The 57671-nt window shown below is 35.5% G+C and carries 65 protein-coding genes, 6 pseudogenes and 1 riboswitch (1 of these 72 running past the window's edge); of the genes and pseudogenes, 61 read left to right on the forward strand and 10 right to left on the reverse strand.

Annotation, left to right across the window (positions count from 1 at the left end; translation table 11 throughout):
* Positions 1 to 508 precede the first annotated feature (508 nt).
* From ACQCT5_RS03570 to ACQCT5_RS03625, 12 genes and pseudogenes are all read left to right on the forward strand, one after another.
* Positions 509 to 982 (forward strand): DUF1203 domain-containing protein, encoded by a 474-nt coding sequence (locus ACQCT5_RS03570; protein WP_499639116.1) that lies wholly within the window; start codon positions 509 to 511, stop codon positions 980 to 982.
* A 111-nt stretch (positions 983 to 1093) separates the two neighbouring features.
* Positions 1094 to 1396, forward strand: a pseudogene (locus ACQCT5_RS03575) (uridine kinase family protein); the annotation flags it as partial.
* Positions 1397 to 1528: 132 nt separating this feature from the next.
* Positions 1529 to 1993 (forward strand): hypothetical protein, encoded by a 465-nt coding sequence (locus ACQCT5_RS03580; RefSeq protein WP_499639118.1) that lies wholly within the window; start codon positions 1529 to 1531, stop codon positions 1991 to 1993.
* Between the two features lie 183 nt (positions 1994 to 2176).
* Complete coding sequence (locus tag ACQCT5_RS03585) at positions 2177 to 2668, forward strand: hypothetical protein (RefSeq protein ID WP_499639120.1); 492 nt, start codon at positions 2177 to 2179, stop codon at positions 2666 to 2668.
* Positions 2669 to 2967: 299 nt separating this feature from the next.
* Positions 2968 to 5109, forward strand: coding sequence for a S9 family peptidase (locus ACQCT5_RS03590; RefSeq protein ID WP_499639122.1), 2142 nt, complete (start codon positions 2968 to 2970; stop codon positions 5107 to 5109).
* A 107-nt stretch (positions 5110 to 5216) separates the two neighbouring features.
* On the forward strand, positions 5217 to 5630 hold the full coding sequence (locus ACQCT5_RS03595) for a hypothetical protein (RefSeq protein ID WP_499639124.1): 414 nt from the start codon (positions 5217 to 5219) through the stop codon (positions 5628 to 5630).
* A gap of 107 nt (positions 5631 to 5737) precedes the next feature.
* Complete coding sequence (locus tag ACQCT5_RS03600; protein WP_499639126.1) at positions 5738 to 6022, forward strand: hypothetical protein; 285 nt, start codon at positions 5738 to 5740, stop codon at positions 6020 to 6022.
* 489 nt (positions 6023 to 6511) lie between these two features.
* A complete protein-coding gene (locus ACQCT5_RS03605) occupies positions 6512 to 6769 on the forward strand; it encodes a hypothetical protein (protein ID WP_499639128.1) in 258 nt (85 codons plus the stop codon).
* An 83-nt stretch (positions 6770 to 6852) separates the two neighbouring features.
* A complete protein-coding gene (locus ACQCT5_RS03610) occupies positions 6853 to 7311 on the forward strand; it encodes a hypothetical protein (protein WP_499639130.1) in 459 nt (152 codons plus the stop codon).
* A gap of 79 nt (positions 7312 to 7390) precedes the next feature.
* Positions 7391 to 8113, forward strand: a complete 723-nt coding sequence (locus tag ACQCT5_RS03615; protein ID WP_499639132.1) for a hypothetical protein — start codon at positions 7391 to 7393, stop codon at positions 8111 to 8113.
* A 190-nt stretch (positions 8114 to 8303) separates the two neighbouring features.
* Positions 8304 to 8990, forward strand: coding sequence for a metal-dependent hydrolase (locus ACQCT5_RS03620; protein ID WP_499639134.1), 687 nt, complete (start codon positions 8304 to 8306; stop codon positions 8988 to 8990).
* Positions 8991 to 9234: 244 nt separating this feature from the next.
* Positions 9235 to 10257: a hypothetical protein gene (locus ACQCT5_RS03625; protein WP_499639136.1), complete on the forward strand. Its 1023-nt coding sequence runs from the start codon at positions 9235 to 9237 to the stop codon at positions 10255 to 10257.
* Positions 10258 to 10424: 167 nt separating this feature from the next.
* On the opposite strand, the gene ACQCT5_RS03630 is transcribed toward ACQCT5_RS03625, so the two are convergent.
* Entirely contained in the window at positions 10425 to 10862 is a 438-nt protein-coding gene (locus tag ACQCT5_RS03630) for a hypothetical protein (RefSeq protein WP_499639138.1), read from the reverse strand.
* Between the two features lie 136 nt (positions 10863 to 10998).
* Here ACQCT5_RS03630 and ACQCT5_RS03635 point away from each other — a divergent pair, with 136 nt between their 5' ends.
* The 20 genes from ACQCT5_RS03635 (at position 10999) to ACQCT5_RS03730 (ending at position 22735) form a co-directional block, all read left to right on the forward strand.
* Positions 10999 to 11172 (forward strand): hypothetical protein, encoded by a 174-nt coding sequence (locus ACQCT5_RS03635; RefSeq protein WP_499639139.1) that lies wholly within the window; start codon positions 10999 to 11001, stop codon positions 11170 to 11172.
* 253 nt (positions 11173 to 11425) lie between these two features.
* Positions 11426 to 12019, forward strand: coding sequence for a DUF2441 domain-containing protein (locus tag ACQCT5_RS03640; protein WP_499639960.1), 594 nt, complete (start codon positions 11426 to 11428; stop codon positions 12017 to 12019).
* 267 nt (positions 12020 to 12286) lie between these two features.
* Positions 12287 to 12745, forward strand: a complete 459-nt coding sequence (locus tag ACQCT5_RS03645) for an NUDIX hydrolase (protein ID WP_499639141.1) — start codon at positions 12287 to 12289, stop codon at positions 12743 to 12745.
* 107 nt (positions 12746 to 12852) lie between these two features.
* Positions 12853 to 13404 carry a 2'-5' RNA ligase family protein gene (locus tag ACQCT5_RS03650; RefSeq protein ID WP_499639143.1) on the forward strand — a complete coding sequence of 184 codons (552 nt, stop codon included), beginning with the start codon at positions 12853 to 12855 and terminating at the stop codon, positions 13402 to 13404.
* A gap of 144 nt (positions 13405 to 13548) precedes the next feature.
* A complete protein-coding gene (locus ACQCT5_RS03655) occupies positions 13549 to 14286 on the forward strand; it encodes a metallophosphoesterase family protein (protein ID WP_499639145.1) in 738 nt (245 codons plus the stop codon).
* Positions 14287 to 14391: 105 nt separating this feature from the next.
* Positions 14392 to 14808, forward strand: coding sequence for a GNAT family N-acetyltransferase (locus ACQCT5_RS03660; RefSeq protein WP_499639147.1), 417 nt, complete (start codon positions 14392 to 14394; stop codon positions 14806 to 14808).
* Positions 14809 to 14993: 185 nt separating this feature from the next.
* Positions 14994 to 15173: a hypothetical protein gene (locus ACQCT5_RS03665; RefSeq protein WP_499639149.1), complete on the forward strand. Its 180-nt coding sequence runs from the start codon at positions 14994 to 14996 to the stop codon at positions 15171 to 15173.
* Positions 15174 to 15417: 244 nt separating this feature from the next.
* On the forward strand, positions 15418 to 15984 hold the full coding sequence (locus ACQCT5_RS03670; RefSeq protein ID WP_499639151.1) for a GNAT family N-acetyltransferase: 567 nt from the start codon (positions 15418 to 15420) through the stop codon (positions 15982 to 15984).
* A 190-nt stretch (positions 15985 to 16174) separates the two neighbouring features.
* Complete coding sequence (locus ACQCT5_RS03675) at positions 16175 to 16699, forward strand: 5' nucleotidase, NT5C type (protein WP_499639153.1); 525 nt, start codon at positions 16175 to 16177, stop codon at positions 16697 to 16699.
* 30 nt (positions 16700 to 16729) lie between these two features.
* On the forward strand, positions 16730 to 17362 hold the full coding sequence (locus tag ACQCT5_RS03680) for a kinase (protein ID WP_499639154.1): 633 nt from the start codon (positions 16730 to 16732) through the stop codon (positions 17360 to 17362).
* Between the two features lie 40 nt (positions 17363 to 17402).
* Entirely contained in the window at positions 17403 to 17993 is a 591-nt protein-coding gene (locus ACQCT5_RS03685) for a GNAT family N-acetyltransferase (RefSeq protein WP_499639156.1), read from the forward strand.
* 82 nt (positions 17994 to 18075) lie between these two features.
* The gene (locus ACQCT5_RS03690) at positions 18076 to 18414 is read left to right on the forward strand and encodes a YunG family protein (RefSeq protein ID WP_499639158.1); all 339 of its coding nucleotides are present in this window, start codon (positions 18076 to 18078) and stop codon (positions 18412 to 18414) included.
* Positions 18415 to 18451: 37 nt separating this feature from the next.
* Positions 18452 to 18922, forward strand: coding sequence for a hypothetical protein (locus ACQCT5_RS03695; protein ID WP_499639159.1), 471 nt, complete (start codon positions 18452 to 18454; stop codon positions 18920 to 18922).
* Positions 18923 to 19098: 176 nt separating this feature from the next.
* Positions 19099 to 19530, forward strand: a complete 432-nt coding sequence (locus ACQCT5_RS03700) for a WapI family immunity protein (RefSeq protein ID WP_499639161.1) — start codon at positions 19099 to 19101, stop codon at positions 19528 to 19530.
* Positions 19531 to 19617: 87 nt separating this feature from the next.
* Positions 19618 to 20070 (forward strand): GNAT family N-acetyltransferase, encoded by a 453-nt coding sequence (locus tag ACQCT5_RS03705; protein WP_499639163.1) that lies wholly within the window; start codon positions 19618 to 19620, stop codon positions 20068 to 20070.
* Positions 20071 to 20371: 301 nt separating this feature from the next.
* On the forward strand, positions 20372 to 20743 hold the full coding sequence (locus tag ACQCT5_RS03710; protein ID WP_045516608.1) for a VOC family protein: 372 nt from the start codon (positions 20372 to 20374) through the stop codon (positions 20741 to 20743).
* Positions 20744 to 20875: 132 nt separating this feature from the next.
* Entirely contained in the window at positions 20876 to 21361 is a 486-nt protein-coding gene (locus tag ACQCT5_RS03715; RefSeq protein WP_499639165.1) for an NUDIX hydrolase, read from the forward strand.
* A 200-nt stretch (positions 21362 to 21561) separates the two neighbouring features.
* Entirely contained in the window at positions 21562 to 21831 is a 270-nt protein-coding gene (locus ACQCT5_RS03720) for a hypothetical protein (RefSeq protein WP_499639167.1), read from the forward strand.
* A 135-nt stretch (positions 21832 to 21966) separates the two neighbouring features.
* The gene (locus ACQCT5_RS03725; protein ID WP_499639169.1) at positions 21967 to 22410 is read left to right on the forward strand and encodes a hypothetical protein; all 444 of its coding nucleotides are present in this window, start codon (positions 21967 to 21969) and stop codon (positions 22408 to 22410) included.
* A 67-nt stretch (positions 22411 to 22477) separates the two neighbouring features.
* Positions 22478 to 22735 carry a CPCC family cysteine-rich protein gene (locus ACQCT5_RS03730; protein WP_499639962.1) on the forward strand — a complete coding sequence of 86 codons (258 nt, stop codon included), beginning with the start codon at positions 22478 to 22480 and terminating at the stop codon, positions 22733 to 22735.
* Positions 22736 to 22946: 211 nt separating this feature from the next.
* On the opposite strand, the gene ACQCT5_RS03735 is transcribed toward ACQCT5_RS03730, so the two are convergent.
* Together ACQCT5_RS03735 and ACQCT5_RS03740 are read right to left on the reverse strand one after the other, a co-directional pair.
* Positions 22947 to 23489, reverse strand: a complete 543-nt coding sequence (locus ACQCT5_RS03735) for a cysteine hydrolase family protein (RefSeq protein ID WP_499639171.1) — start codon at positions 23487 to 23489, stop codon at positions 22947 to 22949.
* 12 nt (positions 23490 to 23501) lie between these two features.
* The gene (locus tag ACQCT5_RS03740; RefSeq protein WP_426893807.1) at positions 23502 to 23699 is read right to left on the reverse strand and encodes a DUF1272 domain-containing protein; all 198 of its coding nucleotides are present in this window, start codon (positions 23697 to 23699) and stop codon (positions 23502 to 23504) included.
* 147 nt (positions 23700 to 23846) lie between these two features.
* Between ACQCT5_RS03740 and ACQCT5_RS03745 the strand changes: the two genes are divergently transcribed.
* Positions 23847 to 24266 carry an Lrp/AsnC family transcriptional regulator gene (locus ACQCT5_RS03745; protein WP_426893806.1) on the forward strand — a complete coding sequence of 140 codons (420 nt, stop codon included), beginning with the start codon at positions 23847 to 23849 and terminating at the stop codon, positions 24264 to 24266.
* A 178-nt stretch (positions 24267 to 24444) separates the two neighbouring features.
* Here the strand turns inward: ACQCT5_RS03745 and ACQCT5_RS03750 are convergent.
* From ACQCT5_RS03750 to ACQCT5_RS03765, 4 genes and pseudogenes are all read right to left on the reverse strand, one after another.
* Positions 24445 to 25622: pseudogene (locus tag ACQCT5_RS03750) on the reverse strand (IS110 family RNA-guided transposase).
* A 530-nt stretch (positions 25623 to 26152) separates the two neighbouring features.
* Positions 26153 to 26413: a hypothetical protein gene (locus ACQCT5_RS03755; protein WP_499639174.1), complete on the reverse strand. Its 261-nt coding sequence runs from the start codon at positions 26411 to 26413 to the stop codon at positions 26153 to 26155.
* 424 nt (positions 26414 to 26837) lie between these two features.
* A complete protein-coding gene (locus ACQCT5_RS03760; protein ID WP_499639175.1) occupies positions 26838 to 27695 on the reverse strand; it encodes a PhzF family phenazine biosynthesis protein in 858 nt (285 codons plus the stop codon).
* Between the two features lie 555 nt (positions 27696 to 28250).
* Positions 28251 to 29492, reverse strand: a complete 1242-nt coding sequence (locus tag ACQCT5_RS03765; RefSeq protein ID WP_499639176.1) for a helix-turn-helix domain-containing protein — start codon at positions 29490 to 29492, stop codon at positions 28251 to 28253.
* A gap of 225 nt (positions 29493 to 29717) precedes the next feature.
* On the opposite strand from ACQCT5_RS03765, the gene ACQCT5_RS03770 reads away from it, so the two are divergent.
* From ACQCT5_RS03770 to ACQCT5_RS03790, 5 genes and pseudogenes are all read left to right on the forward strand, one after another.
* The gene (locus ACQCT5_RS03770; protein ID WP_499639178.1) at positions 29718 to 31373 is read left to right on the forward strand and encodes an FAD-binding dehydrogenase; all 1656 of its coding nucleotides are present in this window, start codon (positions 29718 to 29720) and stop codon (positions 31371 to 31373) included.
* 103 nt (positions 31374 to 31476) lie between these two features.
* Positions 31477 to 32823 carry a glycoside-pentoside-hexuronide (GPH):cation symporter gene (locus ACQCT5_RS03775; RefSeq protein WP_499639180.1) on the forward strand — a complete coding sequence of 449 codons (1347 nt, stop codon included), beginning with the start codon at positions 31477 to 31479 and terminating at the stop codon, positions 32821 to 32823.
* Positions 32824 to 32924: 101 nt separating this feature from the next.
* A pseudogene (locus ACQCT5_RS03780) lies at positions 32925 to 33863 on the forward strand (formylglycine-generating enzyme family protein); the annotation flags it as partial.
* Between the two features lie 35 nt (positions 33864 to 33898).
* On the forward strand, positions 33899 to 35437 hold the full coding sequence (locus tag ACQCT5_RS03785) for a sulfatase family protein (protein WP_499639182.1): 1539 nt from the start codon (positions 33899 to 33901) through the stop codon (positions 35435 to 35437).
* 217 nt (positions 35438 to 35654) lie between these two features.
* Complete coding sequence (locus ACQCT5_RS03790; protein WP_499639184.1) at positions 35655 to 37952, forward strand: beta-glucosidase; 2298 nt, start codon at positions 35655 to 35657, stop codon at positions 37950 to 37952.
* Between the two features lie 434 nt (positions 37953 to 38386).
* Here ACQCT5_RS03790 and ACQCT5_RS03795 read toward each other — a convergent pair.
* Positions 38387 to 38979 (reverse strand): annotated as a pseudogene (locus ACQCT5_RS03795) (IS6 family transposase); the annotation flags it as partial.
* 149 nt (positions 38980 to 39128) lie between these two features.
* On the opposite strand from ACQCT5_RS03795, the pseudogene ACQCT5_RS03800 reads away from it, so the two are divergent.
* Positions 39129 to 39641: pseudogene (locus ACQCT5_RS03800) on the forward strand (NADPH-dependent FMN reductase).
* Positions 39642 to 39902: 261 nt separating this feature from the next.
* Here ACQCT5_RS03800 and ACQCT5_RS03805 read toward each other — a convergent pair.
* Positions 39903 to 40373 carry a DinB family protein gene (locus ACQCT5_RS03805; RefSeq protein WP_499639186.1) on the reverse strand — a complete coding sequence of 157 codons (471 nt, stop codon included), beginning with the start codon at positions 40371 to 40373 and terminating at the stop codon, positions 39903 to 39905.
* A 551-nt stretch (positions 40374 to 40924) separates the two neighbouring features.
* Here ACQCT5_RS03805 and ACQCT5_RS03810 point away from each other — a divergent pair.
* From ACQCT5_RS03810 to ACQCT5_RS03900, 19 genes and pseudogenes are all read left to right on the forward strand, one after another.
* Positions 40925 to 41437, forward strand: coding sequence for a sigma-70 family RNA polymerase sigma factor (locus tag ACQCT5_RS03810; RefSeq protein ID WP_499639964.1), 513 nt, complete (start codon positions 40925 to 40927; stop codon positions 41435 to 41437).
* Positions 41438 to 41440: 3 nt separating this feature from the next.
* Complete coding sequence (locus ACQCT5_RS03815; protein ID WP_499639187.1) at positions 41441 to 41875, forward strand: PadR family transcriptional regulator; 435 nt, start codon at positions 41441 to 41443, stop codon at positions 41873 to 41875.
* A 68-nt stretch (positions 41876 to 41943) separates the two neighbouring features.
* A pseudogene (locus tag ACQCT5_RS03820) lies at positions 41944 to 43202 on the forward strand (FtsW/RodA/SpoVE family cell cycle protein).
* A 474-nt stretch (positions 43203 to 43676) separates the two neighbouring features.
* Positions 43677 to 43880, forward strand: coding sequence for a hypothetical protein (locus tag ACQCT5_RS03825; protein WP_499639189.1), 204 nt, complete (start codon positions 43677 to 43679; stop codon positions 43878 to 43880).
* A 184-nt stretch (positions 43881 to 44064) separates the two neighbouring features.
* Complete coding sequence (locus tag ACQCT5_RS03830; RefSeq protein WP_499639191.1) at positions 44065 to 44607, forward strand: GNAT family N-acetyltransferase; 543 nt, start codon at positions 44065 to 44067, stop codon at positions 44605 to 44607.
* 218 nt (positions 44608 to 44825) lie between these two features.
* Positions 44826 to 45323 carry a S4 domain-containing protein gene (locus ACQCT5_RS03835; protein WP_499639193.1) on the forward strand — a complete coding sequence of 166 codons (498 nt, stop codon included), beginning with the start codon at positions 44826 to 44828 and terminating at the stop codon, positions 45321 to 45323.
* A 244-nt stretch (positions 45324 to 45567) separates the two neighbouring features.
* A complete protein-coding gene (locus ACQCT5_RS03840) occupies positions 45568 to 45744 on the forward strand; it encodes a hypothetical protein (RefSeq protein ID WP_499639195.1) in 177 nt (58 codons plus the stop codon).
* A 165-nt stretch (positions 45745 to 45909) separates the two neighbouring features.
* Positions 45910 to 46009: riboswitch (purine riboswitch) on the forward strand.
* 57 nt (positions 46010 to 46066) lie between these two features.
* Entirely contained in the window at positions 46067 to 47068 is a 1002-nt protein-coding gene (gene add, locus ACQCT5_RS03845; protein WP_499639197.1) for an adenosine deaminase, read from the forward strand.
* Positions 47069 to 47222: 154 nt separating this feature from the next.
* Positions 47223 to 47336 (forward strand): LURP-one-related family protein, encoded by a 114-nt coding sequence (locus ACQCT5_RS03850; RefSeq protein ID WP_499640000.1) that lies wholly within the window; start codon positions 47223 to 47225, stop codon positions 47334 to 47336.
* 101 nt (positions 47337 to 47437) lie between these two features.
* A complete protein-coding gene (locus ACQCT5_RS03855) occupies positions 47438 to 48094 on the forward strand; it encodes a Type 1 glutamine amidotransferase-like domain-containing protein (protein ID WP_499639199.1) in 657 nt (218 codons plus the stop codon).
* 119 nt (positions 48095 to 48213) lie between these two features.
* Complete coding sequence (locus ACQCT5_RS03860) at positions 48214 to 48456, forward strand: nucleoside triphosphate pyrophosphohydrolase family protein (protein WP_499639201.1); 243 nt, start codon at positions 48214 to 48216, stop codon at positions 48454 to 48456.
* A gap of 189 nt (positions 48457 to 48645) precedes the next feature.
* Positions 48646 to 49344: a Type 1 glutamine amidotransferase-like domain-containing protein gene (locus ACQCT5_RS03865; RefSeq protein ID WP_499639203.1), complete on the forward strand. Its 699-nt coding sequence runs from the start codon at positions 48646 to 48648 to the stop codon at positions 49342 to 49344.
* A gap of 136 nt (positions 49345 to 49480) precedes the next feature.
* Positions 49481 to 50251: an alpha/beta hydrolase family protein gene (locus tag ACQCT5_RS03870; RefSeq protein WP_499639206.1), complete on the forward strand. Its 771-nt coding sequence runs from the start codon at positions 49481 to 49483 to the stop codon at positions 50249 to 50251.
* Positions 50252 to 50414: 163 nt separating this feature from the next.
* Entirely contained in the window at positions 50415 to 50954 is a 540-nt protein-coding gene (locus ACQCT5_RS03875) for a GrpB family protein (RefSeq protein ID WP_499639208.1), read from the forward strand.
* Between the two features lie 215 nt (positions 50955 to 51169).
* The gene (locus ACQCT5_RS03880) at positions 51170 to 51577 is read left to right on the forward strand and encodes a DUF4181 domain-containing protein (RefSeq protein ID WP_499639210.1); all 408 of its coding nucleotides are present in this window, start codon (positions 51170 to 51172) and stop codon (positions 51575 to 51577) included.
* Between the two features lie 143 nt (positions 51578 to 51720).
* Positions 51721 to 51927: a DUF5316 family protein gene (locus tag ACQCT5_RS03885; RefSeq protein WP_499639212.1), complete on the forward strand. Its 207-nt coding sequence runs from the start codon at positions 51721 to 51723 to the stop codon at positions 51925 to 51927.
* Between the two features lie 59 nt (positions 51928 to 51986).
* A complete protein-coding gene (locus ACQCT5_RS03890; protein WP_499639214.1) occupies positions 51987 to 52163 on the forward strand; it encodes a hypothetical protein in 177 nt (58 codons plus the stop codon).
* Positions 52164 to 52240: 77 nt separating this feature from the next.
* Positions 52241 to 52954, forward strand: a complete 714-nt coding sequence (locus ACQCT5_RS03895; protein WP_499639216.1) for a hypothetical protein — start codon at positions 52241 to 52243, stop codon at positions 52952 to 52954.
* An 81-nt stretch (positions 52955 to 53035) separates the two neighbouring features.
* The gene (locus ACQCT5_RS03900) at positions 53036 to 53770 is read left to right on the forward strand and encodes a nucleotidyltransferase domain-containing protein (protein ID WP_499639218.1); all 735 of its coding nucleotides are present in this window, start codon (positions 53036 to 53038) and stop codon (positions 53768 to 53770) included.
* A gap of 303 nt (positions 53771 to 54073) precedes the next feature.
* On the opposite strand, the gene mraY is transcribed toward ACQCT5_RS03900, so the two are convergent.
* The gene (gene mraY, locus ACQCT5_RS03905) at positions 54074 to 55030 is read right to left on the reverse strand and encodes a phospho-N-acetylmuramoyl-pentapeptide-transferase (RefSeq protein WP_499639220.1); all 957 of its coding nucleotides are present in this window, start codon (positions 55028 to 55030) and stop codon (positions 54074 to 54076) included.
* Positions 55031 to 55222: 192 nt separating this feature from the next.
* On the opposite strand from mraY, the gene ACQCT5_RS03910 reads away from it, so the two are divergent.
* The 3 genes from ACQCT5_RS03910 to ACQCT5_RS03920 form a co-directional block, all read left to right on the forward strand.
* On the forward strand, positions 55223 to 55768 hold the full coding sequence (locus ACQCT5_RS03910; protein ID WP_499639222.1) for a GNAT family N-acetyltransferase: 546 nt from the start codon (positions 55223 to 55225) through the stop codon (positions 55766 to 55768).
* Between the two features lie 228 nt (positions 55769 to 55996).
* Positions 55997 to 56497, forward strand: a complete 501-nt coding sequence (locus ACQCT5_RS03915) for an RNA polymerase sigma factor (RefSeq protein WP_499639224.1) — start codon at positions 55997 to 55999, stop codon at positions 56495 to 56497.
* On the forward strand, positions 56494 to 57671 hold the 5' portion of the coding sequence (locus tag ACQCT5_RS03920; protein WP_499639226.1) for a zf-HC2 domain-containing protein. 280 nt of this gene lie beyond the right edge of the window; the window shows 1178 of its 1458 coding nt (coding positions 1–1178); the start codon lies at positions 56494 to 56496; its stop codon lies beyond the right edge, outside the window. Before ACQCT5_RS03915 ends, ACQCT5_RS03920 begins: the two co-directional genes overlap by 4 nt.

Genomic DNA, 57671 nt, shown 5'->3' on the forward strand with positions numbered 1-57671 from the left:
GAAGAAAACGAAGATTATCAAATAGTAGAAGATGAAATTAAAAAAATAAAAAAACTTTAAGTAAACTATTGTCTTCTTGTGCTAACTGGGTGCTTTAGTGAAAGAAGAATTAATTGATTTTAAGATTGAGATCATGATTTAGTATTCCATTATAGGGCGCAAGAATGGAACAATGATGGATTATTTGAGTAGGCACCAGCAAGGGATTCAATAGTAGATATTTTTTTGGAAATTAACATCATTATTTGAATGAATGACATTGGCGCGATGGTCTAACATCGTGCTTATTTATTCTCAAAAATTGTTGTAATATTATGATGGTTTTGAAATAATTGGAATAAAGCGAACAGGCAGTAGAGTTGAAGGAGAATGACATAACAATATATAAGAGTGAAGAGATTTTATGGAACATATTAAGATTTTCTTTCAAACGGAAGGCTATCATTCGGGCAGGTTGAATTTTTTGTAGATCATTAGTGAAATGCTTTAACAACTGGAGGGGTAGAATATGAGAAATAACTTTCAAATCGTTGCGTTACAAGAGAAGGAGTTTAATAACCTTTTTCTAATGAATGAAGAAGCATTAAAAAGTATCGGGGCAGTCAAAATAATAGCAAATAACAATCCTGGATATCCTTGCAGGATAAGTTTGAAGGATGCAGAGGTAGGAGAAGAGGTAATCTTACTGAATTACCAATATCATAATGTTAATTCGCCTTATAAAGCAAGTGGTCCTATATTTATACGAAAGGGAGCAACTACCGCTAAGCTAGATGTAAATGAAATTCCGCAAATGTTACATCATAGGTATCTATCTGTACGCGGCTACAATGATGACTCAATGATTGTAGAAGCAAGGGTTACAGAAGGTGTAAATTTAAGAGAAAATATAGATGAGATTTTGGATAATAAAGAAGTAGAATATATTCACATTCTTAACGCTAAACCAGGATGCTATAACTGCCTTGTTAATAGAGTGTGAAAATCTTTAAGTATAATTTGCCATATGATAATTGGGTCTAATAGTTAAGTAAACTATACCATTTACATGGTTCCTTATCTTCTTTTAAACGCCTAAGCTGTAGGGGTATGTGGAGGTTCAGGTTGCGGTAAATCAACTTTTGTTAATAATTTGGTTGAGAGGATAGATAGGGAAAATGTTGTAGTAATAGAATTGGATAATTACTATAAAGACAGAACAGGTGTAAGCCAGGAAGAATTAAAACATATTAATTTTGATCACCCTAGTGCTTTTGATATCAATAGATTAATTTCAGATATAAGAAACCTTATTGATGATAAAACCACTCCTACGCCAGTATATAGCTTTAAAACAAGTACAATTATCAGGGAAGAAGTTAAATGTCCCAAACCATTAGCGCTCATTTTATTTTAGACAGAATGAAAAATAATTAATTGTAGGTATTTTCAAATTATGAAATAATTGGTATTAAATAATAGGGCAGGTGTCTTGAAAAAGAATTCAGTAATTTGAAGCTTTTAGGTGTTGTGAGGGAGGAAGGGAACTGTGAGTAGAATAACAAGTGCATTTTTTGCTTATCCATTAATTCTATTATTTTTATTGATGGGATGTTCTCGGGAAGTATCACTTGAGGGTGAGATTGTGAATCTTCTGGAGGATAGTGAAAATAGAGATTATGAGACAGTTATCGAATATGACATAAAAGGTGATTTTATAGTTGTTGTTTATACGAGCAAATCAAATGAGCAGTTAAATATCGGGTTCATCAAGAATAATAAAGGGAAATTGGAATGGGAAATAGGTATAGGTGGGCCAGAATTATCAGGTGGTCATATTTATATTTCAGATCCAATGATAGTAAATGTTATGATTCCCAATGACCCAGAGATAAATTATGTAAAAGTTTTCGGTGAATATGCAAAACAAATTAAATATTCCAAGGCAATTAATTATTGGATTTCATATACAAATAAGTCACCTAGAAGCTTAGACGTTGAGTATATAAAATAGGAAAAACATTATTTAGGGTTAAACTCAGAAAAGAGTGATATTGTTTGGGGAAATTTCCTTATTTAACAAACGGACAGCATTCCTGAATAAGCATAAATTAGAGTTATTGTGTAATTTAAAATAATTTTTCAAAGGGGGTTGCATATGAAAAGATCAAAAGGAAAGAGGTAATTAAGTATAATCTTGATAGTTCTAACAATAGCACTAACGGCTTGTACTTCAAGCCCTGATTTCGAGGCTTATGAAGGAAATTCTTTAGGAATTGCAGTGGTTGGAGACCCGCCAAAAGTAAAAGAGGAACAGGTAAGATTTACGAAGATTTCATTTGATGAAATGACAAGTGAAAAAATAAACTCCTATGATGCGGTCTTTATTACGGAAAGAAAACTTTTTGAAGCTGCTGAAGGCAAGTATGCGGATGTTTATTTAAATTCAACTATTCCAATCTTTTTTATTTCAGCCAAAAATCATATTCCTTTTACTGTGAAGGAAACAAAGTACGATGAGAATTGGAGTTGGTCTGCCGGCAATGGTTATGCGGTTGGCGTTCTTAAATCACAAGAAGATGGTACGTTAAAAAGTTCGAACTACGGTTTGTATAATGATAAAAAAACTACTGACAATATCAAAGATGTATATTCAAGAATTTTCAAGTCAATTGATGAACTAAATTAATAATAAAACAGAAGTATAACGGATCTGCTCCTTTTACTGCTACTTTTGTTGCTAATTGAGTTACTCGTTTTTATATTGGCCATGGATAAAATCTTATTGAATAAATTTCCAGATTAGTAAATAATTGGAATTAAGCAAAATTCTCAAAGGAGAACAGGTGGATGAAAATGATAAAATTAGATAAGTGGTTTTTTCAAATTATCTGGATACCAAAGTTAGATCTTCCTAAAGAGGGCTCCAAATAGGTAGACTTTAAATTACACAACTATTTAATTTCTATTTATTTTGGAGGAATATATATGGAACAAACAATAACAGTACGTGAAATATTAAATATAAAAGAACCTGCAGATAGGATCCCGATGTCAATATCTGTGGATAACAAATGGTTGGCTTTTTGCTTGGACGGAAACAGAGTGGAGCAAAAATCTGAAGGTGTATCGATGGTTGTGGAGGGAATCTCCCAGTGGGTATGCAACATGGAGACGGGACATGCTTTTCCGGTTGCCCCAAATGGAAATAGCAGCTGGGCAGGGGTATGGTCTCCTGATGGCAGGACTCTCGCATTTTATGCAGATATAGACGGTAAGGCATGTCTTTGGTTATGGGATTCCAAGGGAAATGGATTGAAAAAAGCATCCGACCAAATCGTTTGTCCTTTCTTTGGATTTGAAAAACCCATTTGGAGCAAGGATGGACAATATATTATTGTGAAGTCATTACCTTCAGATGGTTTAAGTGCTGATTTCTACTCTACTACAAACCAAGATATCTTCATATCCACAGATAATAAGCCTAAGGTGTTTGATACCCTGATTAATGAGGCGGATGCTAGTAAGATTGATGATGATTCCTGGGTGAACCGTTATCGAGCGGATATACGGAAAATACACCTTGATGCTGGGACTTCCACACTTTTATGTAGTGGACTGAGACCGGTAGGAATGGAACTTTCTAAGGATGGCCTCTCACTAGCCTTTACAAGCTGTTCAGGTGAAGAAAGGGTAGATTCACAACAGAATAATTATGATTTATGGATCTGTTCATTAGATTCTGAGGACTCTCCCAGATGCGTCGCCGGTGATATCCGTATGAACTATGGGCTGACTTTCAGTTGGGGTGATAAACACTCAATCTACTATACTACTAGTGGTCCTTTAGCTGATGGTGGATTGTGGCATGTAGATACCTATACCAGGAAGGTGGAGCTACTCTACAAGAATGAAAAAATTCATTTAGGGCATGATAATGAGCCTCCCAAACGTTTCAATAATGGGAAAGTCGCGCTCGTTGCGAACGGCAAACTATGGTGTTTCAGTCATGATTCAGGCGAATTAGAGGAAATCACCATTAATGGTGAAAGAATTGTTGTTGCTGCATTCCCTGTAACCCTTGATGATCAAATACTTCTTCAAACTCATAATCCTCATGGGAGCAAAGATGGATTTTGCAAGGTGGATTTTAGGACAGGGAAGGAAACCACTTTAATCGAAGAGCAGGCCGGGCACCTTCCTTGGTACGAAGGCGGAAGTGCTTCTGGTGAAAAGACAATAGCCTATTTCTTTCAGGACGCAGACCAACCACCAGCTTTGAAAGTGTTTGATATACAATCCCATAATGAAAAGACGATCGAACTTAACCCGTTAAGCTCTACACAGCTTGGTACTTCTCAATTGATTCATTGGAAAACTGATGATCATGAACTAAAAGGTGCACTGCTTTTACCAAAAAACATAAAAAAGCCTGTTCCTGTCGTCATTCGGGTATATGCCGGTTCGATGCAATCCGAGAGTATCCGGTTGTTTGGACTGAGTCAAACAAAATGTGACAACCATCAACTTTTTGCATCCAGAGGGTATGCTGTCTTTTTACCGGATCTACCCAGGTCCTGGAGTCATGAGCCTGCGGATGAAATCACGAAGGCAATTGAAAATGCAGTGGAAGCATTAGTGAAACATCCTGATATTGATCCAGATAGGATTGCCATTATCGGCCACTCGTTCGGAGGTTATTCCGCACTGGTTGCAATCACAAGATTACAGCTGTTCAAAGCGGCTATCATATCAGCGGGAATCGCCAATACCATAAGCAAATATACACAATTTGATTCATGGGATCCTGATACCACTTCCAATTACGGGATGATAGAGGGGGGGATATTCAATATGGGTGCAACGATGTGGGACGAGCAGGATCGGTATATCAGAAATTCCCCCATATTTGATTTTCATAAGATAGAAACACCGGTACTTATCGTCCAAGGCACGAGAGACCACATTTGTCATGCAGAGGCAGGACCGATGTTTTCCGCGCTGAAGAGGTTGAATAAACCAGCCCAGCTTGTACTTTATGATGAAGATCATCATCAAAGTTCATGGCGCCACGAAAACATAGAAGATTATTATCAACGGGTATTTGATTGGTTAGAAAAGTTCCTCTAAGCATCAAAATAACTACCAATAATCCTATCTGGAAAGTAACAGTGCTTCGATATTACTTGGGAGCTTATCTGCAACAAGGGTAAGCTTCTTTTTAAGATGAATATACAATGAGTATACGTTATATTTTTGAAATGATTAGTACTAAGCAATCGGGCAGGATTATTGAATACGGAATGGGGCGGGAGGATATAGAAATGGGGATTTATAAAAAGCTTTTTTGGATGAGTTTAGTAGTAATTTTATTGTCTGCTTGTAATTATGGTACTGTTGAATGGCACGAAGACTTTAGATTTACAGGAACTGTTGAGAAGAAGCTTATTGATGAAGGTATGTTGGTTATCAAGGAATACGATGCACCAGAAGGTAAAAAACAAGGACTTACCTATCGAATTCCTGTTGATAAAATCGAGGAATATAAAGTTGGAGATAACCTTTTGGTTATTGTTGAAGCGAATATTGAAGAGGATATTTGGGATTTGGATCATCTAAGATTTGAGATAGAACCAATCGAAAACCAATAGTTTTTATTCAGCTATTGGGTGTGATTGATTAGGATTGGGCGGCTGGTCTTCAGCTCTATCTATTATGTTTAAGAGTATATTATTAAAGTAGTTTTTAAGAGGTGGAAATGATGATACGTGCAGTAGGAATATTTCTTAGCTTTTCAGCTATACTAACTTACCTAATTATAGATACTCTTTATTATCCTCTTGAGGAAAAAATAACAAATGATAATTCAGGAGTTACAACTGTAACATATAATTATCCTTCGATGTATTGGCTAATTTGTGTCTTTTTAATAATTATTTTTATTCTTGGGGTATTCTTTATTTTAGCAAAGGAAAGCATATTGAAGAATGTCCAATCTATAATTCTTCAGAGTAACAAACCAAATATGCTTCAAAAGGATTGAGAATAATTACACTTAAACTAACGGGGCTCATTTCCTGAATAAGGATGAGCTTCTTTTTGTTGCCTGTTTTCTAGATATTGTGGTTTTCAAATAATAAATAGAAGTTTTATGGTAATTTATGTTAAAATATAGATATAGATGTTATTCTATTAAAGGGCAAAATAATTGAACAGTTGACATAGCTTTTTTGGAACGATGAATAGAAGCTCAGAAGATTCGGAGGTGATAAATATGAAACTCTGGTTTTTTATTCTTATTTCAGTTACATTCCTTGCCACACTAACAAAATATGTGTTAAATCATAGAAAAGATAGCAATAAAAAGTTTTTTGTGAACACATTTGGTCCAGCATTAGCATTAGGAATATTATTTGCTTCCCTGACGAGCTTAGCAATGTTTTTATTCAAGTAAAGGGCGCGATTGAGGAGTACTTATTTACTTCAGTACTTGCAATAATACTAAGTGATTTTTGGAAAGTGGGGTGATTTTATGTCTGATATCGATATCGTAGACAGACTGATTCAGGATTTTATAAAGGAATTTCCTACTCTAAACAATGCTGTCGATTTATTAGAAAGGTATGAGAGAGTTATAGATGAAAATGCTGATACAAGTAATCTTAAAACAAGTCTCCCTGAAAGCTACCTTCAATACGAAAACTGGTTAAATGAATTATTTGCAAAAGAGAAGGTACCTGGCCATATTATTGCCTTTAATGGTGATAATATCTCCACTTCATTCAGCTAATGGAAGCAATTAAAGTATCATGGATCGCCCTGAATTGTGGAGTTAAGGGGAAATTTAAATAATTTCTTTAGGGGCTGATTAGGTTGTCGCGGTTAAAAATTGGGGATGTTTTCGAGATAGTAGCATTGAATGGGATAAGATTATTTCAATATGTTCATAGTGATGAAACCATGGGACAGTTAATTCGTATTTTTCCCAACTTGTATGAAGAAGGATATACTTCTAAAGATGATTTACAGTTAAACCTAGAATTGTATTGTATTCATTTTCCTTTAATAGATGCTGTAAGGCAAAAGGTAGTTAAAAAAATTGGGAACCATCCTATCCCACTAGATTTTTCCTTGCCGAAAAAATTCAGAAGTAAGCACATTGTAAATGGTGAATTTATTTGTTGGCATATTGTTGATTATGAGAGTTGGAAAAGAGAAAGAGTAGAAAAATTAACATATGAGCAAATGCAAATGTCACCTTGGGGGACCTGGAATGATACTTTACTAAAAAATAGATTGGCTGAAGGCTGGACATTAGATAAATGGATTTAGATTATTCAATTAAAGGACGTTTGATTAATACGGAAATAGCTTATCTGCTCTGCGAATTAATATATCTGAGGTGAACCCCTTGCCAAAAATTGCTCTAATAACAATTACACACGATCCAACAGGGAAAAATATGAAGCTTTTTAAAGAATTACAAGAAGAGATTGAAGGAATTTATTCAGAACTATTTATTACAATCAGTGATGCATCGTGTATTAAACTCTTGGAAGCAATGAAACAAAGCAAATTTAAAGTTAAAGTGATACCAAAAAATGGTGCGGCTGCGGCAAGAAGAGAAGTTTTGAGCTTTGGACTCTCGGGAAAAAGTGAATATTATCATTATTGTGATTTTGATAGACTTCTAACTTGGGGTAAAAATCATATGAATGAACTGAAACAAGTAACATCAAATCCAGAGGGTTACGACTATCTTATTTTAGGGCGTACAGAAAGAGCAATGAATACACACCCTGAGGAATGGATTGAGACGGAAAAGATAACAAACAAAATTTGTTCTCTAGAATTTGGAATGAACGTTGACATAACAGCTGGATCTTGTTTGTTTTCCAAGGTTAGTGCGGAATACATAAATAAATATTCAAAAGAAAAGATGACTGATGCTGAATGGCCAATGATAGTACATAGAATTGCGAAACTAGATATAGGTTTTTATCCTGTTGAAGGTTTAGAGTATCACGAAGAAATAAATGGGATAACTAGAAGCATTAGTGAAGCTGAAAAGTGGATGGGACGATTAAAACTTAGCTCAATTATTAGTGAAACAGCCATAACAACAGGGAAGTAAATTATACCACAATCGGGCGCAATCCTGTAACAAGGATTAGCGCTCATTTTCATTTTTGGGAGAATGAAGAATATCATATTGTAGGAATTTTTAGATTATGAAATAATTGGTATTAAGCAATAGGGCAGGTTTCTTCAAGAAGTATTTGAAAAATTAGCTGAAATCTGAACAACAAAAGGAGGAAATGTTGTTGGGATATATCGTTCATAGCATTCTCCATCTTTCTGTTGGAGCGTGTATAACATATGTACTTCTTAATAAACATTATAATTCTATGGCTAAACGATCTTTAGTTTTATTTATTGGCGGTTTTGCAGGAATTTCACCAGATATAACAAAGTTTTTGGGAGAATTATATGGACACTCATTATTATCGGTTCCGATTATTGGATTATTAATTATGTTAATAACAAGAAAACTATTTTTGGGAATATCAGTTATCAAATTATGGATTGTGTTATCATTTTCTGTTTTAAGCCACATATTTATTGATTACATTGGAAATGGTGTTGCATTATTATATCCGTTTGTTACGAAGGAGTATGGATTTCACATTATCCACGATGAATTATTTTTATATATTCTTTCAATTGCATCGATAATTGCTATCTTTTATAGAAAAGGAAAGTTAGTGATTTTGTCATCCTTACTAATTGTGGCATTATATCTTGGAATTTTATCCTATTCAAAAATACAACTCCACCAAACACTAAAAAGTAAATATCAAGAGCATGAAATTACATTATTGTCCATTTACCCAAGATGGGATAAAAGGTGGGAATTTATGATTAGGACTGATGAACAATCTATTATTGGTTCTGCTTCTATTTTTGGGAGGGATATTCAAATAGAAAGAGAAAGGGAGTGGAATGATTAACGTTTGTTTCCGTCTAGGTCCATTTTAGAGTAGAAGAGATTAAAAGGATGATTGTGTTAAAATTGGTTGGGTTTGTAAAAAGTTCTTCTTAAACAATCGGGAGCTTATGTTGAACAAGGAGGATTGCTCTACTGCAATCCTCCTTGTTTTAAAATTAATAAAATATATGAATTGATACCATATAATCACTGAAGGGGTTTATTAGCTTGTTGGAGAATTAAAGAAGTATAAGGGGTGAAGAGTAATGACTGCTACACATACTTCAGAATGGTCTATTCAACCAAATGAAGCATTCGATATGATCTTATTTTTAAATGCTATTTCAAATAATGATTTTTACAGTAGACACTATCAAGGTGTTAGAGAACATTATAGTATTAGACTTGGAGACGCTGGACTAAAATTAATAGATCAGGTAGTTTCAGTTTTTTCAATGTCGGGGCTTTGTAAATTACTATCTTTTTTTAGTGTGAAATCTCTAGATGATGTTATTAAGTCCCTACAAGACTTTAATCAATTAATTAACAATATTGATATAAAAGAAGAATACATAAAACAACTCGCTGCTAATGTATCAGAGAAAAGAGAACTTTTATTAGATTGCTTTGTTCATATAAAAGAATCTGATATAGATGAAAATTGGAGACGAAATATTAAACCATCAATACAAAATGTTGCGGGTCAATTAAATGGTGCGATGTCATCATTAATTCCATATCAAAATATTCGAACCACTCTCTCAACATTTTTAGGTACCGATTTACCATCGAAATCATACCAGGTTTATTTGGCTACATATATTAAACCCATAGCTTTCCAACTGTCAAAACAAGGTATGGTAACACATCAAGGACCACCAGGTTATATGCCTTTACCAAAACAGATGGCTTGCATTTGTATTCATGAGACAATTCACGGGTTTCCAGGTTCAGAAATAGCACAAATTGAACAAGAAAAGTTTCGCTTAAAAAGCGAAACATTCAATCAAAGTTACTTAGATATTATAAATAATTGGCACAGTGGACCAGAAGAATTCTTTGTGGTTGGAGCCGAAGCCTATTTAACACAAGCTCTAAATTTACGAACAAATGATGAATGTATTCAATATTTAAATACCCAAAATAATGGAATGCCATTTTCAATGGAGATATACAAAAAGTTGAGTAAAGAAAAACCTGAACAGAATTCTAATTGGATGGGTTTTGGGGAATGGGTATCAAATGCACTTAAGAATAATGAAATTAACATTTGTGAAAATATTGTCTAATAACAAGTGTGTTTCTTTAAAAGTAAGAATCCCCATTTCTTATTGTGTTAACTTGTTCGTATCTTCAAAAAGAAAATATAATGATCTTCTATAATCGGGAGCAAGATGTGTCCCCTTTCATAATATTAGAAAAGACCTAACCATAGGTTATGGAAGGTCTTTTTGAATCAATTGTATGGATTTTCATACTTGTGAAACCTAGATCCGCCTTCGAGTGACTTCCCTGATTCTGCGTCAATAACGATATACTTCCAATTTTCCTTGTCCTTTGTCTGAATAAAAGTACCGAAAAAATAAACTTGTCGGTCGGGATGAATAGTAGGAGTGAGTTTTTGTTTTGGTTGATTTACATGTGCACCTGTTTTCATTTCAAATCTCCACAAAATATCGGGAAATTCCTTGTAAGGTATTTTTTGTCTCATACTAAATGTTGCGTCCTCATACTCTTTGTAAATAGAAGCTTTTAGCTGGTGATAATACTCATCTTCACTCATGAATTCTCTTTCTTTGTTATTAGAGTATTCCCATTGTTGGGCTGAGATAGGACTTACAGCAAGAACTAACAAACAAAGCAAGCCTATTACATGGATAAGCACTTTCTTCATTTTATTGCCTCCTTTTTTTTAGAATTTCCTATTAATTGGTCTCTATTCAGACACAACGATTCCACAATCAGGAGCGATTGTTGAGTCAATGAAATAATTCATTATAGAGTAATGCACATACAGAAGGAGGGATTGAATGTCAGAAAAGGAAAGAGAAAGACTCAAGAATAGAGAACAACAAAGAAACCCAGGGGCGGCTTTTAACAATGCACTGAATCGAGCTATTACTGTTAATCCTAATGGAAGTGGATGTTTATTGATTGTGATTATACTTCTAATATTTGTTTTATTTAAAGCTTGCTCTTCTTAATCCATTATTGGGTACGATGGCAAAAGTTTTGGATTGAGTCTGTTATTCAAGAAAAGGGAGCAATCCTGGAACAAGGATAAGCGCTAAATTTTCATTCAGGGCTAAATTGATGAAGAACGAACTTAAATATTAAACGGATATTTTTGCTGTGAAGTTTTACACTTTAACTAACGGAGCAGGGAGTTCTACATGGTACGCCATTATTCTGGGAAAATAGGAGTTAATAATGTTGAAGACCAATAGGAGACAGACCATAAATAAAAACGAATTGTATGTTTATCATATTGTTACTAGGAAAAAAATGAGTCTTGGGCAGATAATTAACTTTGACAAGAACCAAAAAAATACCTTATATAGTTTCTTTTTTGAGAAGGAACAATCGAATTCTAAAGGTGAAGACTTTATTCAGATTTTATACGGTAATTATACAAATGAAGGCTTGAACATAAATAAAGAAAATGCCGAAGTTGCTATTAAGTATGTAGGTCAAACAATCAGAGCTATTAGAGAAGTGATAGTAGAAATGGTTAGACTACAAGAATATCCTGAATATCCTTCAAGATTGTCTTGCTTATATGCTGCAAAAAGCTATAAAGAGGTTTTGAAATGGAAAGAATTATTTGATTCTTACAATCGGAAAGTTTTGCAGATTGTTAAACTTCGAGTTATTGGAAATTCTTTTGAAGGTGATGGAAACCTATTACCAAAGGAAGATGGGGTTCCTTTCACTCAAAAAATTGAACAAGCTAGAGAATATTGGAGGGGTAATGTAAAAAGCGAGCTTCCAGAGCTTTTGATTAACGGAAAAATTGAAGTGGTAGAAATTATTGATGATTTCTCAGCTTAAAATCTAGGAAAGGCGTATTTGTTTAACCAACTTGTAGCTGTAGTTTATCAAGACATAGTATTTAAGATATTCAACAAAAGAGGGAATTAACGGAAGACCAATTACTAATGTCTTTTAAGATTATCTTGAAATCAAGTCTTCTGCTAAAGGGTGCAAGTGTTGAAGATCAGAGCTGTCACTGCGGCAGCTTTTTTTATAGTTCTACAAAAAAGGATTTACCTTCCATAGGTCGAAATACATATAAATCTTATTTTGAGGAGTGTTTCTATGGGTTATATTATAGATTTAAGAAAAATAGTTGGCAGTCGTCCACTTGTTATAACTGGAGCAAGTGTTATCCTTTTAGATAAAAATAATAGGTTGTTATTACAATTAAGAAAAGATAATAACTGTTGGGGATTGGCGGGAGGCTCTCTAGAGCCTGGAGAGACACTAGAAGAGGCGGCTAAGAGGGAGTTGCTTGAAGAAACCGGTTTAGTAGCAAATGAACTACAGTTGTTTAAAATCTTTTCAGGAGAAGAATTTTACTATAAGTATCCACACGGTGATGAAGTATATAATGTAATTGCTACCTATATTTGTACGGACTATGATGGAGAAATTAGAATAGATAACGATGAGGTTAAAGAATTACGCTTTTTTAATGTTAATCAAATTCCCTCGAACATAAGCCCTCCAGACCTTATAGTGATAAGGGAATTTATTTATTCTACATTGTTGAAATAAAGTATACTATGTTCAATGAGCTGCCGGATTAGGCGTTTTTTTGTTCAATTAAAGGGGAAGAGATTCTTGAATAAGGGTTTAATAGAATTAGGAGGGGAATAAGAAGAATGGACCTAAAGTATTTCATTGGAATCGTCCCACCAGAAGAATGTTTAAAACAAATTGAGCAATTTCAAAAAAGATGGGTACACCATTTAGGTGTAGAACCACATATAACTTTGAAAGCACAAGGGGGGTTAACCTCAGATAAAAAGTGGATAGACAAAGTACAAAAAGTATGTGAGAATTTTCAACCCTTTAAAGTATCATTAGATAAGCCACGGTATTTTGGAGATAACATTCTATATTTGAGTGTTAATTCAAATGAATTAGTCAACTTACATTATAAAATAGTACAAGTAATTTCACCATCAAATGACCTAATAAAGCAGTATTTTGAACTCGATAACTTCGTACCCCACTTAACCTTAGGAAAAGAACAGTACGGTGGAAACATTTCTTCTGGACTAACAAAACAAGCTCTAAAAGAAATGGAAAAAATAGCTGAAAAAGAATTGATGCCTTACCCTAATTTTGATGTGAATTTTATTAGGATCTATGAATTCAATGTAGAAAAGAAAAGATACGAAAAATATTTAGATGTGTCTTTAGGTAATTGACCTAAAGTAAGCAAGAATCAATACGGGAACATACATACAGTTTGAATGAAGAAACCTATCAATTATATATAGAAATCTGTATTGAATATTAGGAAGCGATAACCTAATAGGGCAATCGCCTAATTTAAGGTGCGGGAGAGTTTTATGCAGACAAAAATTGCAGTTTTAACGGATATACACGGGAACAGTGCCGCACTAAAAGCCGTACTTTCCGATATTGAAAGTGATTGTGAAGTTGAACATATATACTGCCTGGGAGATTTAATTGCTATTGGACACGAAACAGATGAAGTTCTTGAACAATTGCATTCACGAAGTGATATGACATTGGTATTAGGTAATCACGATGAAGCTATTCTTAATATACTCGAAGGGAAAGAACCTGGAAGCCAAGGTGAGGTAAGGGAACATCATTATTGGATTGCCAAGCATATGAATCCGAAGTTTCACTCTTTTCTAAGTAATATTCCAAAAAGCATAACTACTGAAATTAACGGTATGAAAATACGTTTTGTTCATTATCACTTGGACTGTAACGGTCAATATCTACCGATAGATCGTAGCCCTTCCTCAGCAAAACTGGACGAATTATATAAAGATGAAGACGCAGAGATAATCTGTTTTGGTCATCACCATATACTCCACCATTTTAAAACAAATAATCAACTATTTATTAATCCAGGTTCTTTGGGTTGTAATCACAAACCTATTGCTGCATATTCAACATTGCAAATAAGAGATAACTGTTCTATCAACTGTACTTTTAAAGAAGTCCTTTACGACAACAAAAAATTCCTGCTTGATTATTGTAACTTACAGGTTCCAGCTAAAGACTCTATTTTGAATTTCTTTTATGGGAATCAACATCGTATTTTAGAATAAAAAATTAAAAAAGTTACTCCTTTATAGGGAGGGATTGCAGCATAGCGGGTCGCTCCTTTCTTAAGAATTGGACAGTATTTTTGAAAACTAGAGGTGGAGATTCTTTTGCAAATAAGACTAAAAAATGAACACTTGCTTGAGATTAGAAATTATAGAGAAGAAGACTTTATACATATAAATAAGCTAAATGCAGACGAAAAGTGGAGTAACCTTGTGGGAAACAAAGGAAGTACAAAGGGAGCTTGGGATAATTCAAATATTGCTTATGTAGCAGAACTAAATGGACAGGTAATTGGATATGTTAGGGGACTTACAGACAAATCTATTACATTGTTCATTTGCGAAGTATTAATAAGTCAGAATTACCGTGGGTTAGGCATTGGAGAAGTATTGCTTAATTATGTCCATAGTTTATACCCAACGACAAGAATGGAAATGCTAGCAAACAGTACATCTCGTACTTATTATGAACAAAAAGGATTTAGAACGTTTTATGGTTTTAGAAAGACATATAAAGAGTAATTGAAAGTCAATCGATCACTTATCTGTCAAAAGGTAAGTGTCTTTTTAATTAATGAAAAAATGATTGAGTTTATTAATCTATTTTGAAATAATTGGTATTAAGTAATCGGGCAGAATAATTGAACAGTTGACATAGCTTTTTTGGAACGATGAATAGAAGCTCAGAAGATTCGGAGGTGATAAATATGAAACTCTGGTTTTTTATGCTTATTTCAGTTACATTCCTTGCCACACTAACAAAATATGTGTTAAATCAAAGAAAAGATAGCAATAAAAAGGTTTTTGTGAACACATTTGGTCCAGCATTAGCATTAGGAATATTATTTGCTTCCCTGACGAGCTTAGCAATGTTTTTATTCAAGTAAAGGGCGCAATTCCAGAATAAGAATTGCCCTCTTTTTTAATGTAAAGAGCCTAATTGTTGAACATCCTTGTACAATTTATTGAAATTTGAAATAATTGTTATTAAGCTAAAAGCTGGTTAGTAGTAGTGATGGTATAATATTCATAATATAAAAAGAAAGGTGTGATGTCTTATGACTAATACATTTAATCACATAGATAATACAAGTAGTTCTCGAAAAAGGTTAAAGAAGGGAAGATATCACAATGTTAACGAAGGAAAAAACATTTAATTTTATTTCAGAAACAGAAAGATTAGTTATAAGACCATTAAAAGGTGACGATTATCTAAATTGGTTTAACGTGTTTAATAATAGATTTCCATCTCAGCATAGACACGACAAAGGAAAAATTGATATGAGTGAATGTACTGAGGAATGGTTTCATAATTTGGTGAGGAAACACCAGGAGTTAGCATTAAATGATACAGCTCACGTATTCGGTGTCTTTCGGAAAAATGATGGTATTCATTTGGGAATGGTTGACTTCTCTACATTAGCAAGAGATAGTTTTCAATGGGGTAGAATAGGATACACGATTCATAATCAGTTTTGGAGAAATGGTTACGGCAAAGAGGCGGTAAAAGAAGCTCTAAGTATTGCCTTTAGAGACTTGAATTTCCATCGTATTGAGGCTCATATAAACGCTGATAATGCTCCTTCTATAAATTTAGCAAAGAGTGCAGGAATGAAATTTGAATGTATTCGTAAAGGGTTTATATATGAATATGAAGATTGGACTGACCATCTGGTCTATTACATAAATTCAAAGTAATCTTTCTTCATCGGGCGCGATCCTGGAACAAGGATCAGCGCTCATTTTTCATTTTAGGGCCATATAATTGAATATTAGGATTGATTAAAATTTGAAATTTGAAATAATTGGAAGTGAAAAAGAGGATAATGTTTTGAAAACAAACCAACAGGGCCATTAAATAGGAGTTTTAAAAGAAAGGGATGATTTTTTGAAACGAATTGCTATAGATATGGATGAAGTGATAGCTGACTTTCATAAGAAACACTTGAATATGTATAATCAAAACTTCAATGAAGAGCTGATTAATTCTGATTTAGATGGAACAAGATTATGGAAAATTCGTCCTCAAGTTGCTGAAGAAATACTCGCTTATGTAGATGAACCAACCTTCTTTCGTGATTTAGAAGTAATGGAAGGGAGCCAGGAAGTAATAAAAGAGCTTAGTAAAACATTTGAAATCTTCATTACCACCGCCGCAATGGAACATCCGAATTCTTTTACAGCGAAGTATGAATGGCTCAAAGAGCATTTTCCTTTCCTATCCGACTTGAATTTTGTCTTCTGTGGCAACAAAAGTATCATTAACGCTGATTATTTAATTGACGACAGCCCAAGGCATTTTAAAGACTTTAAGGGACAAGGGATTCTATTTTCTGCCCCTCATAATAAATATACGACCGATTATGTTCGTGTGAATAACTGGGAAGAAGTAAGGATGTATTTTCTTAAATAGATTTTGAAGAAAATAGCTGGAGAGTGTGGAATGAATATGGAAATAGTTAAGTTGACCGGAACTCTGTTATCTCAGTATAAAAATCGAAATTCGCCTTACCGGCCATTTATCCTTGGTATTGATGGACTAGGTGGATCAGGTAAGACCACACTAGCCTTACAGCTCAAAAATGAATTGAAGGCAGCAAATTGCGAAACTGTAATTTTGCATATCGATGATTATATTGTTGAAAGAGAGAACCGTTACCAAACAGGTTATGAAGAATGGTACGAATATTACTATCTACAATGGGATATTGCTTTGATTCAAGCAGAATTGTTCAAGAAATTGCATAGTAACATTAGTCTTTTAACTTTACCTTTTTATGATAATTCAAGTAACAATATACTCGATAGAAAAGTGAAGATGCCGTCTAGTGCAATTATTATTGTCGAAGGGGTATTTTTACAAAGAAAAGAATGGCGGAATTACTTTGATTTTAAGATTTTTCTTGATTGTACTCAAGAATTAAGATTTAAGAGAGTTTTAGGACGAGATGTGTATCTTGGTGACTATCAAGCAAGGCTTGAAAAATATAAAAGAAGATATTGGTTAGCTGAAGATTACTACCTTAATGAAGAAAAACCAATAGAAAATGCAGATTACATATATAGCGTTACATAAAAAAAGACATTCTGTACAAAAAATATTAATGAGGTGTAAAGTGATTAAGTATTTAGGAACCCCACATATAGAAACTGATAGATTAATACTAGAGAAGTTTCATCTCAATGATGCCCAAAAAGTTTTTGATCACTGGCTAGCCGATGAAAGAGTAGCAGACAACCGCATAAATGCAGCCCATAAAACAATCTCAGAAACTATAGAGAGAGTGAACAAGATTGTGACGGGATATGAAAGTGAAGAGTTTTGTTACTGGGCTATAAAACTAAAAGATAGTGGAGAACTAATTGGCGAAATAGACTTGTATGATTTTGATAAAATGACCGAAAATTGTGAAGTGAGTTATTCACTAGGCTATGAGTGGTGGAACAGGGGCTATGGTACTGAAGCATTGAGAGCAATTGTAGAATTCGGCTTTAGACAAATGAATATTCATAAAATCTCAGCCGCACACAATACAGATAATCCAGCATCCGGAAGAATAATGAGTAAGGCCGGGATGGTACAAGAAGGAATTATTAGAGATATGATTCGCAATTCAAAAAATCAGTATAAGGATTGTGCGGTTTATGGAATTCTACAAGAAGAATTTAATAGCAAGAATTTTGGTCTTCAAAAGGGAACTAATTAACTTAGTTTGAATCAGACTATTGGGAAAGAAGGCTATATAATGGAAAAAAAAATGATACAAGTAGGAGAAGTAAAGAAGATTTTTGTTTGAATCCTGGTCTTTAGAGTCAAGTTCAAAATGGAGTAAGGACAATCCTGCCAAAGGACAATGCGGGGTAACTGCATTAGTAGTACATGATATCTTGGGTGGGGAGATAAGGAAAACCAAGCTGTCAGATGGATGGCATTTTTATAACTTCATTAATAAGGAACGACACGATCTAACAGCTTCTCAATTTAAAGAGGTCATCGCTTATAAGGACTTACTTTCAACTAGAGAAGAAGCATTTGCTGATACTAATGCTGAACAGTATATCAAAAGTACTAACGGCATTGTTCAGCTAAAGAGCAGGTTTATAAAACAAACATTATGTAACTTTTAGCGAGAAATGAACTCTTGTTAAGGTAGGAGGGTTGATAATGAAAATTAAAATCGTTTCCCTGGTACTTTTGATTTCTTTTGTGTTGATTGTGTGCCAAAACAATAAACTTAATCTTGAAGGCATAACCAATATAGAGGTTTATAATTGGGAGAATAAAGAACTTGTAAAAATCATCGATGATGCTTCCTTCATTGAAAATTTTGTTACTGAGTTAAATAAGGCAAACGGAGAAGAAATATCCGACACGGCTGATATTGCAATTCTGCCTTATGAAATAATATTCAAAAACAAGGAACAAACAATAATTGAATTAGGTTTTGACCAAACTGAAAATGAAGCTCATTTTATGGATTATGAAAACAGTATTAGATACACTCTTGACATCACCTTACCAAACATTCCACTTGCGACAACTTCTCCTATGACAAAAGAAGAAATTGAAGAAGCTAATAAAAAAGAGAAGGAATTAGAAGAGCAATACCAAGAAGAACATAAAGATAAAAATTAGTAATTTGAGAATAAGCGTTATTTTATTTAACTCAAAATACTCCTTGGGATAAGTGAAAGAAATAATATTATTCTTCAAGTAACGGGAGCGATTGCAGCAAAGTGGGTCACCTTTACTTAAGATTGGGCAGGATTGTTAATTCGTATTACCGAATTGTTTATTTTAGAGGTGAGGAAATGAAGTTCCATCTTTTAGGTGAGGAAACAAAAATAGAGATTGATGTGTTACATCGAAACTATCCTAACAGTTCCGATTATTGGGATGGCAATTGGGTTAAATCAAAAATTAAAATAGAGATTCCAGGCTACCTTGTTAGATTTGATGCAGATCTAAGAACTGATGAATTAAGAGACTTTGTTAATGAAATTAAATTATTGAATCGATCTTTAAAAGGAATAGCAAGCCTAAAAAATTTAGATAGTTATTTGCAGTTTGAATGTCAAATGGGAAAATTAGGTCAGATGTTGTGGACAGCTGAAACGTGCTATCCTGCGGGCTATGGTGCTGTTCTTAAATTTGAATTTGAATCAGATCAAACATTTTTAAACAGGCTAATAAGAGAATTGGATGATATTTTAACTCATTTCCCTGTAATCGGAAAGCCTTAGTTATTCCACAATAGGGCGATTTTATGAAGTAACTAAAGCATAATTTCACGGTGTTATGTATGCGGAAAAACAGTGAGGAGAACAGATATGCTGCAATTTCAAATGATTGATGAGAAGACACAATATATGGCGAAGCAAATCATATGGCAAGGTTTGTACGAGAGGTTTGGCTGGATTGATTCCGATTGCAATCCAGACCTGGAAAGTATCTACAAAACATATATGACAAGCGGAAATATTTTTTTAATTGGTACGTTTCGGAATTTGCCGGTGGCTACCGGAGGCCTTCTGGCGGAAGGAATAGATATCGTAAGAATGGCTCGTATTTCTGTTTTAAAGGAATTTCGAGGCCAAGGTTTTGCAAAGCAAATAATTGAAGAATTAGAGAGACTTTCGGAACAAAGGAATTATAAAAAAATAGTGCTGGAAACAATCATAGAATGGGAGTCTGCAATTGACCTATATAAGAAGATGGGATATGAAGAAGAGCGTATAGAAGATGGACAGATTCATTTGTTTAAGGAATTGAGCATTTCTTAGTGATAATTATGTTGGGATGCTTTAGCTTAAACATTTACTATTGATATTTACGTTCGTGCGAAATTCTAAGAAGAATATGCAATTTTTCACTAGTTGTTAGTAAAAAAATCTTCAGCAATCGGGAGCTTATCTGGAACAAGGTAAGCTTCTTTTTTATATAAAAATATATATTGAGTAAATAGCCGATATTTGAAATAATTGGTATTAAGCAATAGGGCAGGTTAATTCAATAATCGGAAGGAAAAAGGTATATAGAAAGGGAACTATTTGATATACCGGATTAAATAAAGGAGAGAAGGCTATGAGTAAATCATTTATTGAACAAGTACATTATATTAGAATTCCTGTAAAAGATTTAGAACTGTCTGCACAATGGTATAGAGATGTATTAGGGCTCCAGTTACTAAACAATACTGAGGAACTTGCAATTTTAAAAGTAAATGAAGGACCTTTCTTACTTATCTTAGTTCCTACCGAAGATGAAACATTTGCACATTTTACAATTGATAATGAGCAAGAATTTAGCATTGGCTTTACAAGTCCAGAATTATCTAAATTTCATCAACACTTAATTGATAATCAAGTTAAGGTCGAGGATATAAAAGAAGATAATGGTCATGCCTTTTTCCACTTTTATGACCCAAATGGTAATAAACTTCAAGTACACTGGTAAGGTTGTAATAAATAAATTATCTTATTTCATTAACGGATGCGATTCCAGCATAATGTGAGTCGCTCTTTACTTAAGAATTAGGCAGCATTGTTGAAGAGAAGAAAGTATTTTTTTCTTTGGGAGTGAAAATAATTGACCGCAATATATGTGAATTGGGGAGAAGCAAAAGTAAAGTTAAGTTGGAATCGGGATAAACAATTGCCTCCAAAAGAGTTAATTACAAGCGTCCACGGATTTTGTTTTAAGGATAATAAGCTACTATTAGTGAATTTAAACCATAGAGGATGGGACTTCCCTGGAGGTCATATTGAAATTGAAGAAACTCCTGAAGAATGTTTAAAGCGTGAAGCATATGAAGAAGGTTACGTTACGGGAAGCTGCTATCTGTTAGATCATATTGTAGTTGACCACAATGAAAACCCGAATTGGGATGAAAGCAGTCCTTATCCTAAAGTCGGCTATCAAGTTTTTTATCGTATGGACATTGACCAGTATTATGACTTTAAAGCCAACTATGAATCCGGAGAAAGAATTTTAATACATCCAAGCGAAGTATTAGAGTTTTATCATAATTGGAACGATCTATATCAAGAAATACTTGATTATGCTTTAAGTTAATAATATTTTATCTTCAAGAAAAGGGAGCTTATCTGGAACAAGGTAGGCTTCTTTTTTGTGAAAATAATTATTGAGTAATGGTTGAGCTTTGTATTAATTGATATTAAGTAATTTTGGGCGGATTACTAAGTAAGTAATATTTGTCTTGATATGCGGAAAAATAGAAAGAAGTGTAAGAATTTACGAAAATAGGTGACACAATGATTTGGGTATATGTTGGAGTGACAATTCTTTTTTTGATTGGTTTTTCCATAATTGTTTGGGGACTGAGACTAACCAAAGATGAGCATAAAAAGGAGAAATATGTAGATGATACTGCTGCTTATAACTATGGAGCAGTAGAAACGGTAGTATTATTTTTGCTTTCCCTATTATTGAAATATCTACCATACTGGTTAATAAGAAGAGTAGTAATTTTATTCGGATTAGCAATTATTGTAATGGGTGTTTTAATTGTATTGTCTATTTAGGAGAAAAGAGAGAAATTATATTATTCTAAACATAAGTCATCTTCAGTTATATAGTTTTATTGTGAGAAATGGCAGTCGCTATCCTAATTTATCTAAAGCATTTTCTAAGTATTAACCAAACTAAGGAGGCTGAGTATGGAAGGCTCTTGGGAAGGATTTTTAGATATAATTGGTTTAAGTCAAGATATAAGACAAAAAGCTGAGTTAAAGACATTAATGGAATTCCCATTAGCAGAACCCGAAAAAGACTTGTTAATAAGCTTATTTGACTGCATAACAAGTATTTATGGCACCCAAAAATGCACTATTCTTTGGTGGTATGAACCAAGCTGCATTAATGATAAAAACATAGGTAATCCATACACTAAAATCATAAGCAAAGCTGATTTGAAATATTTACAAGATTTATGGGGAAGAATTGCGGGGGATTATATTTTGTTTTTGCCTGAAGAATTCAATGCTAAAGTAGATACCATTGGTGAAGAAGAGTTTATTGGATTATGCTTAATCAAATACTCTCAATTATTATTAAAAACTCCTGACGCAAATGAAGTATTGTATTTATATCTAAATGAATGAATTTTCTTATTCAGCTAAATAGGAGCGATTGTTCAAAATTGAAACTAAGCAGGGGCAAGGTGAACAGATGAGAAGAAACAAATATTTTTGTCCATGCTGTGGTTATAAAACATTAGAAACAAAACCACCTGGAACTTTTGAAGTTTGTGATATCTGCTTTTGGGAAGATGACGATGTACAATTTAATGATCCTGATTATGAAGGTGGCGCAAATGAACCTTCTTTACGACAATATCAAAAAGGTTTCTTAGAAAGACGTATTATTATTCGAGAACCTAGTGAGAAAGATGAACGTATACCAAACTGGAAACCACTTAAAAATTAAATTTTTCTACCTATTTTATAATGCATCGATCTTCCGCAATCGGGCACGATCCTGGAACAAGGATCAGCGCTCATTTTCTATATTTCAGGGACATATTTTGTAGTGAAAAAGGAAATTAGATGGTTCCTCTTGAATTTGTAAGTTATGCCAGAAAAGGGCAGAAGATAGCGAAATAAGAGAAAAAATGCAACAGACTTCTTAAGGGGATTTTTCACAATCGTTCAAGAAGCTCATTCGTTGTTAAGACTACGGCAAATTCATTGTGAAGGGTAGCAAGAGAAATGTTATGGATGGTTTGGGCATCTATGTAAGTACCCTTATAATTAATGCCAAATGCGGCCGTAGCATCTTCTATAAGGTAAGTGTTAAATCCTAGATTTCCGCTCATCCTGGTGGTTGTTGAGATACAGTGGGGAGTAGTTAAGCCTGTAATCACCACTTCTTCAATCTCTCTGTCATGTAAATAGTTTTCGAGTGAGGTGCCGATAAAAGCACTGTTAACCTCTTTAGTTATCACTATTTCCTTTTCGAGAGGTTTCACAATTTCTTTGATAGCTGATCCTTTATGGGTTGGGTGGAAACCGGAGTTGCGATTCTTTGAAATATGCTTAATAAAAATGACTTCAGCATCCCTGTGCCTCCATTCATTTAATAGTAATTTGATATTTTCCTCTGCATCTGGGTTATTTCTCTCCCCCCATTTAGGATGATTAAACGCCTCTTGAACATCTACAATAAGCAGTGCACTTTTCATTGCCTTCCTCCTTTACAGAATTCGCTGACTTAATGGACAGGACGCAGCATGTTTTGGCCTTCTGACGAGTTCTCCATGACAATTTGGGCAAGTGTTAGACATTTCATTAGTACATGTATAACAAAACGTACATTCGTGAACACAAATGTAAGCTACCTCTTGCACGTCCTTTGCACACTTTTCACATCTTGATTTCATTTCTAATCCCATAACAAATCCCCTTTCTCTAATTGACTTACCATAATCTTATTGAAAAAAAGACCCTGTTGAAATACTATTTTTCAGGGATTTTTACTGTTATTCTTAAATAGTTAAGGAAATGATTGGTGCTCACATTAAAAGTGAAGGTGGAGAATTGTGGAAAAAATTAATAGGCATATATTGGATATATTACAAGTCAATGGTAGGATATCGATGACTGAATTGGGAAAAGAAATTGCTCTTTCAGTTCCAGCAGTCACAGAGAGGGTAAGGAAGCTGGAAGAGCAAGGAGTTATAGTGGGATACAAAGCAATTATCAATCCTGAAAGAGTTAACAAACCTGTCAAAGCATTTATATTAGTGAAAACGCATCGGTGTAAAGCCTTCAGAGAATTTTGCAAAGAACACCCACACGTTGTAGAATGTCACAGATTGACTGGCGAATACAGTTATATGGTTAAGGTGGTAACCGAAAATAATGTATTGTTAGAGGAGTTTATTGATTCATCTATGGAGTACGGAGAACCGTATACCATGATGAACCTCTCTTCACCTATTAGTGGGAAAATCATTTAGAACATTTACATTTTTCATTGCATTTAAGGGGGCAAGAGTTGAAGATTGGGCAGCAGGTGTTCAGCTTTTTCTTTTTATTCCATTATACCAGCTAATATAAGTCAACACTTTTTAAGTAATAATACTAGATTAAAGATGTTATAATAAAATCATGCATGACAAAGAAACTTCAATAATTTTATTTGAAATTTTTGTAATTGATGTGATTATTTGTATAGGAATATGCTGTGTACTTTTGCTTATGTTTTAAGATGGCATAAATCCAATGCAATAGCTTGTTGGCGCAAGCTATGATGGCTACTTTGTGAGGCTTGCCCTCACTTCTTTTTTTGTCATAATACTCTCGGAGTTTCGCATTTCGGTTATTCGTTAACCCACACTGAACAGCTGTATATAGTGTTTGACGTAGCTTTGTAGATCCTCTCTTGGTGATGCGATTGATAGATGCTGTAAACTTCCCTGATTGGTAAATCCGAGGGTCAATCCCTGCATAGGCTACGAGCTTTTTCGGGTGACTAAATTGTGTGACTTCACCTATTTCTGAGATAAGAGTAGCTGCAATTTTAGACCCCACCCCTGGGATGGACCGAAGAATCTCATACTCCTCAAAATGTAATGCTAATTGATCAATCTCCTGCTCAAGTACGTTGAGAAACTCTCGTTGTTGAAGAAGCATTTGAATATACATTTTTAGAGTAACTAAATGGCTTTGATACAGTGTTTTCTTAAATGGGTTCCGTTCTGCTGCCTCTTTTAACTTCAAAGCCTTTTCGCAAAACCAACCAAATGATCTTCTACCTCCTAGACTATGCATCTCCTTAGCTATTTCATCAGTCCTTATCTTCAATACGTCATCTGAAGTAGGGTAAATGAGTAAAGTCTTTAATGATATAGGCGAATATAAATTACTAAAAACCCCTTTATATTCAGGGAACACTTGATCAAGAATAGTTTGAAATTGTAGTTTAAGTTGAACATAATTACGTGTTAATGAATCGTGTTGTCTACACAAATTTCTCAAGTTCATCGTTTGAACACTTTTTCTGTGAAAGGCTACTAAGTCTTCTTTGTAGTACAGTTCACACAAATGTTTCGCATCAGCTGGGTCTGACTTTACTTTTCGGAGGCTACTTTTTTCGTTTCGTAAGAAACAACGGGATTAACTAAGTAGTAAGTAATCCTTCTCTCCTCAAGATACTTCAAGCTTTCCTGGCAAGAAAGCACCCCTTCGGAAAGACCTTTAAGTTTAAACATGATACTAATGGACTGCGAGATTTTTATGTATTTTACAAAGAGGTAGAACGGCACGCTGACGCTGAACCTGTCATCATTTTTGAATCTACAGGTCATTACCACGAACCGATTTTACACTTGGCTTTCTCCTTTTGCGACATCCAGGCCAATCACTGGATCCATAGTCTATCACATCTCCAATTATTAGATTTGTCGGTAGCCCCTGTCTATCTTGTAGTATCATAGCTTCGCTTGTTATGCGTGGTCCAAGCCCCAACCAGCCTCAAACATGTTTCTACAAGTAGGGAGTGGACAGTATAACGGACGGGATCAATTAGTCCCAAGGGCGCGAACGTCCTACCCCGACTACCTAAAGAATAACCTATAAAAAATAGGCCAACCAGATAAATAATCAATCTGGATGACCTTATAATACGATCGGGCGCGATTGTTGAGCAACACAGGTAGAAAATGATCAAACTTTTTTATAAAAACCAAACTTAAATCTGCTAAAGAAGAATCCTTTTTGATCAATCTTTTTTTCAAAATGGATTCTTCTTATTTATCGTAAAATAAGGATTTGCGAGGTATTTTTGCTCAAACTTTATTCCAAAGCTACACTACTGACTAAAAATGTGCAATAAAAAACAGGCTTATGCCTGTTTTAATCTAGCTGCATTTCTGGCTGGTTCTAATACATTCTTTTCAAAGCTTTCCAGGAACTCCTTTTGAATAGCATATCGACTTGGGATGAAGCTAATGACTATGTTTTCTTTTTCTTCTTCAATGATTGCAAAATAGTCACAAGAGCCTTTAATTAAACGATTTTTAAACTCTTGTTTCATTATTACTACCGAATCTTCTTGTCCTTCTTCAAACTGGATAGAAATTTTAAAGCGAGGGTTTAATGTCATGGTTTTTTACCACCTTCTTAAAATTAAGATGTGGATTTAAAATAAAGTCACGATGTTTATAAAAAAGATGCGATGTTTATAAAAATGTTACGATGCTTCAAAGATATCTAAAAAAAATATATGACGAAATATAAAAAGTACCAAAAGGTACAAGATATTGTTCCATTCAATCAGGTGTTTGAAAAATCAGTTCAATCGGCTTTATGGGGTACAGACACATGCCCATCAAGTTAATATTTTTTAATACCCCCAAAACATCAATGAAAGATTAGAAATTGAATTAGAACGGAACCAAAGGAATCAAGAGTATCAGTTTGTTAGTCAAAAAATTAAAAAATATATGGTATAAAAAATTATAAAAAAGGAGCTGTACATAGGTTGAGAAATTATTTTCTCAACCTTTTTATTCGGTGTTTTTTTATTTTCACTCAATATTTTCTACATTTAAACACTTAGTTTCACAGTAATAGCCTTTGCCGCCAACATAAACTTTTTCTATTTCATTCTTGCTATTGGTTGCTAATTTAACTAATATTTCGGAAGGCGAGTGTAAAGAATAACCTTGTTCAAATACATAGACTTCTTTTTGCAAATAGTGCTGTTCATAAAGGTAGCAAGCTAATGCACCGTTTGAAGTTCCAGTCGCTGCTTCTTCATTGATGTCGTATAGTGGAGCAAAATTTCTGCATATAATTCGATTGTCATTAAAAGTATATAGATGCATCCCGACAACATTATAATACTTGCTGATTTCTTTAATTTTTTCAAAATTAGGTTGCAGTGCATGTAATCGTGTTTCGCTTTTTATAGGAATTAAAATATCTTTTAAGCCCGTGGAGACAATTTGAATTGGGTATTTATTGTCTATAGCTTTAATGTCAAAACAGTCGATGAACTCGTTTGGAGATACAACATCATAGAATATCGGTTTGTTTTGTTCCATGAATATGATGTCATCTTTTATGGTAATAGTAAGAACACCGCTGTTCGTTTCAATCGTATAGCGATTCCTGAAAAGTTTATTTAAATGCATCAGTATCGCGAAAGAGCCAATTGTGGCATGACCACATAAATCAACTTCTTCTTTTGGTGTAAAATACTCAAATTTATAAACAGCAATTTCAGATTCTGATATAAATGCGGTTTCCGCATAGCCCAGTTGTTTGGCTATTGCCATTTTCTGAGTAGTGGTCAATGTATTCTCAATAAATACCACTCCTGCTTTATTTCCGCCTTTATGATCCTTGCTAAATGCACTTGCAACATAAACGGATATTTTCATAAGACACCTTCCTTCCTCACTTATAGTAAATTGTAGCATAGAAAGCACTAGTTGAAGAATTCACACATAGACATCAAGTATAATGATACTGTGTTAAGTTAAAAAGGAGATGTCAAAATGGAGTTGTTAAGCAAACTTTTTGGAAATAAAAAGTCAGAAAAAAAGAATGATAATCAGAATGTGGAATTGAAATAAAGTCGTACCGTTTATAAAAAAGTTGCACCGTTTTACCCCTTTAGATTATCTAAAGGGGTGTTTTTATAGTAAAAAGGAAAAGAACATATGAATTAAAAGATCGATTAAGGAACTGTTGAGTGACAATAAGTTGTTCCGTTAAAGGGCCATTTAATGGATAAAGGCTGATTAAGATAAAAGGCATGTTTATGGAAGAAAGAATGAATATTTTTTCATTTTTTGTGAGTCTTATAAAACGCAAAAATCACTTGGGGTTAAATTAATAGGTTTAATATGAACCTTTTAAAAGAAAACACTACATTGCTATTGAATAAATCTTTTACTCACTTGTATGGTCTAGCGAACTAATTGCTAAACGTACTACGAAACAGTGTGCTTATTTCGAAAGTGTTTTGGAGTAACTCCTGTAAACTTTTTAAAAATCTTGGTGAAATAACTTTGGTCATTAAAATGTAGCAATGAACAGATATCAGACAAGGAATAGTTCGTTAAAGTTAATAAATTCCTTGCCTCTTCAATTTTTGCCTGTTGGATATATTCACTTAAAGAGATGCCAACTTCTTTTTTAAATAATACAGACAAATAACTTGGGTTCATATCTACAAGGTTAGAGAGTAGCGATAGAGTAATTTTTTCGTAAAGATGATTAAAAATATAGTGTTGACAGAACGTGATAGACTTTGAGTATTTTTGATCCTTGACTTTGTACACCCGTTCTACAAAAGAACAAAAAGCCTCGTCTCTTAATCGTTCAATTGCTTTTATGTTATTCAAAGTTTCAAGTTTTTGAATGTATAAATCACTTAGGGTATAAGCAACTTCTGGATGAAGGCCTCCTTCAACAGCAGCTCTGGTAGCAAGGGTAATACCCGCAATTAATAAATTTTTTTGGCTTCTTATATGACTGGTTTTTGATAAAACGCCAAACTTTTCTGGGGGGAGTGACTCCAAATACTTGATTACTTCCTCTTTGCGGCCTTCTTTTACATTTTGAAGTAACTTATTAACCATTTTAGGATCCTGACGAGATGTGATATTTTGGAGTCGCTTTGAAATAATTAAATCGATATTCTTAACTTGGGTAGAAGTATTTTCTAACTGGCTGTTTTTTTTACGTATATGATTAATGTCTAATTTCTTATTATAGAGTGTATAGTAAATCAGTATACCAATATTCATTAACTTTTCTTTATTAATGATTGGTAATGATTGGTAATAGCGAGTGATCTCCTCTTTCTTATTTCTGAACAAATCAAAATCGTTCATAACCCCATCGATTCTTTCCTCCGATAGTTCTGAGTAAATAGATGGCCCAATGATAATTGTTCCCTGAGGGTTATCTTCTTCTTTAACACAAATAGAAATAAAATTTTCCTGATAGTTAGATGATCTGAAAATTGGAAAATCATGAGGGTCATCCTTTTGATATAGCTCACTTAATTGTTCCTTTCGAGAAGAATAAAAAGGATTAGTAACATAGCCTGATGTAAATTTATGCACGACATCTCCGTTTGTGTCTAAGTAAAATACACACATGCTGGAAACCTGGAATATCAGATTACTGATGTATTCAATATTAACAAATTTGGAAGAAATATTCATATTATTGACCTCTCAACGTTGAAATAGATTTTGTCGTCCGATATAAGTCGACTTCTTTAATAGATTTAATAATGTTTTTCATCAACCCGACATCAGGAAAATGAATACGAATACATTTTTTTTGCAAATCAATAAATAACACTAAACTTCTATAAATTATACCATAATTATAATTTGAAAATAAATACTATTTAGATAACGAAAGGACAGAGTGGGGGACGTATTATGGATTATGATGTGATCGTAGTTGGGGCGGGGCTTGCTGGTCTAGTAGCAACAGCTGAAATTGCAGATGCTGGTAAAAAGGTTTTGCTATTAGATCAAGAACCTGAAACCTCATTGGGAGGACAAGCATGGTGGTCTTTTGGTGGATTGTTTTTAGTTGATTCGCCAGAGCAGCGTAGAATGGGAATTAAAGACTCTAAAGAATTGGCTTGGCAAGATTGGCTGGGAGCAGCTGGTTTTGACAGGGACGAAGATGAAGATTATTGGGGGCAAAAATGGGCGGAGGCATATGTAGACTTTGCTGCTGGTGAGAAACGAGAGTGGTTATACAACTTGGGGGTTCGCTTTTTTCCTGTAGTAGGATGGGCAGAAAGAGGCGGGTATCTGGCTGAAGGACATGGCAACTCCGTTCCTCGATTCCATATTGTTTGGGGGACAGGTCCCGGCATTGTCGCTCCATTCGATCGGAGAGTCCGGGAGCACATAAGAAATGGATTGGTCGAATACCGTCCCCGTCATCGTGTAGACAATCTTATCAATAGTAATGGTGCAATTGTTGGTGTAAGAGGCTCTGTTCTTGCGCCAAGTTCTGCTCTACGTGGGGAAGATAGCAATAGAGAAGTGATAGGAGACTTCGAATTTCGGGGGCAAGCTGTACTGGTATCCAGCGGTGGTATAGGGGCAAACCATGATATGATCCGCAAAAATTGGCCTAGCAGGCTTGGGCAGCCTCCGAAACGAATGATTTCAGGCGTACCCGCACATGTGGATGGACGGATGCTCGCCATTACTGAAGAAGCAGGGGGGCGAATTGTGAATCGGGATCGGATGTGGCACTACACCGAAGGAATAAAAAATTGGAACCCTGTATGGGGAAATCATGGGATTAGGATATTGCCAGGACCTTCATCAATTTGGCTGGATGCAAAAGGGAAGAGGTTTCCTATCCCTAATTTCCCAGGGTTTGACACATTAGGTACATTAGAGGCAATCCAAAAGTCAGGATACGATTATTCTTGGTTTATCTTAACTCAAAAAATCATTGAAAAAGAATTCGCATTGTCTGGATCGGAACAAAATCCTGATCTAACGGGTAAAAGTATTCGGAAAGTTTTGGGTAGAGCATTACCAGGGGCCCCGAGTCCTGTACGGGCATTTATGGACAAAGGGGAAGACTTTATCATTGCGGATAATTTGCCTGATCTTGTAGCGGGTATGAACAAATTGACAGGTGAAAACTTATTGAACCTGGCAGATATAGAACGTCTAATACAAGCACGGGATCGTGAAATAAATAATAAATTCACGAAGGACCTTCAAATAACTGCGATCCGCGGAGCACGTAACTACATTGGCGATAAATTAATCAGAGTTACCCCTCCTCATAAAATGCTTGATCCCCGAAATGGCCCACTTATTGCGGTTCGACTAAATATTGTCAGCCGAAAAACCTTGGGCGGATTGCAAACCGATATGTCTGGACGAGTGCTTAATTCGGCAGGGGAAGTGTTTCCTGGTCTTTATTCAGCTGGAGAAGCCTCTGGTTTTGGCGGAGGCGGTATACATGGATATCGAGCGCTTGAAGGTACATTTGTTGGCGGATGTCTTTTTACAGGACGTGTAGCAGGTCGCTCTATAGCTTTAGATTTAAGATAAGCGTTTATTTATTTTAAACAATGGCAGAAAAATGTAAAGGGTTTCAAGGTGGATTTAATAGGAATGTAATTGGGATGCATGATGAAAGAGGGGGGATTAAATTATGAATGATAAGCAAGTTTCATTGAAAGAAAGAATTAGCTATGGTTTAGGTGATACGGCTTCCAATCTTGTTTTTACAATGATAACAACATATCTCATGTTCTTCTATACAGATGTATCAGGTATAAGCGCGGCAGCGGTCGGAACTTTATTTCTAGTCGCAAGAGTAATCGATGCTTTCGACGCACCCATTATCGGTGTGTTAATTGATCGAACAAGTACAAAATGGGGGAAGTCAAGACCTTATTTCCTTTGGCTAGCCATACCGTTTGGGGTTGTGGCAGTGTTAACATTTACAATACCAGATTTAAGTGAGTCAGGTAAGCTTATCTATGCCTATGTAACGTATATCATATTGGGGATAATGTATTCAGCTATTAATATACCTTTATCGTCATTATTGCCAAGTATAACAAGCAGTTCACAAGAAAGAACCGTTGTGAATGCGTTCAGAGGGATTGGGGGAAAAGTTGGCACATTTATCGTAAATGTAGCTGTATTACCACTAGTCGCGTTTTTTGGACAAGGGAACCAGCAAGATGGCTTCCTCTATACGATGATTTTGTTTGCTTTTGTTAGCGTTGTTTTATTTTTTATTACGTTTGCGAATACAAGAGAACGTGTCCAAGCAAATGGAAATAAGCCCATTCCTTTTAAAGAAGGAGTCAAGGCATTAAAAGGAAATCTTCCTTGGTGGCTCTTGTTGGTTTCAAACGTGCTCCTTTTTATTGCTATCATCTCGTCTCTCCAATCGACCATCTATTTTTTTACTTACAATCTTAACCGAGGAGATTTGATTCCTCTTATAAATGGATTAACTATTTTGATGGTTGTTGGGACTATCGTAGCCCCAATTCTTGCAAAAAAAATAGGGAAGCAAAATTCGATGATTTTAGGATTTATTATTACCAGCATCGGTCAGGTTGTGATGTATATCGGAGCAGAAGCAGCTTCAATCCCTCTTCTTATTTTAGGAAGAGTGGTAAGTATTTCAGGATTAGGATTAGCCGTTGGATTGAAATTTGCCATGATTGCCGACACGGTAGATTATGGGGAGTGGAAATCTGGTGTGAGAGCGCCAGGATTATTAATGGCTTCTTCCACCTTTGGGGTTAAACTTGGAATGGGGCTTGGGGGAGCGATTGCAGCATGGATCATGTCAGCAGGAGGCTATGTAGCAAACCAACAGCAAAGCTTCTCAGCATTATTAGCCATTGAATTTAATTTTATTTGGCTTCCATTTATTAGTTGTATTCTTAGCATCATTCTATTCCTGTTCTATCGATTAGAGAAGGAAGAAGCAAAAATAATGGAAGTCCTAAAAGAGAAACATAATGCTGTTGTTTAATTATATAAAATCGAGATAAATCATGGCAGGCAAATTTGGGTATATTTTGCCGCCAACCGTAAAAGGAAGGTGAAATGAATGTCTCATGAAAAAAAACTCCGTGTTGTTGTGCAAGCAGACCACAGTCACTCGGGACCACACTTACACAACAACAGGATGGAATGGCAATGCGTGACAAATCTGTGTCGAAAGGGATGATTTACCTTTCCGGCGGGGAATTTTTGATGGGGACTAATAGTAATGAAGGATTTCCTACAGACTGTGAGGGGCCTGTTCGAAAAGTGAAGGTGAATCCGTTTTATATCGATCCTTGTACTGTAACCAATTCTGAGTTCTTGGAATTTGTTACAGATACAGGATACAAGACAGAGGCTGAACTATACGGGTGGTCGTTTGTATTTTCCAGTTTTGTTTCAGAAGAAGTTGCGAAGACCGTGACGGAAGTTGTGCATAACGCCAAATGGTGGTGGGTTGTTAAAGGAGCTTATTGGAAGGAACCGGAAGGACCCAGTTCCAGCATTGCAGATCGAATGGATCACCCGGTTGTTCATGTGTCCTGGAATGACGCGCTTGTCTACTGTCAGTGGGCAGGTAAACGCTTGCCGACTGAGGCGGAATGGGAATATGCTGCCCGCGGGGGACTAGTTCAAAAGAGATATCCTTGGGGAGATCGGCTCCAGCCAGGAGGTAAACATATGTGTAATATCTGGCAGGGTACGTTTCCTGAAAAAAACAAAGGAGCAGACGGATACCTGGGTACGGCTCCAGCCAAGTCTTTTCCTCCTAATGGATATGGATTATACAATGTGTCGGGGAATGTATGGGAGTGGTGCTCGGATTGGTTCAGCCCAACTTTCTATCAGGATACTTCATGTGACAATCCAAAGGGGCCATCCAGTGGTAAAGCAAAAGTTACACGCGGCGGCTCTTATCTTTGTCACAAATCGTATTGCAATCGTTATCGAGTTGCTGCCCACAGTTCCAATACTCCAAATAGTTCAACAGGAAATATTGGCTTTCGATGTGCAGCTGACGCATAATACAACGAAAGTTTATGAAGAGAGGATGTTTAAGTATGAGAATGCTTATTTTAGATTTAGATTCATTACGACCAGACCATTTGGGATGTTACGGGTATAACCGGAATACCTCTCCTAATATTGACAAAATTGCGGATGAAGGAGTTTTATTTACGAATTACTATACTTCAGATGCTCCTTGTTTCCCATCCCGGACGGCGTTGATGACCGGACGTTTCGGAATTCATACAGGGGCAGTGGGTCATGGGGGAACAGCTGCAGATGTACGTATCGAAGGACCTAGCCGTTTGTTCCGAGACACTTTAACATATGAAAGCCTTCCGGCTTTCTTGCGTTCAGTTGGATTAAAAACAACACTTGTAAGTCCTTTCCCAGAAAGGCACTCCGCTTGGACTTTTTATGCGGGATTCAATGAAGTGCATAACACAGGAAAAGTCGGTTTTGAATCAGCGGATGAAGTGACACCGACTATTTTAAAGTGGGTAGAGGATAACGCCAAAGAGGATAACTGGATGTTATATGTGAATTATTGGGATCCACATACACCTTACCGAACGCCAGAGAGTTTCGAGAACCCATTTGAAAACGAACCTCTGCCAGAGTGGATTACGGAGGAAGTCCTTATGCAGCACAGGCAAAAGGTCGGTCCTCATAGTGCTCAAGATTTGAATATGTATGATAATACAACAAATCCTCAGTTCCCTCGTTATCCAGGAGAGATTTCGGATTTGGACGATTTACGTCAAGTGATTGATGGATATGATTGCGGTGTTCGACATATGGATGAAAACATAGGACATATTTTCAAAGCTCTTGAAGCACAAGGCGTTATGGATGACCTTGTCGTTATTATTTCAGCAGACCATGGAGAAAACTTAGGAGAGCTAGGAATATATGCTGAACATGGAACCGCAGACAATGCAACATGCCGAATTCCGATGATTATCCGTTGGCCAGGTATAAAACAGGGACATGTCGATCACGGATTACACTATCATCTTGATCTTTTGCCAACTCTGGCTGAACTACTTGGAAAAGATCCGAAACAAAGCTGGGATGGTACAAGCTATGCCTCAGTGTTAACAAGCGGGCAAGAGAACGGAAGAGACTTTTTAGTTATTTCCCAATGTGCTCATGTGTGTCAACGGAGTGTTCGTTTTGAAAACTGGCTATACATTCGGACGTATCATGACGGATTCCATTTATTTGATGAGGAAATGTTATTTAATCTTCAGAACGATCCGTATGAACAACATAACTTAGCAATGGAAAAACCAAGTGTTTGTAAGGAGGCAGTCTATTATCTCAATCAATGGCATGATGAGATGATGAAAACGATGCCGTTTGATGTAGATCCGCTGTGGACTGTCATCAAGGAGGGAGGACCATATCATGCTCAATCAGAGCACTTAAAGAGTTATATAAAACGATTAGAGGAAACAGGGCGCGGCTGGGCAATTTCAGAGTTGATGAAAAGGCATCCGCGAGCATTTGAAGAATCAAAACCAGAAAATTTTGCCCAAAAATCGTTTGAGCATTTTAGACCAAGCTACCGGATATTAAATAGGACATGAAAAGATAAGATTGAATATGGAGAATGAAAATCTGGTGTAAGAACAGAGGACTAGTGGAGCGGAAGCGGTGCAAACTGACTCCGCCTTATTTTGTATTTATGCGTGATTTATCTTCCAATCCAAATTATATTGCTAGGTTTGTTAAACTTGATAAACAATATCCACAAATCGTGATAAAACTATCACTTTTTAATTCTATGATACAGGAGTACTATATATGAACAGAGATATTAAATCAATGATTTCCCAGATGACTTTAGAAGAAAAAGCAGGAATGTGTTCAGGATTTGACTATTGGCATACAAAAGCTGTCGAGAGACTGGGAATACCGTCTATTACGTTGTCGGACGGACCGCATGGACTAAGGAAACAGGAAGGCACTGCAGACCATTTGGGATTGAACAGCAGTAAGCCGGCCACATGTTTCCCTCCAGCTGTCAATACGGCTTCTTCTTGGGATCGTCAATTGATTGAGAAAATGGGAAATGCATTAGGTGTAGAGTGTCAGGCAGAGGATATCGCAATACTTCTTGGTACAGGAACCAACTTGAAACGTTCGCCATTATGCGGACGGAACTTTGAGTACTTTTCTGAGGATCCATATTTGTCTGCCAATATGGCAGCTAATTATATTAAAGGATTACAAAGCCAAGGAGTAGGAGCATCCCTGAAGCATTTTGCGGCAAATAACCAGGAATATAATCGCTTTCTTACTAATGTTGAAGTGGATGAAAGGACACTTAGGGAAATTTATCTGGCAAGTTTTGAAGGAGCGGTAAAGGAGGCACAACCATGGACCGTAATGTGTGCATATAACCAGCTAAATGGTTACTATTGTTCGGAAAATAAATACCTTTTGACTGATATTTTAAAAGAGGAATGGGGTCATGAAGGTATTGTGGTTTCAGATTGGGGGGCTGTAAATGAAAGGGTCGAAGGGCTGGCTGCAGGGCTGGACCTGGAAATGCCTCCCGGTATCTTCGAAGGGGACAAAAAGATTATCGCTGCTGTAAAAAATGGAACACTCTCAGAAGATGTCCTTAATAAAGCAGTAGAAAGACTGCTGAAGGTTATATTTAAGTCAGTGGACAGTAAGAAGGAAATGGTCGTCTGTGACATGGAGGAACATCATAAGCTGGCAAGGGAAATTGCGAGTGAAAGTATGGTCCTGCTGAAAAATGAAGACAACTTACTGCCATTAAAAAAGGAAGGAACACTTGCAGTAATAGGTGCATTTGCAGAAGAACCCAGGTTTCAAGGGGGAGGAAGCTCTTATATTATTCCGACAAAAATAGACATTCCATTAAGAGAGATTGAAAAGCTTGCGGGTCAGGAAATGAAGGTTGTCTATGCAGAAGGTTACAGGAAAGACGAATCGACGGGCAGGTACTCCAAGCATGCGTTAAAGTCGTCCAGCGACCAACCGGATATGAAACTGATAGAAGAAGCAAAAGTAACTGCTAAGAAGGCGGATGTAGCCATTGTATTTGCTGGATTGCCTGAAGCTTATGAGTCAGAAGGATCTGACAGGAAACATATCAGAATTCCCGAAGGGCAGAGAAAACTGATCGAAGCAGTGGCAGAAGTGCAGAAAAATACTGTAGTAGTGCTTAGTAATGGCTCACCAATTGAGATGCCGTGGCTAGACGATGTGAAAGGTGTCCTTGAGGCTTATTTAGGAGGGCAAGCTGCCGGCGGTGCTATTGCAGACCTTCTATTTGGTATAGCTAACCCATGTGGAAAGACTGCAGAAACTTTCCCTAAGAAAATCAGTGACAATCCGTCTTATTTGAACTTTCCTGGAAATGAGAAAAGGGTGGAGTACAGAGAAGGATTATTCATCGGTTACAGATATTATGATGCCATGGAAATTGAACCATTGTTCCCGTTTGGTTTTGGATTGAGCTATACAAGTTTTGATTATACCGGAATTTCAATTGATAAGAAGGAAATGTACGATAATGATTCAGTAACTGTAAAGGTTAAAGTAAAGAATACGGGTACGGTAACAGGAAAAGAAATTGTTCAGTTATATGTAAGAGATGTTGAAAGTAGTGTGATTAGGCCATATAAAGAGCTAAAGGGTTTTGATAAGGTAGAGCTTGATCCGGGAGAAGAAAAAACTGTAGAGTTCGTACTGAATAAAAGAGCTTTTGCCTATTACAATTCCGATATTAAGGACTGGTGTGTGAAAAGTGGAGAATTTGAAATTCTAGTTGGAAAATCTTCAAAAGAAATTGTTCTAAATGAAATTATTTATGTCAAATCAACTACAGTGATTAAAAAGAGATTTACAAGAAATTCTACCCTTTTTGATTGTATGTCAGACCCGGTACGTACTGAAAACATAAAACCATTGATAGAGAGTATTGCAGAAAAATTCAGTTTTCAGGGGGAGTCTAAAAGCCAGACACAATTTTTAAATGATATGCCGCTAAGGTTGCTTATTTCATTTCAGCCTATTCCATTTACAGAAGCAGATCTGGACAACTTGTTGCACAAATTGAATGAGTAATTGTATTAAGGATGAATTATTAAATTTTTTCTATGTTTGGTTTGCAATAAAGGCATGTTTTATCTTTGGATTATCCTGTATGTTTAGTAGTTAACTTATCAGTACTCTAACTTCAGATGGGAGTTTCAAAGTTCTTGGAAAAACCATTTATTGAACAATAAGCTTTGCTTTTTTGAGAGAATGTCAATCAGTCGATGAGCTCTTCTTAGATGAAGCTGAGGTAAATAATAAAAATAACGCGAAATGTTCGAGCTCTTGTTCTGCAGATAGAATATATTAGATAGAAAGCTTAAGAGAAGAAGTCGAAAAATATGAAAGAATGAAGGAAAACAAGTAATGTAGCCCTTCTGTTCAGACGGTTAATCGTCGTGGAGGTTCTGGTGCAATATGATTTGATAGGAACATAGGGCCTAAATATCCTTTTCATCTGTGAATTATGATACTACCCCTAATAATTTATTTATGAATTCAATCTCGCTTTGGACAGACTTCACCCCTTGTTGAAGCTGTCCTTTTTTCAGCATATGCATCACTTCCACTCCACAGATGATCTGTTTGGCTGTTCGAAACGTTTTTAATCCTAGCATAGAACGGACTCGCTTCTTAATAAAGCGATGATCTTGCTCCACTATATTATTCAAGTACTTCTGTGGTCTAAGTTGCATACTGTCTGGTATACTTTTCTCCTATTTAATTGTTCAATTGCTATAGGATAAGCCGGATTTTTATCGACTGTCATGACACGAGGCTTAGAAACATGAATAGAACTCAAAGCTTTCTTGAAGAAGCGCTTTGCAGCCTCTTTATCTCTTGTTTTACTGAGATAAAAATCAATCGTGTTTCCTTTGGAATCCACTGCACGATACAGATACATCCATTGACCTTTTACTTTGATATACGTTTCATCGACTCTCCAGGAATCATTCGTTGGCTTAAGATGATGCCGTACTCTTTGGTCTAATTCAGATCCATATTGATGAACCCAACGCATAATCGTTGTGTGAGCCATCGACAAGCCACGTTCTTCACGGGACACCTAAACAAGATAAAGCATTTAATTGAAGAAGCAGAAGGTGGATACTACAGATTGGTGGAATCTGTTAATAATTCTAAATTCTAATTTAAGAAATAAATTATTTACGATCAAAGAATGAGGAGGGAAAAACAATAAATAAAATGAAAATCGGAAGTATCTTAGCAAGCACGCGTCAAGGGCGTTTAAGCCCGCAAGTTGGTGATTGGGTCAAGGAGATTGCTGACAACCGGAGAGATGCAAATTATGAAATTGTAGATATTGCAGATTTTAAACTACCATTTTTAGGAGAAGGAACTGGTCATGAACCAGGATTAAAAGCTTGGTCAGAAAAAATTTCAAGCTTAGATGGATTTGTCTTTATAGTTCAGGAATACAATCACAGTATCACAGGAGCATTAAAGAATGCACTTGATTCAGCACGCAATGAATGGAACAACAAGGCAGCAGGTATCGTAAGCTATGGTTAAACAGGTGGAGCTCGTGCAGCTGAACACTTGCGTGGAATCTTAGGAGAATTATTAGTAGCGGACGTTCGTGTACACCCAACATTATCATTATTTACAGATTTTGAAAATTTTCGCACCTTTAAACCAGCTGAATTACACCTTGATAATGTAAATGCAATGTTAGAGCAAACTAGAGCAGTGCATTAAAAACCGGTAAACACCACTACAAATATAGGTAAATAGAAAATTAAGTTATATCCGTTAAATCCCACAATAATAATTATTAGGCTTTGAAAATCGTTAGTGATCTTCAACAATCGGGCGCAATTCCAGAATAGGAATTACGCTCTTTCTTTATGCAAAGGGAAGATAATATAGAAATTTAAAAATTTATAAAATGTAGGAGATAGTGGAGGGGCTATGGAATAAAAAAGTGCATCACTATTGTGATAGCACTGATGAAATGTTTTAATCCCAGATACGGATCCTTGGAATCCCTGCTGTTCTTAAGTAATCCAATAACTGACCAGAATGAACAGATTCATGATAAGCAACTCGTAGCAGCATATCACCTAAGTCCCTTATGTACCCTGAATCCGAGCGATCTATTTTTATATTTTCTAGATCTTCTTCAGAAAATGACTTGATTGTATCTATAAACTGATTTCGATAAGGTTCTGCAAATTCCAATTCAGAAGTTACAGAAGTGAAAGGCCGATTTTCGAAGGGGGAATCGAAAACGGGTAAACTCCCTCTATTTTTAATTGCTAGGTGGTAATAATGTTCACTTTCAAGTACGTGCCTAATCATTTCTTGGCAATTCATTGCTTCATCATCCGGCTTCCATTGGAGCATCTCTTCAGGAATAGATGTCCAGATTTTTATGCTTCTTCTTCTAACTTCATCAAAGTTTAAAAGAATTAAATCAATTGAGTTCATAAGATTTCCTCCTCTTAGTAGGCATAACTCAATTATACACGAATGAACGTTCGTGCCAAATATTATTAGGAATAATTTTCAATTAATTTATCCCCCGTTTCGAAGATAAAATGCAGAGCTTATTCTAGAATTGGGTGCAATTCTCCAGTAAAGAATTTTGCTCAATCTTTATCTATAGGGCCAGATTGTTTAATAACAATTTTATGCACAAAGTAGATATTATGAAGGTTTACACTTAAACTATTTGGCAACGGAAAATTCAGATTTACAACGATAAGCAATTCTGAATTTAGGAGCTGTTGTAATTGCAGTTCCTTCTGAGAAATAAGGAATCATTAGTCGAATAAGTAGTCTTATAAGCCATCTAACCTACCTACAACATTCTGGAACAATTTGATAAGAGGTTGTTCCTTTTTATTTATACTCTAGATTATAGCTGCATAAAAATCTTTTATTTTTTCAAACCAGATGAAGGTTAGCTTCGTCTAAAATCTGTGAGAGGGTATAACTAATTGAATGGACTAAAACAATTGGTGGTGACAGACGAAAGTATGCTGGACATGAGAGAGCAGATCATTGATCAATTAATGCATGAATATAGCGATGATATCCTGCATCTCGTATATACATATGTTAAAAACCGAGCCACAGCAGAATATTTAACCCAAGAGATATTTATAAAGTGTTATGAAAAGTTAAATCAGTTTAATCAGCAGGCAACAATAAAAACTTGGGTATATCGTATTGCTAGCAATCATTGTAAGGATTATTTAAGAAGCTGGCATTACCGAAAAATAATGCTCAGCGACAAAATTTCGGATTATTTACCTTCGAAATCAAAACAGGTTGAAGAAGAAATTATCAAGAATAGTGAAGAAGACATCTTAACTAATGCTGTCATGAATTTTCCTCTAAAGTACAGAGAAGTAGTATTTCTGCATTATTATGAAGAACTTTCTTTAGCAGAAATAAGTAAGATTACTACAGTTAATATAAATACAATAAAAACCAGATTAAAGCGTGCGAAAGAACTATTAAGAGACAAGATGATAAAGGAGGTTTAGGAGTTGAATGATCCATTTATTAACCTGAAGAATTCGATGAAAAAATCAATTTTTAAGGATTTTTCTTTTTCAAATGAAAGAAAAAGTGCTGTGAAAGAAGCCATTCATATGAATCAATCTCAACAACAATTTCATTCTTGGGAGATAAAAACCATTATAGCCATATTAGAGTGTATTCAGCATGAATCAAAGGATGGCTACAATATTTCCATTCAACTTTTACAAAAAAAAGAACTTACCTTCCAAAAAAATGAAGGGCAGCTTTATACACTTCTACATCTACTAGAAAATAAAGAAATTCTTACTTCAAATTGGTTAAATAAAAAGAAATATTATTCCTTAAATTCTAAAGGAAAAAAATACTTAGCTACTTATAATCAAGATAACTCAAAACAAGATTTATCCCTTAAACACTTAATAGAGGAGGCATCCTTATGAGTTCTCTCAAATTTGAAGAATTTTTAAGTAAAGTAACTTCCAAAGTGAAATCTAGGGAAGCCCACAAGATGATAAAAAAAGAGCTTACTAATCATCTACAAGAGTTAAGCCAATCTTACAAAAATAGAGGATTTTCTAAAGAGGATGCAGATGAAAAGGCAATTCAAGAAATGGGAAATCCATATACCATTGGAGAGAATTTAAATCCTCTTCATAAGCCAAAAATGGATTGGGTCCTTATTGTTTTGTTTGTTATAATTGCTGGTATTGGTTTTTTTCCGTTAGTCGGTGGAGTTCCTGAAATTTCATTATCTAGTACCTATTTTGTGGGGCGACAGGCTTTTTGGTACACCCTTGCTGTTCCTGTAATCATTGGATTCCTTTTCTTTGATTACCAAAAATTAAAGAACTGGTGGATGTACTTTTATGCTAGCGGTCTGTTGGTCCATTTATATCTACATCTGTTTGGAAATACAACTAGCGGAGTAAAAAAGTGGATTTCCCTTTCAGGTTTTACGGTCGATGGAACCATGATCAGCTTATTTTTATTTTTTCTTGCTTGGGCTGGTATTTTTAAAAAAATTAATGAGTTTCATATTTGGAAAAAACAAGGTTTCCTTTTGGTTTTATTTTGGACTCCCATCTTGCTCTACATGATGGTGCCCAACTTTATGAATAGTATTATTTACTTTTTCTGTTTGCTTGGGATGTTTGCTTGTGCTCGAGTCCATAAGAAGTTAGCTATCAATCTTATCGTAACAAATATAGAAGCTGCGATCCTTTTCATGATTATATTCATCATGACCTCGCACCAAAGCTATTTGTTTACTAAATTATTTGCTTTTATAAACCCAGATGCCGACCCAATGGAGCCGGATATCTTTATATTACGGTGAGGAATGTCCTTGCAGAAGCAGGCTGGTTCGGTAACGGACTTTACAACGATTTGAATTTTCAATTGCTACCAGAAACGCATACAGACTTTGCTTTCCCCTTCCTCGTCTATTCTCTTGGTTGGGCATTCGGAATAGTCCTTTGTTTGATCCTACTGATATTTATTTCAAGAATCTCAAAAAATGCTTTTAAAACAAAGGACCTTTATGGGAGATTGATAGTAATCGGTGGTGCTACATTATTTGCCGTTCCTACTACCTGGAACATCTTGATGGGCTTTGGAATCGTGCCGATAATGGGAGTTTCCCTACCGTTTATTAGTTATGGAGGAAGTACGATTCTCATTTACGCTGCTGTTTTAGGACTGATTTTAAATGTTTATCGAAGAAAGGATATTGTAGAACCCACGATATTCTATAAGAATAGATATTAAAATTAAAAGTCAAAAATCTAAATGTTGATAAAAGGTGAGATAGCTAATTAACAGCTGTGGCCTTTCCCTTATTGAAGTACCGGTGCTTTGGTAAAGGGAGAAATAATTAGTTTTATTAATGAGGGCAAATTTAGTTATTCCATAAAAGAGGACAATAGATTATCTTGATATCGAGTCTTCTGTTAAGGGCGCATTTCCGAAGTAAAGGACTGCACTATTTTTTAGAAAGGCTATAATCTATAGTATATAAAGAAGTAATATTTAACGTTATAATATTAAATATTATTTCTTTTTTGTTTATAAATATAGACCTTAAAACTAAGTGAAGAACAGCGAGAGAAATAACAGTTAACATAATAACCAAAAAACTGTTCGACATCGACACTGATATACAAAATTCCCACCTTATATACCTTATATTAAATCTTATCTTGTTTATTTTTGTACTAGTATAGTAGGAGGAAAAAATATCAAATGAATAGAATGTTAATGGAAAAAGAAATTGATGAAACGGTAGCATATGTTGTAGATCGATTCCTACAGGCAGGGCTAAAGTATAATCATTTACTTGCTATAACTCGTACTATGACATCTGATTTTGGAGTAAGTTCGGAAAAAGAAGCTGAAAAACTAGTTAAGAACTATCTAACGTCACTTAATTACCCGTATTCCCTTTAAATTTATTGACTCATTCATTGCCTATAAGAGTGTTTATTAAAACTAGAAATGAGTTACTCAAGTATCGAAAACTATCCTTGAATAAAAGGGATAGTGCCCTTTTATTTAAAGTGCCATTTTTTTGAATAAATAATTGTACAAAGAATCGAAATTTGAAATTGTTAATAAAGGAGAGGAGGGCCCCATGAATACATATTTCATCAAATTAACTGAACCTACTCAAACCCTTGTAGAAGTGTTTAGTCGGTGGGAAAACGACCCCACTTTAATCCCGTTGACTCGCCCCCACCAAAACAAGTCAGAATTGGAACGCCAGAGGATAATTACCCTTGATAGCTTAACACAACGCTTGGAAAACCATCACATCTACCTGATATATTTGGATGAACAGTTGATCGGCGAAATGAACTATATGGTAGATCCGAGCCATCTCTACAAAAAAAATCAAGGGACCGCCTGGATAGGGATTACGATTGGTGAGTCTGAAGGTCGGGGCAAAGGGATTGGTTATGAGGCGATACAATTTTTAGAAGAACAGATTAAGAAGCAAGGTCTTAAACGTATTGAACTGGGCGTGTTTGAATTTAACATACAGGCACAGAAGCTGTATCAGAAGCTGGGCTACAAGGCAATTGGCAGTATAGAAGATTTCACCTATTGGCAAGATAAATTGTGGTCTGACATCCGCATGGAGAAGTATTTAGAAGATAATTCAAACGAGATGTAACATAATCCATAACAACATGGAACTGGCAATTTAAGTGCTAGAAATATTCTTCAGTACAATCTTCATTTAAAATATATTAACTAATTAGCTAACTGGATTTTGAGGAGGTCCTTGTATAGGATCTCCTTTTTTATTTATCAATTTAATTTTATCCCTAAGCTGCAAGATATCCAAATAGATGCTTGCGTTCCTTTATCTTATTAAGAGGTGAAGGATTAATGTTAAATATAACTTTCCACTGGAAACTTTCTCAAATACCAGAACGAGGTGTAGAGAAGCACTGCAAAATGGGTGGGGAATTATCTGTTTTTACGGACACGAATGTGAGAAGGCATAACGCAAACGGAAAAAGCATATACCAATATGCGATTTATAAATGCGGAAAAAATCATACGTGGAACAAAAAGTTAGCTATTTATAAAACGTTCTCAGAGCATGTTGCTGAAATCGAGGAGCAAAGAGAAGAATCTTCTATAGTGTCAGCCATTCCGATAACTAGCTTAGTAGAACAAGGAATAAAGGTGATACACATTGTACTAGATGATGTGACAGGAAAACATCGAATTGATAAAGTACTTGCAAATCAAATTGAGGATTGGAGTCGATCACAGATTATAGATAAGATTGAAAAAGGAGCAATTCAATTAAATGAACAAGTCATTAAACCTAGCTCAAGACTGTCAAAGGGAGAACGCATTTCCATTTTCATAGATTAAATAAATTTTCATCAAAGTCGCAAAATGGTGAAGATGGATATTCAATATACGTTTGCGCCCTACGATATTCCGTCAAAGGAAGCGATTGCTGCATAAGGTAATCGCTTTTTTTTCTTAAGAATCGAGCTGGTTAGTTAAATAGCAATTACAGAATATTGATACTTAAAGGGAATAACCTTTTCAATAAATAATAAATATTTACAGATAGAAAAAATATAGATTCAGAGAAAATGGGGGTTGAGGTATGAAAGAAAAGACAGGAAAAAGATATAATGTTCCAGTTGGTTCTAAAAGTGCAATTACTTTTGGTTCCGCTATAGCCATTACTATATCTTGGAGTATTCATAAATCAGTTCTCTGGGCAATAATTCACGGGTTCTTTAGTTGGTTCTACGTTATATATTACGTTTTGACTAGGTAAGGATGGAACGACCACCGTCGAAAGTGGATCCATAAGCTGTGTGAAGAATGAATAAAAGAGACATTGCAGGTAACGGGTTCTTTTTTAGAGTACAAACGTAAAATGGTTAGCAAAGATCTATTTAGCCCATTGACAAAAAAGATAAATTCTATTATCTTAGTAAAAAAACAATACAACATTTAAATTCGTATAACCCCAATGATATGGTTTGGGGGTCTCTACCAGGAACCAACAAATCCTGATTACGAAGAAGATGCAAGCATGTACTTGTATCTTCTTCGTAATCAGGATTTTTTTTGTGAAAAATTAAGGAGGTCCAACAATGAACTTTTCTATATTGCCTAAAATTGAACTTCACTGCCATTTGGATGGGAGTGTTAGACCTGAGACCATCATTGATATTGCAAAGAAAGATGGCATCAGTATACCTTCCTTTGATAAGGAAGAGATGAAAGAAGAACTAATTGCTCCATTAGACTGCGAATCCTTAGATGAATATTTAAAAAAATTTTCCATACCTAATTTAGTAATGCAGTCAAAAGAAAATTTGAAAAGAATTACCTTTGAGCTTTTTGAAGATGCAGCAAAGGAAAATGTGAAATATATGGAGGTTCGATTTGCACCGTTACTTCATACGAAAATGGGATTATCTGTAGAAGAAATCATTCAAAGTGTGATAGATGGAATGAAAGAAGCAGAAGAACAATTTGATATCATTGGAAATATCATTTTGTCATGTATGAGAACGATGGCGGTGGAAAGTGCTTTTGAGGTCGTCGAAAGGGGCAAGATATTCCTTGGAAAAGGGGTTGTCGCGATTGATTTGTGTGCTTCGGAAGAGGAAGGATTTTGCGGAAAATTTATTGAACCAATCGCAATGGCTAGGGAATATGGCTACAGAGTCACGATCCACGCCGGTGAAACTGGAATCGGAAAAAATGTGCTTGAGGCTATTGAATGGTTGGGGGCTGAAAGGATTGGACACGGTGTGTTCATTAAAGACTGTGTAGAAGCTTACAACATTGTAAAGGAAAAACAGATAGTGCTTGAAATGTGTCCAACAAGTAATGTCCAAACCAAAGCAGTAAACCAATTTGGTGATCATCCAATCTACGATTTCCACAGGGATGGAATAAAAGTAACCGTTAATACGGACAACAGAACGGTATCAGATACAACGATGGCGAAGGAATGTGATTTAGTCTGTAATGAATTTGCTATGAGTGATGAAGATTATAAACAAATTTACATGAATAGCGTGCAAGCCTCTTTTGCAAATGTAAAAACAAAGGATAAATTGAAGAAATATCTACTAGATATATAAAGTTTATTTTAAATCCGCAACCTCTCCATGGAAAAGTGGGTTTAAAATTTGAAAAGGCTTGGAAATATTATTTGTATTCTAATGCATAAGTTTGGAACCAATGCCTATTTCAAACGTAAGTAATGCAATAGACTTAGTTTGGGGAGGCAAAAGTATGAGGCAGCTTTATATAAAGCAGAAGGTATTCAGTCTTAGTGGGAAATTTACAGTAAAGGATCAGCTGGAGAAGGATATATATTACGTGGAGCGACGTTTTATTACAGCTTAAGAATAGGCAAGATTGTATATTTTAAGTATTGGTCTATGACAAGCAAACACAAATGGGTAACACATGATATAAATATATTTTACTTTGCTACGGGGGTATATATGAAAATTCACTATTATTTAGGGTGGTTTAGCAATTTCTTCCCAGAGAATTTGGGCAGGGTTTTACAGGAGGATATAACGAATAGAAAATCACTTGTTATGATTAGCTCGAATCCATCTGTACTTGAAGACGATGGTGTTACTGAACGCTCGTGGCTTGACCGGGCCGGGATTGTGTTTGATGAATACCATTTACTTAATTTTCGTCTACAGAAGGAAGATGCCCAAACGTTAATTCGAAACGCTTCAGCCATATTCTTGTTAGGTGGAAATACTCTTAAACAAAATGATTTCTTGAGGGAGTATGGATTGTCAGATTTGATAAAAAAAAGTACAGCTATAGTAATCGGAGCAAGCGCTGGCGCGATCAACATGTCAGCCAAATGGATATGCTCGAAGAAACTAGGATATAAAGTTGAAAAAAGCACAACTTACAACGGGATTGGCCTTGACGATTTTGCCGTCCTGTCTCATTTTGATCTTGAAAATAACATGGCACAGGTTCAAAGCGAACTGTCTCACTTGTCGAAAGAAATGGATATTTATGCGTCAAACAAAGATTGCGCTGTACGTGTAAGGGGAGACAAAATCGACATCCTGGGTGATGTATATTTAATTTCAAAATCAAGAATTCAGAAGTTGGATAGAACACTCTAGTTGAAGGTTTAAAATGATATCTTAAAAGTGAGGATGCATATGAAACAATTAACATTCCATGAGTTACAGAGCTACCTGGCATTAGAATACAAAGAAGGACGAACTTCTTCTGGTTTTTTATGCAGCTAGTAGAAGAAATTGGAGAGGTAGCTGAGGTATTAAATCAGTTAGAAGGTCAAAAAGCAGATTCATGGGATAATAATGCTTTAGAAAAAGATTTAGTCGATGTTATACACTACGCAGTGGCCATTGCGAGCATAAATAATATTGATTTAACCAAGGCCAATATTAAGAAGGATCAACAAGCAGCAATTAAATATAATCAATCTCCAAATCTAGAAGAATATATAAAATCAAGTTAACTGGATGTACCTGTGCCCCTCAACATGAAAACGAATATCCAGGATAATATGCTTTACCTCATAGACAATGAAGAAAATGGAGGAACAAATGAATATAGAACTTGAAAAGCTGATTTATGCTTTAAACCAACAATTCAAGGCGAATATCATTTCTACTGACTACGAAACTATGCCGTTTGGGGCGAAGGTATGAGACAGATTATTGCAATGGGTGGTGGGGGATTTTCAATGGAACCAGAAAACCCACTACTGGATAAATACATTTTAGCTCAAGTGAAAAAAGACATTCCCAAGGTTTGTTTTATTCCGACCGCCAGCGGAGACCAAGCAAATTATATAGAAAGATTTTATAGCGCATTTAAGCTACTGCCTTGCCAACCCTCTCACATATCATTATTTGAGCCAGATTTTATAGACTTAGAAAAGTTTGTTCTTGAGCAAGATGTAATTTATGTCGGAGGTGGGAATACCAGAAATCTGCTTCTTTTGTGGAAGGAATGGGGATTAGATCAAGTTTTAAAAAAGGCTTATGAAAAAGGAGTCATACTTGCTGGACTGAGTGCTGGTGCAATATGTTGGTTTGAAGAAGGATTAACTGATCCATTAAATGGCCCGTTGTATAAACTAGATTGTTTAGGCTATTTGAAGGGAAGTAATTGTCCGCATTATGATGGTGAAAATAAAAGAAAGCCTTCATATCACCAATTAATCCTAGAAGGAAAAATGAAAGAAGGATACGCAGTAGATGACGGAGCCGCTCTTCATTTTATAAATGAAACACTATTTAAATCTGTTAGTTCAAGACCGAAAGCAAAGTCTTACTTTGTTAAATGTGTAGATGGTGAAATTACTGAAAATGAGATTAATACAATTTACTTAAGCGGTTGATAGCGAATTCCTTATTCAAGGATATGGAGCCCGGTTAGTAAAATAATAAACCTTAATAGCCACTCTTCAATAAAAGGAAGGGTGGCTATTCTTATCGAATTTAACAACTATCATGATTTTTCAAAGGGGTTTACAAATGGAGAATGATTTAAAGATATACTACGGAGAACACCACTCGCAATTTGGTATATTGCGAGTCCCTGAGAATTCTGACTCATGTCCTGTAATAGTACTGATTCACGGTGGATTTTGGCAAGCAAGATATAACTTAGACGAGAATAATCCAATTGCTGAGGATTTGACCAAAAGAGGATTTGTAACATGGAACATCGAGTATAGGAGAGAGGGTGAAGATCGGGGAGAATGGGCCAGCACATTTAATGATGTGATTGATGCAATAAACCATCTATCAAAAATTGCTGAGTCACATCCAATTGACCTGTCCAAAGTTACTGTTATTGGTCATTCGGCAGGTGGCCATTTAGCACTTTGGTTAGGTTCAAGAATTAGATCAAGGGCAATCGATGGTCCTTTTAACGAGCTTCTAGTTACTGTTCAAAAAGTGATCAGTTTAGCTGGAGTGACAGACTTAGTCAAGATGTGGGAATTCCATGAGCAAAAGAAAATGAAGAGTCACGTAGCTGCACTATTAGATGGATCTCCTGAAGAAGTTTCTGAGCGTTATAAAATGACTTCCCCAATTGAATTGTTGCCAATAAAGGTAGAACAAGTATTGATACATGGTGAGTCGGATCGACATGTCCCAGCAGATTTAAGTAAGGATTATTACAAAGTTGCCGTGGATAAGGGAGAGAACGTAAAGCTGGTGATTCTCCCAGATATAGAGCATTTTAAAATTATTGATCCGACTTCTTCTGCATGGACCTCTGTTGTAGAGTCAATATAATTTCTTTCTTGAACTAACCAATGGCGTATGCTTTTACTAAATTGGGCCCTCAAGAATCGGAAATAAAAATATTATGATTAAGTTTATTAATTAATCGTTTTGAAATAATTGGTATTAATCATCAGGACAGCATTGATGAAGAAAACTAGAGGGGGGAGTATTAATGGACAATGAGCATAAAAAAATACCGGTGTGGGCATTTGAAACAATTGAGATAAAAAAGCCAGATCCTAATTGGAAGGACAAAGGGATTCAGGAAATAGAGGAACTTTACATTCTACTTTCAACTTTTGGTGTAAAGCAAGTAGAACATATTGGCAGCACCTCAATTCCTAATTTGCCAGCAAAACCAATTATCGACTTAATGGCTTCGATTCCATCATTGGAACCTATCAATAAAATTGCGGAAACGCTAAATTCACACGATTGGCATTATGTACCTCCCGAATTAGATAAGCGGCCGTGGAGAAGATTTTTTGTAAAAGTGAAGAACGACAAACGAGTAGCACATTTACAACTAATGGCAGAAGGAGAAGGACGTTGGGATCAACTAATTAAGTTTAGAAATAAATTAAGAACCAACGCAGACCTTGCAAATGAATACGCTGCAATTAAAAGTCACTTAGCACAGGAATATAAAAGTGATCGTGAAACATATACAGCTGCAAAAACAGAATTTATTAATAAGGTGTTACATAACTAAAGGGAGCTTATCAGAAAATTAGGTAAGCTTCTTTTTTATGCAAAGTTTATATTGAGTAAGTGGTTGAAATTTGAAATAATTGGAATGAGGGAATAGGTAGATCAGGAAATTGTTTTATCATCATCATAATCATAATCAATTTTTTTAGCCTATATATTTAAAGGAGCGTCAAGCTTTCATGATTCATAAAAGGGATAAAGAATAAGGAGGAGAAGATGGTCGGTACTAAACTATTATTATTTGGAGCGATGTTTTATTGTGTGAAATTTTTATTAAAGGCCATTCTTATCAAGACATTCAAAGTAAAAAAAGAGCCATATCATGATGATGATGGATTCGTTAATAAGAAACACAAAAGCATTAATATTATTATAGGTCCTATCGTAATTCTTACCTTGGTATTCCTTTTTTACCTTCAGCATATAGGGGTTTTTTCACAGATGTTATTCTTGGGAATCTGTTTGTTATTTATTGCGTTATTTAATGTTATCGAAGCATTTTTTTGGTGGCAGGATGACGAGAAATCAAGATATTTCGTATTATGTATCGGAGAAGCAATGTTATTTATTATCTTCGGAATCATTATATGGCAGTTTGGTATATTCGGTCTAACCACCATTTGATAGAACATTAAACTAGTTCAATTAAGTAAAGAGTGTATTACTAAACTAATAATGAGAGCAAATAGCTTTTTATATTTTATTTTCTGATATTTGAAACTATTTAAGTTTCTTAAAAGTATATTATAGAAGGGAGAGTGATTAGGATGCTACAGGCATTTCTTATAATAGGTGTTATAGGTATTTTTATTTCAGGAGTTTTTTTGGGAGTATGGACGAGCGGGCAACAACAAAGGGCTAATTATCATTCGGAGACCACAGGACACAGAAACTTTAGAACAAAGATAGGATTATTTTCTGGTATGGTGGGTCTAGTTTCATTAGGCATAGCGGCATTGATATTTTATTTGTAAGAATCCCGTACTTGGTTTCAAAAAAAGTTGTAACTCGTCAAATAAAGGAGAAAGATATAATGAGAATAGAAACTAAAACATTAGAAGCAATAAAAGTGTTGTCCCTGGTTGTTATCGCAATTAGCTCCGTGTTCATAGCAATTTGGCTTGCCCAAATCATTACTCTTTTAGAGGTTATAGGTAGTAATCTAAATGGAATTAACTCTAGCATATTTGATTTAGTAAATAGGGAATAGGTTCTAACAAAAATTATCGGGGGCGATAGTTGAAATGTGATCTCCATACTTTATAGAGGGAGGAATAGGGGTATACAATGAAAATTCTAAAAAATATGATTGTAATTTCAGTATTCACTATGTTGCTATCCTCTTGTGGTAACTTCAATTCAATAAGAGGTTGTCCTGACGCTGCAATTGAATGGATTGATATGGTCATGATCCATGATATAAAATACCAACATCATTTCCCCGAGCCTGTTGATGAGAATATTCCCATTGATTTTGAAATAGGTAAAGAGCTTGGAAAAGTAGATTATAAGATGGCTGATAGTGCGTGTAGTAACCATAAAATGAATAACGGCGATGCTGCATATTTAGAAGAGGGCACACCAATTTATGAAATTAAAGGATATCCTTCTGCTTTAGTTGTTGCGGCAAATGATAAGGTATATGTAGCAGACAAAAACTTAAATGCAAAAACGGCTGGGGATTTATATCCGATGGATACGTTGTTGAAGAATATCTATATTGAAAGCACGGAAGATGGAAGTAGAATACATACATTCTCGCAACCTTCCAAAAATAAATTCCTGGATGCTTGGTATAAATTAAAATTGGAAGATATCCAGACATTAAATAAAGAAGATAAAATGGAAGGTAAACGAATATTTTTAGAGTTTGAACTTGAAAATGGAGTTTCCTTTAGGTTGCTTTATTGGGCTGACTCTAATATTTTTCATAATGGAGCAATAGGAAACAAAGAAATAAAAGATGTTATTAACTATGAAATGTCAATTTTAAGTAACTAATCCGTGATAATTCAAAGTAAATGGCATTGAACAACGGCGTGAGGTAAACTTTGTTCCAAAAGCTAAATTAAGAGGTGCGCAATGAGTAATAGTTTGAATAGATTGGAACCAATAGATGCAGCCCATAAGTTTATAAGTAAGCATTTTCCCGATTGTGACGGGGCTTTATTGGCAGGGAGTGTGGTTCGAGGTGAGGAGACGGAAACATCTGACCTTGACGTTGTGATCTTCGATAGAAAACTTCATTCCTCATACAGAGAGTCACTGATTGATTTTGGGTGGAATATAGAAGTTTTTGTACATAGCTTAATCTCATATAAAGATTTTTTTAAAAGTGATTATGAAAGGGCCAGGCCCTCGATGCCAAGAATGGTATCTGAAGGCATAGTCTTAAAAGATAATGGGATCATTGAGACCATAAAAAACGAGGCGAAAGAATTATTAGCCAAAGGTCCAGAGAAATGGTCTACTGAAACAATCGAGACTAAAAGGTATTTTATAACTGATGCATTAGACGACTTGATTGGTTGTAAAAATAGAGCTGAAGAAATTTTTATCGCTGGTACACTTGCTGAATTAGTAAGTGAATTTGTATTGAGGACCAATGATAGGTGGGTTGGCGCTTCAAAATGGGTTGTAAGGTCATTAAGGGAATATGACATGGAGTTTGCAGACTGTTTTGTCGACGCTTTTGATGATTTTTATAAAACAGGTAATAAAAACAAAATCATTCAACTTGTGGATGGGATATTAAAGTCCCATGGAGGGCGCTTGTTTGATGGTTTTTCTCTAGGGAAAAAACTTGCGCCATCCTGAAACGATTGAATGTGTGACTGTATATGTAGTTCCAGTCAAAAAACGATCTCCAACTCGAAGATCGTTTTAACATGATAAAAAATAATATTATTCCAAAATGTAGAACCCCTATCAGTGCACCCTTTTATAATACTAAAAAGGAGTGCGGTGACAAAATGGGTATCATCCTTGTTTATTTGATTATCGGTGTATTGATTAGTACATCAATTTTTGCGGTGGCCGATTTTAGACCTTGGTATTTTTTTGTTGCATTGTGCGTTTTATGGTTACCTCTAATTGTAATTGGAATGATCATGACTTTATTTATGGATATAGAAGAAATCTCCAATAAGCTAAACAGATAAAAGCACAAAGCCAAGAAATAAATCCGAATACCGAGACAATGGTCGTTTCGGACCAACCATATTTTAAGCCAAAATGATAATGAATCGGTGTCATTTTGAAAATGCGCTTATTAGTTAGTTTAAATGATGAAACTTGTAAAATGACCGACAGCTGTTCAGCAAAATATATAAAGAATAAAACGGGAATCAAGATTTCAACTTTCTCCATGACTGCAAGAAAGGATAGCGACCCCCCGATAGCCAGTGATCCCGTATCCCCCATAAATGCTTTGGCAGGAAAAATATTATAAATGAGAAAACCAAGTAAACACCCAATCATAACTAAACAAAAAATTTGCACTTCTGAACTGTCTGATACCATAAAAAAGAAAAAGTATGTAGGGATTGCAACAACTCCTAAAAGACCGTCTAATCCATCCGTAAAGTTAATGGCATTTGCAGAACAAACGACAAATAGGGTGATGACAATGACATATAACATCATTGGAAGATCCAAAGAAATGTTTTTATAAATATTGATGCTGGTATCTACGCCTAGCTCGTTGATCACGTAAAAAAGCAAAGTACCTGTAAAAGTAAATTGAAGAATAAGTTTGGTCTTACCCGATACCCCTCCTGGATCTTGACGAGAGGCTTTCCAAAAGTCGTCCAAAAACCCTATGAAACTAAAAAGAATGTAAGTAACACACAAAAAGTACATCAATGGAGTAGGCGAAAGAAGTAGTGATATTATAATTCCTACAAAAAGAATGATGCCGAACATTAGCGGAGTGCCTTTTTTTAACTGATGACCTTTAGGAAGTTCTTTCCTTATAGGCTGAATGAGATGAAGTTTTCTTAAAACGGCAATTAACAGTGGAGATAAAATTGTAACAACTACAAATGCAATCAAGGCCGGGATTATTTGATCAATCACTTTTCATTTACCTCTTTTCTCTTTACTATTAATAATAAATTCTATAAAAACAATCCATTACCTCTATTCCTTACAATCCAATATTAAATACGTATAAATTCTGGTTTAATAGAGACCTATTAATTATTATGAAAATGTGTGATCAAGCAATGGCGCAAAACAAAATGATATTAAGTTAAAGGGGGCTCTAGTGTGCTTAACGTAGAGTTAAGAAGGCCAAGAATTGAGGATAACAAAGAGCTAAATAAATTTTTTAGAACGGTGATAAATGATACATTTATGAAAGAAGGTATAGGGGATAAATTAGAGGATATAGAAGACGAAATTGAAGCGAAGAAAACCTACTTGGAAAGCGATTTGGAAAGTAATGGTGAAAAACGATTTTTCCTGATTGCTTTAGACGGAGCAAAAATAATCGGTACAATCGAATATGGTGCAGCAAGCGATCTGATAAGAAAATGTACAGATAATGCATTTAAAGATCTAATCGAAGTGGGGACAGTATTCGTGGATCCTGCCTACCAAAGGAAGGGCATAGGTAATTTACTATTAAATAAAATGTATAAAGCACTGTCTAATAAGGGAATTGAAGAATTTTGCTTGGATAGTGGATATATGCGTGCACAAAAAATCTGGAAAAAGAAGTATGGAGATCCTAATTATTTGTTAGAGGATTATTGGGGAGAAGGCTATCATCATATGATATGGCGAGTCAAAATGGATGATTTTTTGAACTAGAATAGCTACTATTCAGATTTTTTGTACCGTTAATCCAGTAAGAATCGAATATGAAACTCAAAACTCAGATCAAAGTGACCTGAGTTTTTTTCTATGCAAAAAACAGCTAGTTTCCAAGTTCAGTAGTATCCAAGATGGACAATTGGTAAAATATATATGGAAAACTAAATATTAGGTGTAACTTTCGGCGGATATGACTGTCTGTATATGGGAGAGAGGGGAAATGTGATGTCCGACCCTAGGATAAAGATATATGAAAATCATAAACAGGCGATCTATTCGTATTTATATCGATCCACACTCAACAGGCATATTGCCGAGGATCTGACACAGGAGACTTTTTTCCGGGCATTCAAGTCCCTTTCCACTTATAGGGGGGATGCTTCCATGAAAACCTGGCTTTTTAAGATTGCCCGGAATACTTACATTAATTTTTGCGTGAAAAAGCAAACTCAGTTGGAGATGCACTCTGGGACCTTGGATGAGAGGACGGCTGTCCTGCACGATCCATACAAACAGGCTGAGGATAAGCTGATGATTCAAATGATACTGTTGAAGCTACCGGAAAATTACCGGACCTATATCCTGTTGCGTGATGGGAACGGACTGACCTATGAGGAAATCGCAGAAGTCACCAATGAATCGATTGCACAGGTGAAGGTTGGCATCTATAGGGCCAGAAAAAAGTTCCGTGAAATCTATAAGAAGGAGGTGGGGGAGGAACGATGAAGCTAGAACATGAGGTAGTGAGGGATCTGTACCCTTTATATATGGAAAACGAATTAAGCCCTGCAGTCAAGCAAGCAGTTGATGCTCACCTAAGTGAATGTGAAGCATGCAGGAACACCTATCAGACGGGAGAGGGATTTTTCGATCATATAAAGGAACTGGAAAAGGTTCCGGACACTGTAGATGATAAAGTATGGTTAAAAATCAAACTCACCCGTTATAAATGGATCTCTACACTGTTAGTCGCAGTTATCCTTACCCTGCTTGTGACGGACTATAAAAGTGGAAGAGAAAAGTTGATGTTGGAATTTGAAAATTACTACAGAAGTCAGGAATTACTGCCTGTTATGATTAATATAGTGAAAGAACCAGAACATAGTGACCTGGAATATGTACACCGTGACGTGAGTCAACTTCTTGTAGATAAGATAGCGCTTGAGGAGCACCTTAATTTTATAGAAAAACATCAACTAAACAACACAGAATATTACTTAAGCATCAATACCTCAAACTTCAACTCGATGCTTGAAATCATGCAATTCCGTTTTGACCAGGGGATGTGGTCAGAAACGGATGAGGCCGCATATCAAGCCACCCAACAATATTTTGAAGAACTGAACCAACTGTCAAACAGGCAATACCAGAAATTCAAGCATGGATATAGCTCTTATTTTGAAACACTCGACGTGGAAGAATTCGATAGGTTCTACAAAAATATTAATAACCTGAGTGACAGTTATACTCGTTTTCACAAGCTTCCAGAGGATTTGCAGCCAATGGATGAAAAGGAACTCGCAAAACAGGTGGCCCATATATTGGACGTTCAAGAGAAAAAGGTGGAATTGAGAAAAGAGAGTCCTTTAAACGATAGTCCCTACACCTATCAGTTTCATATTGATGGACAATATGATGGAGCGATAGATGGATTGACCGGGCAATTGCTGGAGGTGCGTAGCTATCCGGCAGAACTGGATGGACCAACTCTTACTAAGGAGGAAACCGAGGAAAAGGTGAAAGGCTATTTAGAGAAAATTTATGGCAGCAACTTCATATACGACCTGGTACCGAACGGAGGAGATCCCAGCAATGAAAGTAAAGACTATAAGCTATATAGCTTCAAAATAATACCTACTTATAATGGCTATCCGCTTTATACTCCGCTTGAACAGGATAC

The organism is Sutcliffiella halmapala, from assembly GCF_050107295.1.
Classification (GTDB): domain Bacteria; phylum Bacillota; class Bacilli; order Bacillales; family Bacillaceae_I; genus Sutcliffiella_A; species Sutcliffiella_A halmapala_A.

What these genes read in the sequence shown, in the direction of transcription:
- ACQCT5_RS03570 (WP_499639116.1), top strand. Translation starts at nt 509, where the DNA reads ATGAGAAATAACTTTCAAATCGTTGCGTTACAAGAGAAGGAGTTTAAT.
- ACQCT5_RS03680 (WP_499639154.1), top strand. Translation starts at nt 16,730, where the DNA reads ATGAATATGGAAATAGTTAAGTTGACCGGAACTCTGTTATCTCAGTAT.
- ACQCT5_RS03875 (WP_499639208.1), top strand. Translation starts at nt 50,415, where the DNA reads ATGGACAATGAGCATAAAAAAATACCGGTGTGGGCATTTGAAACAATT.
- ACQCT5_RS03765 (WP_499639176.1), bottom strand. Translation starts at nt 29,492, where the DNA reads ATGAATATTTCTTCCAAATTTGTTAATATTGAATACATCAGTAATCTG.
- ACQCT5_RS03760 (WP_499639175.1), bottom strand. Translation starts at nt 27,695, where the DNA reads ATGAAAATATCCGTTTATGTTGCAAGTGCATTTAGCAAGGATCATAAA.
- ACQCT5_RS03710 (WP_045516608.1), top strand. Translation starts at nt 20,372, where the DNA reads ATGAGTAAATCATTTATTGAACAAGTACATTATATTAGAATTCCTGTA.
- ACQCT5_RS03650 (WP_499639143.1), top strand. Translation starts at nt 12,853, where the DNA reads ATGGACCTAAAGTATTTCATTGGAATCGTCCCACCAGAAGAATGTTTA.
- ACQCT5_RS03635 (WP_499639139.1), top strand. Translation starts at nt 10,999, where the DNA reads ATGTCAGAAAAGGAAAGAGAAAGACTCAAGAATAGAGAACAACAAAGA.
- ACQCT5_RS03655 (WP_499639145.1), top strand. Translation starts at nt 13,549, where the DNA reads ATGCAGACAAAAATTGCAGTTTTAACGGATATACACGGGAACAGTGCC.
- ACQCT5_RS03880 (WP_499639210.1), top strand. Translation starts at nt 51,170, where the DNA reads ATGGTCGGTACTAAACTATTATTATTTGGAGCGATGTTTTATTGTGTG.
- ACQCT5_RS03830 (WP_499639191.1), top strand. Translation starts at nt 44,065, where the DNA reads ATGAATACATATTTCATCAAATTAACTGAACCTACTCAAACCCTTGTA.
- ACQCT5_RS03770 (WP_499639178.1), top strand. Translation starts at nt 29,718, where the DNA reads ATGGATTATGATGTGATCGTAGTTGGGGCGGGGCTTGCTGGTCTAGTA.
- ACQCT5_RS03840 (WP_499639195.1), top strand. Translation starts at nt 45,568, where the DNA reads ATGAAAGAAAAGACAGGAAAAAGATATAATGTTCCAGTTGGTTCTAAA.
- ACQCT5_RS03605 (WP_499639128.1), top strand. Translation starts at nt 6,512, where the DNA reads ATGTCTGATATCGATATCGTAGACAGACTGATTCAGGATTTTATAAAG.
- ACQCT5_RS03665 (WP_499639149.1), top strand. Translation starts at nt 14,994, where the DNA reads ATGAAACTCTGGTTTTTTATGCTTATTTCAGTTACATTCCTTGCCACA.
- ACQCT5_RS03645 (WP_499639141.1), top strand. Translation starts at nt 12,287, where the DNA reads ATGGGTTATATTATAGATTTAAGAAAAATAGTTGGCAGTCGTCCACTT.
- ACQCT5_RS03805 (WP_499639186.1), bottom strand. Translation starts at nt 40,373, where the DNA reads ATGAACTCAATTGATTTAATTCTTTTAAACTTTGATGAAGTTAGAAGA.
- ACQCT5_RS03630 (WP_499639138.1), bottom strand. Translation starts at nt 10,862, where the DNA reads ATGAAGAAAGTGCTTATCCATGTAATAGGCTTGCTTTGTTTGTTAGTT.
- ACQCT5_RS03755 (WP_499639174.1), bottom strand. Translation starts at nt 26,413, where the DNA reads ATGACATTAAACCCTCGCTTTAAAATTTCTATCCAGTTTGAAGAAGGA.
- ACQCT5_RS03720 (WP_499639167.1), top strand. Translation starts at nt 21,562, where the DNA reads ATGATTTGGGTATATGTTGGAGTGACAATTCTTTTTTTGATTGGTTTT.
- ACQCT5_RS03855 (WP_499639199.1), top strand. Translation starts at nt 47,438, where the DNA reads ATGAAAATTCACTATTATTTAGGGTGGTTTAGCAATTTCTTCCCAGAG.
- ACQCT5_RS03725 (WP_499639169.1), top strand. Translation starts at nt 21,967, where the DNA reads ATGGAAGGCTCTTGGGAAGGATTTTTAGATATAATTGGTTTAAGTCAA.
- ACQCT5_RS03890 (WP_499639214.1), top strand. Translation starts at nt 51,987, where the DNA reads ATGAGAATAGAAACTAAAACATTAGAAGCAATAAAAGTGTTGTCCCTG.
- ACQCT5_RS03790 (WP_499639184.1), top strand. Translation starts at nt 35,655, where the DNA reads ATGAACAGAGATATTAAATCAATGATTTCCCAGATGACTTTAGAAGAA.
- ACQCT5_RS03670 (WP_499639151.1), top strand. Translation starts at nt 15,418, where the DNA reads ATGTTAACGAAGGAAAAAACATTTAATTTTATTTCAGAAACAGAAAGA.
- ACQCT5_RS03915 (WP_499639224.1), top strand. Translation starts at nt 55,997, where the DNA reads ATGTCCGACCCTAGGATAAAGATATATGAAAATCATAAACAGGCGATC.
- ACQCT5_RS03730 (WP_499639962.1), top strand. Translation starts at nt 22,478, where the DNA reads ATGAGAAGAAACAAATATTTTTGTCCATGCTGTGGTTATAAAACATTA.
- add (WP_499639197.1), top strand. Translation starts at nt 46,067, where the DNA reads ATGAACTTTTCTATATTGCCTAAAATTGAACTTCACTGCCATTTGGAT.
- ACQCT5_RS03810 (WP_499639964.1), top strand. Translation starts at nt 40,925, where the DNA reads ATGCTGGACATGAGAGAGCAGATCATTGATCAATTAATGCATGAATAT.
- ACQCT5_RS03700 (WP_499639161.1), top strand. Translation starts at nt 19,099, where the DNA reads ATGAAGTTCCATCTTTTAGGTGAGGAAACAAAAATAGAGATTGATGTG.
- ACQCT5_RS03900 (WP_499639218.1), top strand. Translation starts at nt 53,036, where the DNA reads ATGAGTAATAGTTTGAATAGATTGGAACCAATAGATGCAGCCCATAAG.
- ACQCT5_RS03825 (WP_499639189.1), top strand. Translation starts at nt 43,677, where the DNA reads ATGAATAGAATGTTAATGGAAAAAGAAATTGATGAAACGGTAGCATAT.
- ACQCT5_RS03625 (WP_499639136.1), top strand. Translation starts at nt 9,235, where the DNA reads ATGACTGCTACACATACTTCAGAATGGTCTATTCAACCAAATGAAGCA.
- ACQCT5_RS03590 (WP_499639122.1), top strand. Translation starts at nt 2,968, where the DNA reads ATGGAACAAACAATAACAGTACGTGAAATATTAAATATAAAAGAACCT.
- ACQCT5_RS03870 (WP_499639206.1), top strand. Translation starts at nt 49,481, where the DNA reads ATGGAGAATGATTTAAAGATATACTACGGAGAACACCACTCGCAATTT.
- ACQCT5_RS03775 (WP_499639180.1), top strand. Translation starts at nt 31,477, where the DNA reads ATGAATGATAAGCAAGTTTCATTGAAAGAAAGAATTAGCTATGGTTTA.
- ACQCT5_RS03860 (WP_499639201.1), top strand. Translation starts at nt 48,214, where the DNA reads ATGCAGCTAGTAGAAGAAATTGGAGAGGTAGCTGAGGTATTAAATCAG.
- ACQCT5_RS03595 (WP_499639124.1), top strand. Translation starts at nt 5,217, where the DNA reads ATGAGTATACGTTATATTTTTGAAATGATTAGTACTAAGCAATCGGGC.
- ACQCT5_RS03895 (WP_499639216.1), top strand. Translation starts at nt 52,241, where the DNA reads ATGAAAATTCTAAAAAATATGATTGTAATTTCAGTATTCACTATGTTG.
- ACQCT5_RS03740 (WP_426893807.1), bottom strand. Translation starts at nt 23,699, where the DNA reads ATGGGATTAGAAATGAAATCAAGATGTGAAAAGTGTGCAAAGGACGTG.
- ACQCT5_RS03865 (WP_499639203.1), top strand. Translation starts at nt 48,646, where the DNA reads ATGAGACAGATTATTGCAATGGGTGGTGGGGGATTTTCAATGGAACCA.
- ACQCT5_RS03600 (WP_499639126.1), top strand. Translation starts at nt 5,738, where the DNA reads ATGATGATACGTGCAGTAGGAATATTTCTTAGCTTTTCAGCTATACTA.
- ACQCT5_RS03705 (WP_499639163.1), top strand. Translation starts at nt 19,618, where the DNA reads ATGCTGCAATTTCAAATGATTGATGAGAAGACACAATATATGGCGAAG.
- ACQCT5_RS03835 (WP_499639193.1), top strand. Translation starts at nt 44,826, where the DNA reads ATGTTAAATATAACTTTCCACTGGAAACTTTCTCAAATACCAGAACGA.
- ACQCT5_RS03735 (WP_499639171.1), bottom strand. Translation starts at nt 23,489, where the DNA reads ATGAAAAGTGCACTGCTTATTGTAGATGTTCAAGAGGCGTTTAATCAT.
- ACQCT5_RS03850 (WP_499640000.1), top strand. Translation starts at nt 47,223, where the DNA reads ATGAGGCAGCTTTATATAAAGCAGAAGGTATTCAGTCTTAGTGGGAAA.
- ACQCT5_RS03785 (WP_499639182.1), top strand. Translation starts at nt 33,899, where the DNA reads ATGAGAATGCTTATTTTAGATTTAGATTCATTACGACCAGACCATTTG.
- ACQCT5_RS03695 (WP_499639159.1), top strand. Translation starts at nt 18,452, where the DNA reads ATGAAAATTAAAATCGTTTCCCTGGTACTTTTGATTTCTTTTGTGTTG.
- ACQCT5_RS03885 (WP_499639212.1), top strand. Translation starts at nt 51,721, where the DNA reads ATGCTACAGGCATTTCTTATAATAGGTGTTATAGGTATTTTTATTTCA.